Annotated in this window: 70 protein-coding genes and 1 tRNA gene (1 of these 71 cut by a window edge); 3 read left to right on the top strand and 68 right to left on the bottom strand. The window is 70.2% G+C overall.

All coding sequences use genetic code 11. The features are described 5' to 3' along the window. Positions 1–56: 56 nt before the first annotated feature. The 29 genes from ACLBWP_RS03320 to ACLBWP_RS03460 form a co-directional block, all read right to left on the bottom strand. Positions 57–425 (bottom strand): hypothetical protein, encoded by a 369-nt coding sequence (locus tag ACLBWP_RS03320; RefSeq protein ID WP_447654038.1) that lies wholly within the window; start codon positions 423–425, stop codon positions 57–59. Continuing rightward, on the bottom strand, positions 422–733 hold the full coding sequence (locus ACLBWP_RS03325) for a hypothetical protein (RefSeq protein WP_447654039.1): 312 nt from the start codon (positions 731–733) through the stop codon (positions 422–424). Before ACLBWP_RS03325 ends, ACLBWP_RS03320 begins: the two co-directional genes overlap by 4 nt. Beyond that, complete coding sequence (locus ACLBWP_RS03330; protein ID WP_447654040.1) at positions 733–990, bottom strand: hypothetical protein; 258 nt, start codon at positions 988–990, stop codon at positions 733–735. The genes ACLBWP_RS03325 and ACLBWP_RS03330 overlap by 1 nt, the downstream gene beginning before the upstream one ends. A 6-nt stretch (positions 991–996) precedes the next feature. After that, complete coding sequence (locus ACLBWP_RS03335; protein ID WP_447654041.1) at positions 997–1,317, bottom strand: hypothetical protein; 321 nt, start codon at positions 1,315–1,317, stop codon at positions 997–999. Beyond that, positions 1,301–1,774 carry a Gp19/Gp15/Gp42 family protein gene (locus ACLBWP_RS03340; RefSeq protein ID WP_447654042.1) on the bottom strand — a complete coding sequence of 158 codons (474 nt, stop codon included), beginning with the start codon at positions 1,772–1,774 and terminating at the stop codon, positions 1,301–1,303. The genes ACLBWP_RS03335 and ACLBWP_RS03340 overlap by 17 nt, the downstream gene beginning before the upstream one ends. 14 nt (positions 1,775–1,788) lie before the next feature. Continuing rightward, entirely contained in the window at positions 1,789–2,142 is a 354-nt protein-coding gene (locus ACLBWP_RS03345) for a hypothetical protein (RefSeq protein WP_447654043.1), read from the bottom strand. Positions 2,143–2,144: 2 nt separating this feature from the next. Beyond that, positions 2,145–3,056: a phage major capsid protein gene (locus ACLBWP_RS03350; RefSeq protein ID WP_447654044.1), complete on the bottom strand. Its 912-nt coding sequence runs from the start codon at positions 3,054–3,056 to the stop codon at positions 2,145–2,147. A gap of 16 nt (positions 3,057–3,072) precedes the next feature. Then, a complete protein-coding gene (locus tag ACLBWP_RS03355) occupies positions 3,073–3,429 on the bottom strand; it encodes a capsid cement protein (protein WP_447654045.1) in 357 nt (118 codons plus the stop codon). After that, on the bottom strand, positions 3,429–4,682 hold the full coding sequence (locus ACLBWP_RS03360) for a head maturation protease, ClpP-related (protein WP_447654046.1): 1,254 nt from the start codon (positions 4,680–4,682) through the stop codon (positions 3,429–3,431). Before ACLBWP_RS03360 ends, ACLBWP_RS03355 begins: the two co-directional genes overlap by 1 nt. Further along, on the bottom strand, positions 4,679–6,028 hold the full coding sequence (locus tag ACLBWP_RS03365; protein ID WP_447654047.1) for a phage portal protein family protein: 1,350 nt from the start codon (positions 6,026–6,028) through the stop codon (positions 4,679–4,681). Before ACLBWP_RS03365 ends, ACLBWP_RS03360 begins: the two co-directional genes overlap by 4 nt. A gap of 16 nt (positions 6,029–6,044) precedes the next feature. Continuing rightward, positions 6,045–7,880 carry a hypothetical protein gene (locus tag ACLBWP_RS03370; protein WP_447654048.1) on the bottom strand — a complete coding sequence of 612 codons (1,836 nt, stop codon included), beginning with the start codon at positions 7,878–7,880 and terminating at the stop codon, positions 6,045–6,047. Next, positions 7,810–8,211: a terminase small subunit gene (locus ACLBWP_RS03375; protein WP_447654049.1), complete on the bottom strand. Its 402-nt coding sequence runs from the start codon at positions 8,209–8,211 to the stop codon at positions 7,810–7,812. Before ACLBWP_RS03375 ends, ACLBWP_RS03370 begins: the two co-directional genes overlap by 71 nt. A gap of 157 nt (positions 8,212–8,368) precedes the next feature. Next, positions 8,369–8,662: a hypothetical protein gene (locus tag ACLBWP_RS03380; RefSeq protein WP_447654050.1), complete on the bottom strand. Its 294-nt coding sequence runs from the start codon at positions 8,660–8,662 to the stop codon at positions 8,369–8,371. 1 nt (position 8,663) lies between these two features. After that, positions 8,664–8,807 carry a hypothetical protein gene (locus ACLBWP_RS03385; protein ID WP_447654051.1) on the bottom strand — a complete coding sequence of 48 codons (144 nt, stop codon included), beginning with the start codon at positions 8,805–8,807 and terminating at the stop codon, positions 8,664–8,666. A gap of 1 nt (position 8,808) precedes the next feature. Further along, entirely contained in the window at positions 8,809–9,789 is a 981-nt protein-coding gene (locus ACLBWP_RS03390; protein ID WP_447654052.1) for a hypothetical protein, read from the bottom strand. Positions 9,790–9,823: 34 nt separating this feature from the next. After that, a complete protein-coding gene (locus tag ACLBWP_RS03395; protein ID WP_447654053.1) occupies positions 9,824–10,030 on the bottom strand; it encodes a hypothetical protein in 207 nt (68 codons plus the stop codon). Between the two features lie 11 nt (positions 10,031–10,041). Continuing rightward, on the bottom strand, positions 10,042–10,248 hold the full coding sequence (locus ACLBWP_RS03400) for a hypothetical protein (protein ID WP_447654054.1): 207 nt from the start codon (positions 10,246–10,248) through the stop codon (positions 10,042–10,044). A gap of 789 nt (positions 10,249–11,037) precedes the next feature. After that, the gene (locus ACLBWP_RS03405) at positions 11,038–11,415 is read right to left on the bottom strand and encodes a hypothetical protein (RefSeq protein ID WP_447654055.1); all 378 of its coding nucleotides are present in this window, start codon (positions 11,413–11,415) and stop codon (positions 11,038–11,040) included. Beyond that, complete coding sequence (locus ACLBWP_RS03410) at positions 11,415–11,834, bottom strand: hypothetical protein (RefSeq protein ID WP_447654056.1); 420 nt, start codon at positions 11,832–11,834, stop codon at positions 11,415–11,417. The genes ACLBWP_RS03405 and ACLBWP_RS03410 overlap by 1 nt, the downstream gene beginning before the upstream one ends. Continuing rightward, positions 11,834–12,346 (bottom strand): hypothetical protein, encoded by a 513-nt coding sequence (locus ACLBWP_RS03415; protein ID WP_447654057.1) that lies wholly within the window; start codon positions 12,344–12,346, stop codon positions 11,834–11,836. Before ACLBWP_RS03415 ends, ACLBWP_RS03410 begins: the two co-directional genes overlap by 1 nt. Beyond that, positions 12,343–13,026 (bottom strand): hypothetical protein, encoded by a 684-nt coding sequence (locus ACLBWP_RS03420; protein WP_447654058.1) that lies wholly within the window; start codon positions 13,024–13,026, stop codon positions 12,343–12,345. Before ACLBWP_RS03420 ends, ACLBWP_RS03415 begins: the two co-directional genes overlap by 4 nt. Continuing rightward, complete coding sequence (locus ACLBWP_RS03425) at positions 13,026–13,589, bottom strand: hypothetical protein (RefSeq protein WP_447654060.1); 564 nt, start codon at positions 13,587–13,589, stop codon at positions 13,026–13,028. Before ACLBWP_RS03425 ends, ACLBWP_RS03420 begins: the two co-directional genes overlap by 1 nt. Then, a complete protein-coding gene (locus ACLBWP_RS03430; RefSeq protein WP_447654061.1) occupies positions 13,586–13,801 on the bottom strand; it encodes a hypothetical protein in 216 nt (71 codons plus the stop codon). The genes ACLBWP_RS03425 and ACLBWP_RS03430 overlap by 4 nt, the downstream gene beginning before the upstream one ends. Then, entirely contained in the window at positions 13,798–14,088 is a 291-nt protein-coding gene (locus ACLBWP_RS03435) for a DUF7352 domain-containing protein (protein ID WP_447654062.1), read from the bottom strand. Before ACLBWP_RS03435 ends, ACLBWP_RS03430 begins: the two co-directional genes overlap by 4 nt. Before the next feature lie 16 nt (positions 14,089–14,104). Then, a complete protein-coding gene (locus tag ACLBWP_RS03440) occupies positions 14,105–14,809 on the bottom strand; it encodes a DUF7341 domain-containing protein (RefSeq protein WP_447654064.1) in 705 nt (234 codons plus the stop codon). Next, positions 14,806–15,108 carry a hypothetical protein gene (locus ACLBWP_RS03445; protein ID WP_447654065.1) on the bottom strand — a complete coding sequence of 101 codons (303 nt, stop codon included), beginning with the start codon at positions 15,106–15,108 and terminating at the stop codon, positions 14,806–14,808. The genes ACLBWP_RS03440 and ACLBWP_RS03445 overlap by 4 nt, the downstream gene beginning before the upstream one ends. Continuing rightward, entirely contained in the window at positions 15,105–15,488 is a 384-nt protein-coding gene (locus ACLBWP_RS03450; RefSeq protein WP_447654066.1) for a hypothetical protein, read from the bottom strand. Before ACLBWP_RS03450 ends, ACLBWP_RS03445 begins: the two co-directional genes overlap by 4 nt. Further along, positions 15,485–15,691 carry a hypothetical protein gene (locus ACLBWP_RS03455; RefSeq protein ID WP_447654067.1) on the bottom strand — a complete coding sequence of 69 codons (207 nt, stop codon included), beginning with the start codon at positions 15,689–15,691 and terminating at the stop codon, positions 15,485–15,487. The genes ACLBWP_RS03450 and ACLBWP_RS03455 overlap by 4 nt, the downstream gene beginning before the upstream one ends. A 195-nt stretch (positions 15,692–15,886) precedes the next feature. Then, a complete protein-coding gene (locus ACLBWP_RS03460) occupies positions 15,887–16,255 on the bottom strand; it encodes a hypothetical protein (protein WP_447654068.1) in 369 nt (122 codons plus the stop codon). A 111-nt stretch (positions 16,256–16,366) separates the two neighbouring features. Here ACLBWP_RS03460 and ACLBWP_RS03465 point away from each other — a divergent pair, with 111 nt between their 5' ends. Continuing rightward, entirely contained in the window at positions 16,367–16,915 is a 549-nt protein-coding gene (locus ACLBWP_RS03465) for a hypothetical protein (RefSeq protein ID WP_447654069.1), read from the top strand. Positions 16,916–16,937: 22 nt separating this feature from the next. On the opposite strand, the gene ACLBWP_RS03470 is transcribed toward ACLBWP_RS03465, so the two are convergent. The 28 genes from ACLBWP_RS03470 to dusB all read right to left on the bottom strand — a co-directional run bounded on the left by ACLBWP_RS03470 (position 16,938) and on the right by dusB (position 38,689). Continuing rightward, positions 16,938–17,264 (bottom strand): hypothetical protein, encoded by a 327-nt coding sequence (locus ACLBWP_RS03470; protein ID WP_447654070.1) that lies wholly within the window; start codon positions 17,262–17,264, stop codon positions 16,938–16,940. Further along, positions 17,261–17,422 carry a hypothetical protein gene (locus ACLBWP_RS03475; protein WP_447654072.1) on the bottom strand — a complete coding sequence of 54 codons (162 nt, stop codon included), beginning with the start codon at positions 17,420–17,422 and terminating at the stop codon, positions 17,261–17,263. Before ACLBWP_RS03475 ends, ACLBWP_RS03470 begins: the two co-directional genes overlap by 4 nt. Before the next feature lie 164 nt (positions 17,423–17,586). Continuing rightward, on the bottom strand, positions 17,587–17,973 hold the full coding sequence (locus ACLBWP_RS03480; RefSeq protein WP_447654073.1) for a hypothetical protein: 387 nt from the start codon (positions 17,971–17,973) through the stop codon (positions 17,587–17,589). Between the two features lie 234 nt (positions 17,974–18,207). Beyond that, positions 18,208–18,663, bottom strand: a complete 456-nt coding sequence (locus ACLBWP_RS03485; RefSeq protein WP_447654074.1) for a hypothetical protein — start codon at positions 18,661–18,663, stop codon at positions 18,208–18,210. Further along, positions 18,663–19,187: a helix-turn-helix domain-containing protein gene (locus ACLBWP_RS03490; protein WP_447654075.1), complete on the bottom strand. Its 525-nt coding sequence runs from the start codon at positions 19,185–19,187 to the stop codon at positions 18,663–18,665. Before ACLBWP_RS03490 ends, ACLBWP_RS03485 begins: the two co-directional genes overlap by 1 nt. After that, a complete protein-coding gene (locus ACLBWP_RS03495) occupies positions 19,184–19,321 on the bottom strand; it encodes a hypothetical protein (RefSeq protein WP_447654076.1) in 138 nt (45 codons plus the stop codon). Before ACLBWP_RS03495 ends, ACLBWP_RS03490 begins: the two co-directional genes overlap by 4 nt. A gap of 14 nt (positions 19,322–19,335) precedes the next feature. Continuing rightward, positions 19,336–20,073, bottom strand: coding sequence for a hypothetical protein (locus ACLBWP_RS03500; RefSeq protein ID WP_447654077.1), 738 nt, complete (start codon positions 20,071–20,073; stop codon positions 19,336–19,338). A gap of 187 nt (positions 20,074–20,260) precedes the next feature. Beyond that, positions 20,261–21,928 (bottom strand): DNA cytosine methyltransferase, encoded by a 1,668-nt coding sequence (locus tag ACLBWP_RS03505; protein ID WP_447654078.1) that lies wholly within the window; start codon positions 21,926–21,928, stop codon positions 20,261–20,263. Next, a complete protein-coding gene (locus tag ACLBWP_RS03510) occupies positions 21,921–22,163 on the bottom strand; it encodes a hypothetical protein (protein ID WP_447654079.1) in 243 nt (80 codons plus the stop codon). The genes ACLBWP_RS03505 and ACLBWP_RS03510 overlap by 8 nt, the downstream gene beginning before the upstream one ends. Further along, a complete protein-coding gene (locus tag ACLBWP_RS03515) occupies positions 22,163–22,984 on the bottom strand; it encodes a hypothetical protein (RefSeq protein WP_447654080.1) in 822 nt (273 codons plus the stop codon). The genes ACLBWP_RS03510 and ACLBWP_RS03515 overlap by 1 nt, the downstream gene beginning before the upstream one ends. Continuing rightward, the gene (locus tag ACLBWP_RS03520; protein WP_447654081.1) at positions 22,984–23,289 is read right to left on the bottom strand and encodes a hypothetical protein; all 306 of its coding nucleotides are present in this window, start codon (positions 23,287–23,289) and stop codon (positions 22,984–22,986) included. Before ACLBWP_RS03520 ends, ACLBWP_RS03515 begins: the two co-directional genes overlap by 1 nt. Further along, positions 23,273–23,746, bottom strand: a complete 474-nt coding sequence (locus ACLBWP_RS03525; RefSeq protein ID WP_447654082.1) for a hypothetical protein — start codon at positions 23,744–23,746, stop codon at positions 23,273–23,275. Before ACLBWP_RS03525 ends, ACLBWP_RS03520 begins: the two co-directional genes overlap by 17 nt. Further along, entirely contained in the window at positions 23,739–23,948 is a 210-nt protein-coding gene (locus ACLBWP_RS03530) for a hypothetical protein (protein WP_447654083.1), read from the bottom strand. Before ACLBWP_RS03530 ends, ACLBWP_RS03525 begins: the two co-directional genes overlap by 8 nt. Beyond that, a complete protein-coding gene (locus ACLBWP_RS03535; protein WP_447654084.1) occupies positions 23,938–24,255 on the bottom strand; it encodes a hypothetical protein in 318 nt (105 codons plus the stop codon). The genes ACLBWP_RS03530 and ACLBWP_RS03535 overlap by 11 nt, the downstream gene beginning before the upstream one ends. Beyond that, the gene (locus tag ACLBWP_RS03540; RefSeq protein WP_447654085.1) at positions 24,255–24,563 is read right to left on the bottom strand and encodes a hypothetical protein; all 309 of its coding nucleotides are present in this window, start codon (positions 24,561–24,563) and stop codon (positions 24,255–24,257) included. The genes ACLBWP_RS03535 and ACLBWP_RS03540 overlap by 1 nt, the downstream gene beginning before the upstream one ends. Then, complete coding sequence (locus tag ACLBWP_RS03545; RefSeq protein ID WP_447654086.1) at positions 24,560–24,721, bottom strand: hypothetical protein; 162 nt, start codon at positions 24,719–24,721, stop codon at positions 24,560–24,562. The genes ACLBWP_RS03540 and ACLBWP_RS03545 overlap by 4 nt, the downstream gene beginning before the upstream one ends. Continuing rightward, positions 24,721–24,846, bottom strand: coding sequence for a hypothetical protein (locus tag ACLBWP_RS03550; protein WP_447654087.1), 126 nt, complete (start codon positions 24,844–24,846; stop codon positions 24,721–24,723). The genes ACLBWP_RS03545 and ACLBWP_RS03550 overlap by 1 nt, the downstream gene beginning before the upstream one ends. Continuing rightward, on the bottom strand, positions 24,843–25,100 hold the full coding sequence (locus ACLBWP_RS03555) for a helix-turn-helix domain-containing protein (protein ID WP_447654088.1): 258 nt from the start codon (positions 25,098–25,100) through the stop codon (positions 24,843–24,845). Before ACLBWP_RS03555 ends, ACLBWP_RS03550 begins: the two co-directional genes overlap by 4 nt. A gap of 426 nt (positions 25,101–25,526) precedes the next feature. Continuing rightward, positions 25,527–25,599: transfer RNA gene (locus tag ACLBWP_RS03560), tRNA-Asn, on the bottom strand. A gap of 103 nt (positions 25,600–25,702) precedes the next feature. Next, positions 25,703–26,713: a D-isomer specific 2-hydroxyacid dehydrogenase family protein gene (locus ACLBWP_RS03565; RefSeq protein ID WP_447654089.1), complete on the bottom strand. Its 1,011-nt coding sequence runs from the start codon at positions 26,711–26,713 to the stop codon at positions 25,703–25,705. Continuing rightward, positions 26,710–27,642, bottom strand: a complete 933-nt coding sequence (locus ACLBWP_RS03570; protein ID WP_243560524.1) for an ATP-binding cassette domain-containing protein — start codon at positions 27,640–27,642, stop codon at positions 26,710–26,712. Before ACLBWP_RS03570 ends, ACLBWP_RS03565 begins: the two co-directional genes overlap by 4 nt. Positions 27,643–27,812: 170 nt before the next feature. Next, positions 27,813–29,489: an ABC transporter ATP-binding protein gene (locus tag ACLBWP_RS03575; RefSeq protein ID WP_243560526.1), complete on the bottom strand. Its 1,677-nt coding sequence runs from the start codon at positions 29,487–29,489 to the stop codon at positions 27,813–27,815. After that, positions 29,486–30,484 carry an ABC transporter permease gene (locus ACLBWP_RS03580; protein ID WP_447654091.1) on the bottom strand — a complete coding sequence of 333 codons (999 nt, stop codon included), beginning with the start codon at positions 30,482–30,484 and terminating at the stop codon, positions 29,486–29,488. The genes ACLBWP_RS03575 and ACLBWP_RS03580 overlap by 4 nt, the downstream gene beginning before the upstream one ends. A gap of 2 nt (positions 30,485–30,486) precedes the next feature. Beyond that, positions 30,487–31,551: an ABC transporter permease gene (locus ACLBWP_RS03585; RefSeq protein ID WP_374202494.1), complete on the bottom strand. Its 1,065-nt coding sequence runs from the start codon at positions 31,549–31,551 to the stop codon at positions 30,487–30,489. Between the two features lie 125 nt (positions 31,552–31,676). After that, positions 31,677–33,311, bottom strand: a complete 1,635-nt coding sequence (locus tag ACLBWP_RS03590) for an ABC transporter substrate-binding protein (RefSeq protein WP_447654092.1) — start codon at positions 33,309–33,311, stop codon at positions 31,677–31,679. 987 nt (positions 33,312–34,298) lie between these two features. Next, positions 34,299–36,212, bottom strand: coding sequence for a DNA primase (gene dnaG, locus ACLBWP_RS03595; RefSeq protein ID WP_243560534.1), 1,914 nt, complete (start codon positions 36,210–36,212; stop codon positions 34,299–34,301). Between the two features lie 39 nt (positions 36,213–36,251). Beyond that, entirely contained in the window at positions 36,252–37,538 is a 1,287-nt protein-coding gene (locus ACLBWP_RS03600) for a deoxyguanosinetriphosphate triphosphohydrolase (RefSeq protein WP_447654093.1), read from the bottom strand. Then, positions 37,535–38,689, bottom strand: coding sequence for a tRNA dihydrouridine synthase DusB (gene dusB, locus ACLBWP_RS03605; protein WP_447654094.1), 1,155 nt, complete (start codon positions 38,687–38,689; stop codon positions 37,535–37,537). The genes ACLBWP_RS03600 and dusB overlap by 4 nt, the downstream gene beginning before the upstream one ends. 47 nt (positions 38,690–38,736) lie before the next feature. On the opposite strand from dusB, the gene ACLBWP_RS03610 reads away from it, so the two are divergent. Next, a complete protein-coding gene (locus tag ACLBWP_RS03610) occupies positions 38,737–39,219 on the top strand; it encodes an aminoacyl-tRNA deacylase (RefSeq protein WP_243560540.1) in 483 nt (160 codons plus the stop codon). Here the strand turns inward: ACLBWP_RS03610 and ACLBWP_RS03615 are convergent. The 4 genes from ACLBWP_RS03615 to ACLBWP_RS03630 all read right to left on the bottom strand — a co-directional run bounded on the left by ACLBWP_RS03615 (position 39,216) and on the right by ACLBWP_RS03630 (position 42,679). After that, entirely contained in the window at positions 39,216–39,365 is a 150-nt protein-coding gene (locus tag ACLBWP_RS03615) for a hypothetical protein (protein ID WP_243560542.1), read from the bottom strand. The genes ACLBWP_RS03610 and ACLBWP_RS03615 overlap by 4 nt on opposite strands. Beyond that, positions 39,362–40,129, bottom strand: coding sequence for a DsbA family oxidoreductase (locus ACLBWP_RS03620; protein WP_447654095.1), 768 nt, complete (start codon positions 40,127–40,129; stop codon positions 39,362–39,364). The genes ACLBWP_RS03615 and ACLBWP_RS03620 overlap by 4 nt, the downstream gene beginning before the upstream one ends. Before the next feature lie 66 nt (positions 40,130–40,195). Next, the gene (locus ACLBWP_RS03625; RefSeq protein WP_447654096.1) at positions 40,196–41,581 is read right to left on the bottom strand and encodes a glycine--tRNA ligase; all 1,386 of its coding nucleotides are present in this window, start codon (positions 41,579–41,581) and stop codon (positions 40,196–40,198) included. A 60-nt stretch (positions 41,582–41,641) separates the two neighbouring features. Further along, the gene (locus ACLBWP_RS03630; RefSeq protein WP_447654097.1) at positions 41,642–42,679 is read right to left on the bottom strand and encodes an aminotransferase class V-fold PLP-dependent enzyme; all 1,038 of its coding nucleotides are present in this window, start codon (positions 42,677–42,679) and stop codon (positions 41,642–41,644) included. A gap of 71 nt (positions 42,680–42,750) precedes the next feature. On the opposite strand from ACLBWP_RS03630, the gene ACLBWP_RS03635 reads away from it, so the two are divergent. Next, a complete protein-coding gene (locus ACLBWP_RS03635) occupies positions 42,751–43,668 on the top strand; it encodes a LysR family transcriptional regulator (protein WP_447654098.1) in 918 nt (305 codons plus the stop codon). Between the two features lie 238 nt (positions 43,669–43,906). Here the strand turns inward: ACLBWP_RS03635 and ACLBWP_RS03640 are convergent, their stop codons facing one another. The 7 genes from ACLBWP_RS03640 to ACLBWP_RS03670 form a co-directional block, all read right to left on the bottom strand. Further along, complete coding sequence (locus tag ACLBWP_RS03640; RefSeq protein WP_447654099.1) at positions 43,907–44,704, bottom strand: isoprenyl transferase; 798 nt, start codon at positions 44,702–44,704, stop codon at positions 43,907–43,909. A gap of 66 nt (positions 44,705–44,770) precedes the next feature. Further along, positions 44,771–45,607 carry a DNA repair protein RecO gene (gene recO / locus ACLBWP_RS03645; protein WP_447654100.1) on the bottom strand — a complete coding sequence of 279 codons (837 nt, stop codon included), beginning with the start codon at positions 45,605–45,607 and terminating at the stop codon, positions 44,771–44,773. Positions 45,608–45,969: 362 nt separating this feature from the next. Further along, positions 45,970–47,742 (bottom strand): 2-isopropylmalate synthase, encoded by a 1,773-nt coding sequence (leuA, locus tag ACLBWP_RS03650; RefSeq protein ID WP_447654101.1) that lies wholly within the window; start codon positions 47,740–47,742, stop codon positions 45,970–45,972. 428 nt (positions 47,743–48,170) lie between these two features. Next, the gene (locus ACLBWP_RS03655) at positions 48,171–49,568 is read right to left on the bottom strand and encodes an ABC transporter permease (protein ID WP_447654102.1); all 1,398 of its coding nucleotides are present in this window, start codon (positions 49,566–49,568) and stop codon (positions 48,171–48,173) included. Then, a complete protein-coding gene (locus tag ACLBWP_RS03660) occupies positions 49,565–50,317 on the bottom strand; it encodes an ABC transporter ATP-binding protein (RefSeq protein ID WP_447654103.1) in 753 nt (250 codons plus the stop codon). The genes ACLBWP_RS03655 and ACLBWP_RS03660 overlap by 4 nt, the downstream gene beginning before the upstream one ends. 136 nt (positions 50,318–50,453) lie before the next feature. Then, complete coding sequence (locus tag ACLBWP_RS03665) at positions 50,454–51,125, bottom strand: response regulator (protein WP_447654104.1); 672 nt, start codon at positions 51,123–51,125, stop codon at positions 50,454–50,456. Next, positions 51,122–52,252 carry the 3' portion of a sensor histidine kinase gene (locus ACLBWP_RS03670; RefSeq protein WP_447654105.1) on the bottom strand. 207 nt of this gene lie beyond the right edge of the window, so 1,131 of the gene's 1,338 nt are visible here — the last part of the coding sequence; its start codon lies beyond the right edge, outside the window; it ends in the stop codon at positions 51,122–51,124. Before ACLBWP_RS03670 ends, ACLBWP_RS03665 begins: the two co-directional genes overlap by 4 nt.

The raw sequence follows: 52,252 nt of genomic DNA on the forward strand, positions 1-52,252 counted from the left end.
TCCTTCAACGAGAAAAGCCGCCCGGCGTGCGGACGGCTGAGGGTGGTGGTGGGCGGCTACTGGGGGCGTGCGGTGACGCCGTAGGTTGCGACGGCGCGGCGGAGCGTGTTGTTGGCGTAGGGGACGTTGCCGAACGAGGACTGCTCCTCGACGGTGTCGAACAGGTCGCAGCGGACCATGGCGACTTCGGCGACTTGCACGAGCGACCACATTGCAGGACGGGTGGTAGCGAACGCGGTGACGTCGACGACGAAGGTCTTCTCGTAGTCGCGGCCGTACCCGCCAGCGATGCGTTCGACGACGAGGCAGGGCGTCTTCTGCTCAAGGTCGGCGGGGGTCTCGGTGAACACCGGGACGCCGACCGCGGTGGTGAGGTAGCCGACCAGGAGTCGTTCGACGTTGGGCCACTGGCCGTGGACGTTCACGCTCCGGCCGACCGGCGGAGGATCGCCTGCTTTGGCACACCGACGTCGCCGTGCTCCTGCGCGGCGGCGTCCGCCGACGTCGCGATGACTCTGACGAAGGGGCGCTTGATGCCGCTCGGAGACTTCGTGCCGGGGCGGGTGCCTTCCTCGATGCGGAGGGAGTCACCGAACGCTTTCGCGCCGGCCGCGTAGGCGAGGCGCTGCGCACGGGGCAGGACGCGCTTCGCTTTGGCGCGGAGCGCCGCTCGGACGACCGGTGTGGCTGCTGCTTCGTCGAGGGTGCTCTTGGAGATCACCGGACGCGGCATCAGTTCGTTCCGTGCTCCTGCTGCCGTCCCGCGGCGGCGTCGATCACGGCGACCTTCTCGGCCTTCGTGGTCGCGGTGCCGAGGTCGATGCCGTGGTCGGCGGCGAACGTGTCGATTTCCTCGCCCTTCCACTTCTCGGTGGGGGTCGCGTTGGGGTTCTCGGGGCCCGTCGAGAGCGGCAGGAGACCCAGACGGATCGCGTCGCCGCGCTTGTACTCGGTGCCGTGGACGGTGACGATGTCGTTCTGGTCGGCCATGGTGGCTCAGCCCTTCGTTTCGGTGATGACGAACTCGGTGTGCGGGAGGACGGACCGGTAGGTCTGGGGGCGTCCGTCGATGTCGAAGGTCTCGCCGCGCCAGAGGACGGTGTCGGACGCGGTGATCCAGTCCTGCGGCTCGGTCGTGGAGACCAGCCATCGGGAGGTGACGATGTCGTTCTGGCCGAGCGACTCACGTGTCCCGGTGGGCTGCACCGTGCACCCGTCGACCTGCAGCGCCGTCGTGGTGGTCGTCGGGACGCCGTCCGCGTCGGGTTCGCCGGTGGCGGTGCGGTGGACGGTGATCGTCTCAGCGTGGAAGGCCATGGCGGCGCTCCTCGCCCCAGACCCAGCCGAGCCCTTCCCACCGTCCGGACTCCGGTGCGTCGACGAGCGGCAGTGCTCCTGCGGACGGGTCATCAGCGGCGGGGTCGAAGACGTCGACCATCCAGTCGGTGAACGTCAGGAACGTGTCCGTGCCGGGCGCGGCGAGGGTGACGGATCGGGACTCGCTGCCGGAGGTGATCTGGTAGGACTTCGCGTTCATCGGCACGTCGGCCGCGGGGACACCGAGCAGCGGGAGGACGACCCACACGACGACGTCCTTGACGTCGTCGACGTTGAGCTCTTCCGAGTCGATGCGGCGTTGTGTGTCTGGCCAGCGGCGGAGGATCGCGCGTTCGACGACGCCGATGAGTCCTCGTGCTCGGGTGGTCTCGTCGGTGGTGAGAGAGCGCCACACCGCTTCGATGTCGGTGGGTTCGGTCCATGGCGTCGGGGGCATGGCGCTCTCTCCTCTCAGGACGCGGTCGGCGTCTTCTGGGTGGTGCTCTTCTTCGCGTCGGCGACCGGCTTCGCGGTCTCGGCGGCCTTCGCGTCCTCGGCTGCCTTGGCGTCGGCAGCGGCCTTCGCGTCGACGGCGACCTTCGCGTCGGCGGCGACCGCGGCGATGGCGGCGTTGGCGAGCTCTTCCTCGATGGGGCCCTCGTCGAGCTCGGCGATGAGGCCGCGGTCGAGGAGGTTGGCGAGGGTCTCGTCGGCGACTCCGTCCGGCACGGAAGTGCCTTCGCGGATGATGCGGGCGACGCGGTTGCCGTCGGCCGCGCCGATGGAGACCTTCACGAACGGTGCAGTGGCGATGTAGCTGGCCATGCTCAGGCCCCCGTTCCGGTGAGGTAGAACCCGGCGCGCGGGTTGGTGACGACGGGCACGTGGACGTTGCGGGCCTGCAGACGGGTCTTGTCCGCCTTGGGCTCGCGGATCGAGGCGACCTCGACGCCGGTGTCGCCACCGACGGCGCGGTACTCGGGCGACGGGATCTGCTCGCGGGCGATGCCGCCGAGACGACGCCGGTCGAGGAACAGCGGGTCGGTGAACCCGTCGTCGTCGGACGACACCCAGGTGATGCCCGAGATCGTCGGGAAGTCGCCGGTGAGCGCGGTGTCGTCGTTGTCCGGCAGGACGTCGAGCAGCTCGGGGACGATCTCGGCGTACTGCTCGCCGTTGAGGACGACGGTGTCGACCGCGAAGCCGAGCTTCTGCCGACGTGCCGCGGCCTGCACCCGGAGCGCGTCCTTGAGGATCTGCTTGCCGTTCGTCCACGTGGCGCCGGCGGCGATCGTGTTGGTGACGGAGGACTGGATGACGCCGAGGGCGAGGTCGTTGCTGTCGAAGACGAGCTCGGTCTGCAGGAACAGCAGCGCGTCGTCGATGGGCTGCCGGAGGCTGCGGCCGATCTCCTCGTCCGTGACCTCGGTGGCGATGCCCTGCTTCTGGGACGTGTACACCTCGTACTGCTCGCTCGAGAGCGGGGTGAGGGTGTACTCGGCGCCGGGCGTGACGGTGGTCGCGGAGCGGTCGGTGCGGAACTTCTCGTTCGCGGGGACCGCGATCGCGCCGCCCTGGATCGCGTACCGGCCCGAGAGCAGGAACAGGCCCAGGAACTGCTGAGCGGTGAGGATCTCGCTCAGCCGCCGCGCGACGAGGGTCGGCGACTTGATGAACGCGAGCAGGTCGACGGCGGACGCCGCGGCCAGCTGGCTCGGGGTGAAGGGGTAGGTCTTCATCGTTGCGGGTCCTTTCTCAGACCTGGAGCACCTGGACGGGGGCACCGTCGGCGGCGGACGTGAGGGCGACACCGATGGCGGTGCCGGTGCTGAGGGTGCGGACACCGGCGGTGGCGACCTCGACGCGGGCGCCGCGGGCGACGGCGCCGACGGCCTTGAGCAGGTGGACCGGCTTAGCGACCTCGACGGTGACCTTGTCGCCGACGGCGGCGTCGTGGCCGGCGATGCCGACGTACTTCGCGGAACCGGCGGCGGCGGGGGCGACGGAGCGGTCAGCGGTGCCGACCTCGACCGGGGTGCCGCCGACGACGGCGGTCGTGACGTCGAAGGTGATGGTGTCGCCGGGGCGGTGGACGGGCAGGTACTGGGCCATCAGTGGGCCTCCTTCGGGAAGATCGAGTCGTAGGCGCGGTCCTCGTCGGTGGCCTCGTCGACGCCGCCGGTGTAGCCGGAGGGGGCGACGGGGACGGCGCCCTTGGCGAGGGTGCCGAGGATGCCGACGGTGCCGTCCTCGTCACGGTCGAGCGCGGCCCGCCAGGTGTCGGCGGAGGCCGGCGCGATGCGGCCGTCGTCGATCGCCGCGTTGACAATTCCGTCGCGACGGGTGCGGTCCTGCTCGGCGCGGGCGGCGCGGCCCTCCTGGGCGGCTGCCTGCAGGTCGGCGAGGGCGGCGGCGTCCATGAGGACGGTGCCGTCCGGCGTGGTGCCGGTGGGCGTGGTGGCCTGCTCCTCGAGCACCTCGTCGAGCGCGGCGAAGACCTGCTCGTCGGTGACGTCGGCGTCGGTCATGCCGAGCCGCGTGCGGAGTCCAGCCTTCAGGTCGTCGTAAGCCACGACGTCCTCCTTTCGGTTGGGGTTGCCCGGCTCGGACGAGCTCGGGGGCTTGGGGCGCGCGGCTGCTGCTCGCGCGTTGACGCGGATCACGAGGGCGGCGGATGCGTCCTGGATCTCGTCGTCGGGGATGAGGATCAGCTCGTCGTCGGTCTCGCCGACGGTCTCGGTCTCACCGGCGTCGGGGATGACGGCGACGCGGTTCGCGAGTCCGGCTTCGACCGCTTCGGCGGCGGTCATCCAGGTGTCGTCGGCGAGGAGCGTGGCCCAGTCCTTCTGACCGGCCTTCGCCGTGTAGATCTCGACGATGGACGCTTCGAGACCGTCGAGCACGTCGGCCTCCTTGCGGAGGTCCTTCGCGTTGCCGAGGGTGATGGACCACGGGGAGTGGATCATCATCTGCGTGCCCGGGGACATGACGGTGTCGTCCGCGCCGGCGGCGATGACCGATGCGGCTGAGGCCGCGAGGCCGTCGACGACTGCTGTGACCGATGCGCGGTGTGCGCGGAGCATGTTGAGGATGGAGACACCCTCGAACACCTCGCCGCCGGGGCTGTTGATCCGGAGGATGATCCGCGTGACGCTCTCGGGGAGTGCGTCGAGGATGCTGCCGACGTCCTTCGTGGAGATCCCCCAGTAGCCGCCCCAGCTGTCGATGGGGCCGTACATGCGGATCGTCGCGACGGAGCCGTCGCCGGAGGGCGCCGGGGTGGTGACGGCGTTGAAGAACTCGGTCTTCGCCTTCGGGACGGGGGCGTCACCCCAGAACCGGTTCGCGGAGCGCTTCGTGGTCATGCGGCCTCCTGGCTCGGGGTGACGGTTGGGCGCTGCCGTGCGGTCAGCGGGTCGAACGCGGGCAGGCCGTAGATGGTGCGGAGGTGGTTCTCGAGGCCCTCGTCGGCGGTGAGCGCACCGCACTCGACGAGTGCGCGGATCGCTTCTCCGGTGACGGAGTGCTTCGAGCCGATCTCGTCGAACGTGATGCGGGGCGCCTGGACGGTGGTGCCCCAGTTGAGGTCGACCAGGTCCTCGACGACGTGCTGGGTGGCGACGTCGGCGACGGCCATCGCGACGGCCTGCAGCGACATGGTGAAGAAGTCCGCGAAGGTGTCGCCGAGGGCGTAGGAGCCGGTGGAGTTGTCCCCGCCGAGGCTGAGGAAGTTCGCCAGGACCGCGCGGCCGATCTGCTCGTCGTGGTAGCGGATCGGCTTGTCGGAGTCGGGCAGGGTGCCCTGCACGCCGAGCAGTTCGAGCTTCGACCCGTTGGGGATCGAGGCGCCCGCGTTGTCGCCGGAGCGGATCGTCCGTGCGACGCGCTGCCCGGCTACCTGCTCTGCCTTCGCCCGCTCGACCTGCTGCTCGGCCGTCAGGGTGGTCGGCTGCTGGCTTGAGGTGTAGACGGGGACGCCCATGCCGTTGCGGTCGACGGTCTGCGCCTGCACGCGGAGGAGACGGTCCTTGATGACCCAGTCCTTGTACGCCGGACGGAGCAGCGACTGGCCGAGCCAGTTGCCGCCTTCCCGGTCGTTCACGTATGCGACGAGGCGGTCGATCGTGATCTTGGGTGCAGGTCCGTCGCTCTTGCCGTACTGCTCGATCGACTCGAGTCCCCCATCGGCCGCGACGTTGATCTTCTGGATCGTGCGCGGCGGACGCCAGGCGAGCTTGTGCAGGTGCGCGAGGGAGCGTCCGCCTGTCCGTTCGATGCGGTAGGTCTGCTCGAAGTAGGAGTGGCCGAAGACGAGCTGCAGCAGCGCCATGCGCAGGTGCTCGCCCCAGTTGAAGCGGTCACGGGTCCGGGTGACGGGCCGTGCGGGTCGGCCGAGGATCGGCAGGCCGAGGTCGTCGGCGATGAGGTTCACGACCTCGTCGGGTGCCCCGTTCGGCTCGATCCGCCACGGGGTGCGGCGAACCGGCAGGGTGACGGCGCGGAGCACCTGCTGCACGGTCGCGTCGCTGCGGCGCATCTTCTCGTACACGCCGATGTTGTTCGGCCACTGCAGCTCGGGGACGTCTTCGACGGGGTCGGTGATGGCCCACCAGGCGGATCCCTCGGTCTGGTACCCCTTCTCGGCGGTCGGTGCGACCGCTTCGTTGCGTGGTGCGGAGGCGTGGTCGTCGTCATTCCACATGAACGGCATGCGACCTCCTCGGGTGTCAGAACCCCATGTCGTTGAGGTCGCTGGTCAGGGACCCGCTGCCCCAGTCGGGGTCGTCGGGGTCGAAGTCGGAGCCGAGTGAGACTGCGGCGGGTTCCGGCGGTGCGGGCGGTGCGGCGACGACTCGCTGTCGGAGCAGCCAGAGCGCACCGCACACGGCCTGCAGCGGCGCGACGTCGCCCTGGGAGTTGTTCCTGTCGATCAGGAACGCACCGGAGCCGAGGGTCTTCATCGTCGCGGTCGCCGCAGCGAGGTCTAGTGGCGGCTGCGGGTTGTGCCGGACGGTGACGTCGCGGACCGCGTCGAACAGTTCCGCGGTCCCGTCGAGTAGGTCCGAGCCCTGCCACGGTTCGACCGGGATCCGGAACCTGTCTGCGGGGTCGTCGTAGGACTCGGTGAGTTCCCGCATGAGCGGGGACACCGGGGCGCCCTTGGTCTGGCCGGTGACGCGGACGATGCGGCCGGCGATGTCGTCGCCGGTCTGCAGGTACTGCTTCACCCAGTCGGTGCCGTTGCGGGCGGCAACGAGTCCGAACTGGTCGACGCCGTCCGGGCGGATGCCGGCGACAGCGACGTAGGTGATCGATCGGTCCGTGGACTGGTCGATGCACGCCCAGAGGGAGCCGACGATCTTGTCGTCGTCGAGGACGTACTTGGTGCCGTCCTGCTTCTCCCCCGGCTCGTTGCGTCCCTGCTCCCATGCGCCGGCGGGGAAGGGCCCGTCGAGGATCGAGTCCGACCACTGGCAGAGGACCTCGGTGCGGAAGACCCACTCGGGGTCGCCTGCGGCGTCCTTCGCGATCTTCTTGATCCGCACCATGTGCCCGAGCGACGGGTTCGCCCAGGCCCAGCCGTCGCGGTCCATGACGTCGGCGCCGGGAGGCGCCGACCACTCGGCGAGGAAGACGCCCGAGGCGTCTCCTTCGAGTTCGTCCTCGTCCCACCCGTCGTCGAACTCGCCGTCCTGGTCGAGCTCGTCGGGTTCCCGGTCGAGTTCGGTGGGTGCGGCGAGGGCGGCGAAGTCGCCCGCGACGATGCCGTCAGGGTCACCGATGAACTCGTGCGCGATGAGGCGGAGAAACCGGAGGACGACGGAGGTGATGTCGCCGGCGTTCGAGAGGCACAGGATCAGCGACTCGTCCTGCGCCTGCGTCGTCTTCGTGACGGCGCCCCAGGCTGCCCAGTTCGTCTGCTCGCGCAGCTCGTCCATCATGACGAGGTTGCAGGAGAGGCCACGGCCAGCACGGCGGTTCGACGCCTTCACCATGTAGCGGATCCGGCCCCACAGTTCGAGAGCCTTCTTGCCGTTGCGGAGCGAGACGTTCTCGATCAGGCCGGCGAGGTACTCGTCGTCCTGCATGGTGGCGACGGCGTGGTCCCAGACCTCTTCGGCTGTGGTGAGGTCCTGCGCGGTGCCGAGCACCATCTTCCACTGGCGGACCACCATGAAGAACAGGGCGATCACCTGCGACAGCAGCGACTTGCCCTGCTGGCGGGCGACGAGCAGGACCGCTCGGTCGAAGCGGAGCCGCTCCTCGGCTTGGTCCAGCTCGAGGAGGTGGATCAGGAACCACCGCTGCCACGGGAAGAGGTTGACCTCGAGGACGTCGGTGGCGAAGTCGATCGCGGCGTAGCCCCACGATGTCTGCGGGGTGAGCGGGCGAAGCGGCGGCGTGAACACGCGCGGCTCGGCGGACCCGTACCGGATGCCCGGGTCGAGCAGTTCGACGCCTGCGAAGACGTACTCGGACTCGATGGTGTCGTCAGGCCGGACGAACCCCGGACCGTAGCGCCGTGATCCGCGCCGACTTGTCTCCACCTGGGTCAACGACACGAGTCGTCACCTCCGTGGCGGCCGGGGCCGCGGAGGGTGCGGCGCCGGGCAGTTTCAGTCGTGCGGCCGGCGTCAGCCCGAGCTGCTCGCAGGCCTTGAAGAACGCCGAGCTCGACACGTTGTCCATCTGCGGGACCGTGGGGCGGGTGCCGCGTTCGGCGGCGTACTCGTTCGCGGCCTGGACGACGTTGTCCCAGCCGTCGATCTTCCGGGCCAGTTGGACGAGCGCGATCCGCAGCAGCGCGTACTCGTCGCCCTTCAGGTGCGTCGCCTTCCGCAGCGAACGCTGCGTTGCTCGCTCGAGCGGGCCGGCAGTCGGTTTCGCGACCATCGGAGCCTCTTCCGTCTTGACAGGACTGGGTTTCTGGGTGCACGCGCGCGCACGACCCCCCTTGGCCACTCATCCCGGGGGAGGGAGGACGGTACCGGCGGCACAGACCAGACCCGACTTGTACTGGATTTTGTAGCACCCCCCGGTATATCACCCGCTACACCGGGGACAAGCCGAGACCGCCGACACCGTTGTCGGCACCGGCTGACTTGTTGCAGCCGAGGTGCGCTGGTGCCCAGTTCGATGGGTCCCAGGTGAGTTGTGGGTACCGCTTGCGCGATCGGATGTGCTGCACCGAGCACGAATCCTCCGTGCCTCGCAGGTCGTAGTCGATCGGCTGCTGGCACAGGCAGCACGGGAGGTTGAGCCTGCGACCGAGCGCCTTGACCTGGTCGAGCGCTTCGGCTCGGCGGCGACCGGACCAGGGCGGGATGCTGATGCCGTTGTCCACGTCAGTCCACGTCCTCGACGATGTCGTCCATCACCTGGTCGATCTCGACCACGGTCTGCGGGTGCGGAGTCAGTGCAACACCCGCGTCCGCCGGACGCACATTGCTGCGTGTGCGGTGCGCACTGAGGTCGTCGCGGTCGCGCATGTCACAGCTTCAGTGCCACGACCGTGACCAGCACTGCCAGCGACAGGGTGATGGCGGTCTTCGCCTTGAGGGTGACGGTCACGCCGTCCTTGGTCTGCGACTTGAACCCTGACGGGATCAGCGCATCGGTGCTGACGATCGCGAGCGGCGTGTAGCCGGCGTCCGGGGCGGCTGCGTCGAAGGCGACCGGCACGTCGAGGGTGGCGCCGGTGGCCAGGGTGACGACGGTCGCGGCCTTCCGGCCCGACGTGACCGCGGTCATGTGGTTCTCGAGCGCAGCGACGCGGGCAGCGAGGGCTGTGTCGGCCGCGGCGCGCGAGGCGGTCTCGGCGGCGTCGGCTGCCTGGCGTGCCTGCGCTTCGGCTGCGTCTGCTGCTGAGGCGAGGGCGGCGTTCGCGGTGTCGGCGTTGGCTCGTGCACGCGCCTCGGCTGCGTCGGCATCGGCTCGGGTCTTCGCCTCGGCTGCGTCCGCTGCGGCCCGGACGGTGGCCTCAGTGGTGAGTGCCTGCTCGGCGAGGGTGATGCGGGCCATGAGCTCGGCGTCTTCGGCAGCGAGCTGGGACGTGGCAGTGGTGAGCGCGTCGGCGAGGGCGATGACGTCGGCGTTGGTCGTCGCGATGGCCTGCTGCGCGTCCTCGATGTCCGACTGCGCGGCAGCGATGCTCGCTTGGTTCGAGGCGATGTCGGACCGTGCAGCGGTGAGGGCCTCACGAGTTGCGGCGTCGGCCTGGGTGTTCGAGGCCAGCGCAGCGGCGATGCTGCCGAGCTGTGCGGACGTGGCGGCAAGGGTGCTGATCGCGGTGGCGAGGCCGTCTGCCTGGGCTGCGACGTTGGTGTTCGTGGTGCCGAGGTTCTGCACGACCTGGGCGACGAGCGCAGACAGGTCGGTGAACCGTGGGTCGCGTGACAGGACCATGGAGCGGGCGTTGCCGGCAGCGGCCATCGCCTTCTGCGCCATCTCGTCATTGCCGCGAGGCTTCATGATCGCTCCCCTGATCCGTGGTGCTCGTCGGTGGTCAGTCGACGGTGATGCCGAGCTTGCGGAGCATGTCCAGCACTTCCCGGGTGTACATCCGGACGCCCTGCGCCTCCCACGCTGCGAGGACGTCCTCCTCGGCGAGCACGACGTCGGCGTGTCCGGTGTTGTCGGCGATGCGCGTGAGCTGCGACTCGATGCCGGCGAGGTGTTCGAGCTTCGCGGCTCGGTACTCGTCTTCGGTCACGGAGTCGACACTCACGATGAGACCTGCTTCGGCTCGCCGTACGTGGTGGTCTTGGTGACCGTGGCGACGCACACGTCGGGCTCGAGCATCGCGGCGCGCATGTTGCTCTCGATGCGGTGCAGCTCGTTGATGGCCTCGGCCTCGTCGGCGACGTAGGAGCTGATGGCCTTGCCGGCACGGGCGACGGTGAAGACCTGCTCGACAATCGGCTCGGACATCACTGCTCCTTCGAAGGTGTTCCCCTGCTCGACGCCGGTGCGGTGGGTGCTGACGGCCGGAGTTCCTGCGCGTTCTCACGCGTCGGCAGGCGGCGGCGTTGCGGTCGGTGCGTGTCGGCGGGCTGGGGAAGTGCTGGCCGGCTCGGCCGCATCGCGTCTGCAGCCGAGCCGGGGTCTGAGGCGGGAACGGCGAAGCCCCCGAGGAGTTGGACTCGACTCGGGGGCTTCAGCCTGCCACCTGGCGGTTTACACACCGGTGGTTCGCAAGGACGACTATGAACGAAAAACGGGCTGCTGCGCAAGAAATTGGGCCGATCCCTCAGACCATCCAGACACCTCGCTGGGACTTCCCGGGATGCCCATGTACCCCGGGATCTGACCAGGAAGGGTACTGGGCCGTGTTTCGCGAGCCTTTCGTACCCCGTTCCAATCGATTTGGGTCAGGAGTCTGCGGCGAGCGCTGTGGTTCTGAGGGTGTTGGGGTGGTGGTGGTTGTGGTGGGTGCCGCGGGGCGTGGTGGGTCCGTGTTGGTCTACTCGCAGTCGGGTGTTGGTAGTTCGATCCATCGCTGACCGTGACGTTCGCATCCTCGGCAGCAGGTGCGGGCGCAGACCTCGAGGTCGCGAGAGGCGACGGTGTACCTGCCAACGCCTGCCCACACCCATCGGTGGCCGAGGACGAGGCAGGCGCAGAGGTGGACGTTGACGCGTCGGTGGAACCAGCTCTTCGTCGGGTACGTCAGTTCGTCCCACCAGCCGGGCAGTGACCACCAGGGCGTGGGTCGTTGCATCAGGCGCCCTCTCCGGCGAGCGCCGTGGGTGTTGGATGGAACGTCGCAGTGACTTGGTCGGCTGTCGAGGTGATGTCGGTGAGTGTGCCGATGAGCTGGGTTCCGTCGTCGAAGCGGATGAACGCTGGGCGAAGGCGGCTGGCGGGTTCGAACGGGTTGGGCGTACCCAAGAGCGCTGCGTCGACTGCTGCGGGGTCGTAGTCGACGCTGCGACCACCGGACAGGGGCATGTCCTCCGTTCGGGCGTTGCCGATCGCCTGCAGCTGGTCAGCGGCAGCACGGAGGGCGGCAACGACGCGCTCAGGTGCGAACTCGTAGCCGTTGTCCACCGTGTGCTGCACATCGTCCGCCAGTACGCGGTACTGCTCTGGGGTCATCACGTGCGGTCGCCCTCGTCTGGTCGGGTGGAGCCTTCGTCGGTGTAGTCCTCGGGTCCGAGTTCCCACCACTCGTCAGTGCGTTGGTCCCACACGTCGGTGCGGAGGCAGTCGGGGCAGCGGAACGCGTGGAGGTCGCGGAGTGGCCAGGCAGGGACGGTGGTGGGCAGGTGCACGGGCCGTCCGAAACGTCCGGTCTTCGTGCGGGTGCTCTCGAAGGTCTCGCCGGGCAGCGGGTGTCGGAGGCCGGTCGCGTGGAGGCGGTCAGCGACCGACCCGCATCCCTCGCAGGCGTCAAGGTCCGGTGGTGGGCAGATCTGGATCGTCCCCATCGTCGCCCACGGGTCCCAGGTGACGCGGCAGCCATCCCACAGGGGCGGCAGCCGGTGCTTCACGAGCTGCAGCGTCGGCGCGGGCATCAGCACTCCCCCACTTCGTAGCGGTGCGCTTCCGGGTGCAGGGTGTCGTGCGCTCGGGCGTACTCATCGGTCGGGGTGTCACTGTTCGGCCTGTCCGGTTCGTACACGAGGCGGGCGCCGAGGTTGTCCTCGGGGCCGATGCTCATGCGTCCGTGGGACTGCCAGTCCTGGTAGTAGACGACCATGCCGCGACGCTGCTGGAACGCGAACGACAGGCGCGTCGTCCGCGGCTCGAAGTCGGGCCACAGGCGGTACGCAGCACGGAGCACCATGCGCGCGACCGATCGGCGCCAGGGGGCATGCACCCGACGGCGGGACGACGGACTGAAGTACACCGCCGCGAAGAGCACAGCGGCGATCACCACGTACTGCACCCACCACCACCCGGTCGGGAACACCGCGCGGAGGAACGCGAGGAACAGGAACCACGCACCGATCAGCAGTGCCCAGCATCCGACGATGACGGCCGCCGCCAGCAGGCGGGTCAGGCGATCCTTCGTGCTGTCCTTCACGACTGGTTCCCTTCGGCGAGCGCTGTGGTCTTGCGGTGGGTGGCCCAGAGGGCTTCGACTTCGGTGGTGATGGTGGGGTTGCGGTGTCCGGTGGGGATGCTGCGGAGTAGGGCGGTTGCTTCTATGTGAGGGCTGTTGAGGTCGCGACCGGCGATGTCGGCTCGGCGGTACCCGTTGCAAGCGGCGCAGTGTCCGTAGGGGCGGCCGGCGTAGTCGGTGTGGTCCCAGGAGCCCTCGGTGAGGGAGCAGATGCAGGTGCGGTGCGCGGTCTCGATTGAGGAGCAGGCGGCGTGGTAGAGGCCGGGTTCGCCGCGGTACCAGGCGGCACGAGCGCCGTGCCACGAGTGGGAGACGTTGACCGGGTCACGACGGGTTGACCGTCCTCCACACCAGGTGCACCGTGTGAGGAAGCGGCGACGGAGACGACCGACGAGGTGCACCTGAACGCGCAGGTGCCGGAAGTGCCACTGCCAGCGGCTCTTGCAGACCGTGAGGGCGTCCGCTCCCCCGGGCTCGTGATGCCACACCGTGATCGCGGACGGGAAGTACAGCTCGTGCCGGCCGACACGGAGGAAGGGCCAGGAGAGCTGCACGCCACGGACTCGGCGACGCTCGGACATGCGTGAGAGCTGCGGGAACGGGGTGCGGATGCTCCACGCCACGACATCGGGATCGTGCATCAGTGGTCTCCTTCGGCGAGGGCGTCGGGCTGGTGAGTCTCGTGGGCGTGGGTGGCGTTGCCTCCGAAGATCGCGGCCATGGTGTGGGCGACGTGGTCTGCGCTGTACCCGTACGTGGTGGTGCGGAGTGGTTCGCCTGATCCGTCGCGGACGGTCTCGGTGGTGATGTCGACGTCCTGGACGATCGAACGGACGGCGCCGGCGCGTTCGCGGGTGATGCTGGTCGCGGTACGTGCGAGGTCGTCGTCGAAGTCCTCGGGATGTCCAGCGATGAGCACCAGGTCCGCGGCGGCACCTCGCGTGGCTTTCCCAGCGAACTGAGCGGCGAGGACCGTCGTGCCGTTGGTCAGGACCGTGTGCTGTCGTCCGTTTGCGCGAACCACCTTCGCGATTGCCTCGTACTCGATGCGGGCGACGATGTTCTCGTACTCCGCGAGCGCGTAGGTGCCGTTCCGGGACGTGATGACGACGACGCTGTTGCCCGGCAGATCAGTGATCAGCGCGGCGAGGTAGGCGATCGTGCGTGTCGGCGGGAACTCCGGCCGCTCCTCCGCGGCGCTCACCAGGGGCGTCCGTCCTGCTGCTTGCGGCGTTCGTCGGCCTGGGATGCGAGGACGACCGCGGTGGCACCGACCACGGCCGCGGCGAGCGCGCTGAGTCCTGCGAGCCAGCCGTAGCGGGTGTCGCCGGTCCAGACGGCGATGGCACTGAGGGTGAAGATGGTGATGGTGAGGATGCCGGCGAGGTAGCCGAGGGTGGATGCTGCGCGCTTCATGCGATGACCTCGAAGACGTGGAAGACGAGTGGTGCGGGGATGACGGGCCAGTGGACGGTGCCGCGGTGTGCGACGCCGGCCGGGACGGGCTGTCCGGTGCCGCGGACGATGAAGACGCGGCGTTCGAGGCGGGCTGCGGGCTCGACGACGGCCCACAGGTTGATCGTGTCGGGCTGTCCGGATGTGGCGATGTCGACGATCTCCGCGCCCACGGGCAGCTCGACGGTGACGGGGTCGTCCTGGACGGGGATCGTGTACTTCCACACGGTGCGGTGCTGGTTGGCCATGGTCAGTCCTCTCGGGTCAGCGGTGGTCGTCGGGTCCGTACTGGACGCCGTTGTCGATGTCCCACGCGAGTTCGTGGATCGCCTGCAGGCCCTCCCAGTGGCCGCGAGGGTCGCCAGCGGCCTTGCAGAACGAGCAGTCAGCGGACGAACGTGCGAGGTCGCCCGGGCGGTACGTGATCGTCAGGGCGACGCGGCGCTGGATGTTCTCCTTATCGCGGCGGTCGACCCACCAGTCGAACCCGCAGATCGGGCACGGCGTGTTCCACAGCGACGGACGACGGGGCGGGTCGAACTTGTCGAGGATCATGACCTCCCAGCCGCGGAGCATCCGCAGCTGGTCACGGATCGCCTGCTCGGTCACGTCGTTGCGCGCCAGGAACTCGACCCGCCAGTCGCGGAGGTCGTGCTCCGGGTACGCGCCAGGGACACGGTCGGGGCGGAGCTCGCTGACGGCCCGCTCGATCGCGTTGTACTTCTGCCACGCGTCCTCGTCGAACGGGGACGCGGAACCGGACGTGGAGCCGCCGCCACCGGATGCGCCGATGCTGCTCACGATCGACGCGCGGAGCTGCTGGATGAGGCCGTCGTGGTCTTCACGGTGCGGCCCGCCGAACCGTTCGCAGACGCGGCACGCGCACTCGTCGCGGGTGACGACCGGGTGCGTGTCCGTGAGACGGTCGACGACGTCGATCAGCTGCTCCTGCAGCGACGGTCCGGTCACAGGTCAGCCCTCCCGTGCGCAATCGCTCCGCCGCGGCGACGGACGCACGCGAGAGCAGCGGCGACACCCTCGGACCAGACACGGCGCCGGTGATCAGTCCAGTCCTCCGCCTTCCCGCCGGGCTCGAAGTACTCGGCGCTCAGGTTCTGGATGATCTCGCGCGACGCGGCCTGCAGCGCTGTCGCGGCAGCGTCGCGTGCGACGGCGTCGAGCTCGGCACGGGTGACGGCTGCCCACTCGGTGTCGAACCGACGCATCCCCGGCGACTGGGCAGCCCAGAGGTCGTCCGCGGCGGTCATCGGGTCGGTCCCCACGCGCGGCCGTTGCTCTCACGCTTCAGGTTCAAGCGCCGGTAGCGGGATACGTTGACCTGTCCGATGCCGAGTTCACGAGCGATGGTGGTGTCCGACTTGCCCTCGTCGAGCAGGGCGACGATCTGGTCGTGGTACCTGCTCGTCGGGCTGGTCGACCGACGACGCGGAGTGACGGCCGGCTGGGTCGTACCAGCGAGAGCACGCGCGCGACCGTCGTCGTCCGCGGCGGCGAATCGGCGCAGCACCTCGGACATCGCCTGCGCCGGCGTGACGCCGTGCTTCGCGGCCAGCGCCTCGTAGAAGCGCCACCGGTCGGGCGCCAGGACGACGGCTTCGCTGATCGCACCGCTCATGTAGCGGGTCATCCGCGGACCTCGACCACGGCCGTGTCGTACACGCGCTGTGCGTCGATGTCGCTGAGGAGCCGCGTGGTCTTCACGCCGCGCGCGTTCACACGGTGGGTGATCTCGACGACTGGTCCGACGACGGTCTCGTCGCCGAGGTCGACGTGCTTGCCGAGGGCGTCGGTGCCGAGGTCTCCGGCGTAGCACTTGCGTTCGTCAGCCACGAGACGCTCCTTGCGTGGTCGGGATGGTGTCGAGGGGTCGGCAGTCGACGCAGGCGGTGAGGCCCTGCCTGCGGATCGAACGGTCGACGGCGGCACGGTTGCTTGACTCGCCGACGAGCAGCGGCCGGGACCGGGGACGTGTGGCCCAGAGGCAGCCGGGAACGTGGACGGTGGTGCCGACGATCGAGAGGATGCTCATGCGGATGCGCCCTCGTGGATGACGGTGACGGGCAGCAGCCAGGCGGCGGTCTGGTGGTCGATGAACCCGGCGTTCGCGGTCGTGCTGGGCTTGATCTGGAAGGCGGTGCCGGCGGTGTTGACGATCACGGCACCCGGGTGGAGAGCGAGAGCTTCGTGCTGCTCGGTGATCACGCGGCCAGTGCGGTCGTTCCCGGCGGGGTGACGGTGCATCGCGCGCTCGACGGCAAGGGCTGCGTCGAGGTCGCTGATCGTCGTGTGCGCTCGTTCGAGGAGGTCCGCTCCCCCGGTCAGACCGATGGAGCGTTGCATGGCGGCGGCGCTGGCCAGCCGTTCGGTGAGCTCGGTGATCGACGAGTTCGGCATGCGGACATGCTCTGGATCAGGTGCGACAGCCCAGTCCAATAACCCACCGCGACACGCCGAAGCGGCGCGACCGGGATTCTGTGTACGGTTCGGGTGACGAGAGGAAGCCTCATGAGTGCGGACTGGGTGGCCGTAGTGATCGCAGCACTCGCAGCGTGTGTTGCGATCTGGCAAGCCGTCGAGGCGCGGCGAGCCCGAACTGACGCTCGCGATGCCGCCAAGGAAGCAGGTGTTCACGAGCAGAAGGCTCTGCAGGCATCGGAGGATGCGGCGAGCGCTGCGGGTCGTTCGGCGTCGGCGCAGGAGCGGATCGCTGAGGTTGTGGAGGCTGGTGCGGTGAAGTCGCCGTGGGGGCTGCGGAAGAAGTCGCCGACGGTTTGGCGTTTGCGGAATGTCAGTGACCATCCGGTACGGGCGACGGCTGTGTTCATGGGTGATAGTCGGTTGTCGGTGACCCCCGACGATGTTGTGGGTGGGCGGAATGCGGTGCCGCGGACTGTTGGCCCCGGGGAAGGTGTCGATGTGGTGTTCGACTATGAGGAGGGTTCTTCGTCGAACACGTGGGCGGCGTTCACGGTGTCGTGGGCGGGCAAGGGTGGGGAGCCGTCGTCGGAGGAGTTCACGCTGCAGTGGCGGCCGCCAGCACGCATCATCTTCTGAGCGATACGTGCCGGCGGGGCGTTCACGGCGCGATCTTGACGTTGTCGACCTCTCGAACCGTGGCCATCTCACCCTTGCCCGGGCCCTGCGCGAGGAGCAGTGTTCGCCACGGCGCTCCCCCTGGGTTGTACCCGTGCGGGGTCTCGGCTGGACGGTAGCCGACGAGCGTGCCCGCTGCAGGACCGACCATTCCGTCGTACCGGTCCATGACCTCGAGGCGGCAGCCGATGTGCTGCGGACCAAGCTGCGACACCGGGAGCTTGATCACCTCGGCGAGCGCTGCGGGTTCTGGTGTGCGTGGTGTGCTGGTGGTGGTGATGTTGCGTGGTCGGTTCTTGGGGCGGCTCATGCGGTGGTGTCCGGTTCTTCGTCGTACTGCCAGGTGCAGCCGTCGCCGTTCCAGGTGCCTCGGACGCGGCCGCTGTGCCATTCGAGGCGGTCAACGTTGCCGTCGTCGTCGAGGTACCCGTCGGCGAGGTCCCTGGCGGCGTTCCACCAAGGTGTCATCCAGCAGGATGCCTGCCGTTCGACGGGGTGCTCGCACGGCCAGGCTTCGCAGTCGCACGACGGGTACTGGTGGCACTCGTCGTCTGGGCTGGCGGTACAGGCGAAGAGGCCACACGCGAACGGGTTCGTACCGGGTCCGATGACCTCGACGGTGTGAACGGCGGTCATACTGCGGACTCCTCTCGGGGCGGTCGATTTGGAGTCAGGTCCTTGGCGCCGCAACTGATGCACTGCCCGGCGACGGTGCCGAAGTCAGGCTCGTCGTACGGCAGGACGGCGTGGCCGCTGATCGTGTCCTCACAGGCGGCCCATTGCAGGGTGTCGATGCTGGACAGGCGGTGCTTCGCGTACGCGTGCTTCGCAATGCCGGCAGTATGGAGGGCCGTGTTGCCCCAGGGGCGGAAGCGGTGACGTTCCCACTCCTGGTCGACCTCGACGGTCTCGTAACCGGTCAGCGTGACGCAGTAGTGCGCGCCGTTCGTGCGCACGCCGGCCTTGATCGCGCCGCGCGTCTCGCCGCACTGCAAGCAGCGGTCATCGTCGGTGCTCATGCTGTGGGTTCCTCTCGGAGGTGGATGGCCTGGTAGATGCGGCCCGTGCCCTGGCAGGCCGGGCAGGACGAGCGGCGCCCGAAGTACTCGCACAGCGGGCACGGTGCCGTGGTGGTGCCGATGGTGATCACCAGCGGTCCTCCCGCCAGAAGTCGTCGAACCAGACCTGGGCGAACCGGACGGCGCCAGCGGCGAGGAGGCAGCCGACGACGTCGAGCGTCAGGGCGAGTGCGGTCATCGGGTGCCGTCCTCGGGCCATTGCACGTAGTCGTCGATGCTCACGTGCGGCCCGTCGTGACCGATCGGCTGCGTGCAGGATGACGTGACAGCAGGGAAGTGCGGGTGGCGTGCACCGCACTCGGCTTCCTCCGGTGCCGTCACCGGTGAGGTGACGTCCCTGATCGTGGACGGGTCGATGCTGTTCGCGTGCGCCAGGATCCCGTCGAGCGAGACGACGCCACTACCAGCTGCAAGGAACCAGAAACGATCCTGCGGGTCGCCGTGCTGGCTGGCCCAGAACGTCGAACCTTCGGGCAGTTGCACGACGCTCCGATATGGATTGGCGCTCGGGCCCGGCTGCGCGAGCACCGCAGCGAGGGTGGCGGCAGCTTTGTACGAGTACGTCGCCCTGAGCAGTCGCTCCGCCAGCTCGACCAGCGACACCGGGACTGACACCATGCGCTCGGCCATCAGCTGTTCCTCCGGTCGATCGCGGCAACCCACTGCTGAGCGACCGCCTGCACTTGGATCAGCTCGGCGCGGAGCTTCGCGGGGTCAGACTCGGCGAGCGCTTCGAGGAACTCCTCGTAGAGGATCTGCGCCCAGGTAGCGTTGCCGGACGCTGCGTCGTCGTTCAGCTCGTCGCGTACGCGCTCGAGCACGGTTTCGACGAGTTCGCCTTCGAGCAGGAGGGTGCTGATGCCGGTACCGTCGGGGTGGTTCTGCTCACCCCACTTCGCGTTCTGTCGCATGCGTTCAGCGCGGACCTCGACGGTGATGCGGTGTTCTGGGTCGATGGCTTTGACGATGGCGTGGCGGTCGGGGAAGTACCGGTACACGGTGCCGATGCTGGTGCCGGCGCGGAGGGCGACGTCGGCGGTGGTGAAGCGTTCGAAGCCGATCTCGTCCGCGAGTTCGCGGGCGGCTTCGGTGAGGCGGGTGAGGGTCGCGGTAGAGCGGGCCTGCTGCGGCTCGTTCCTCAGTTCGATGGTCAACGTCGGTGTCCCTTCCGGTTGTCCTTGCGCTTCGGTTGTGCAGCGCGGGACTGGGTCTGCTTGCGGCGGAGGTCGGACTCGGCACGGCGGTAGCCGGCCAGGTACGCCTCGACGGCGACGGGATCGGGGTTCATGTCTGGTCTCCTGGTCAGGCGGCGACGGTGCCGGCGCTGTTGGCGGGAAGGTGGAGTTCGTCGTGGCGGATGCGGAGGACCGTGCGGTCCGTGCAGTGGATGCGGGCGGCAATGCTGCCGTCGGACAGGCCCGCAGCGTGGAGCTGACGGACCGCAGCGCGGCGTTCCTCGGGTGTGAGGCGCACCTGCTCCCCTGCCACGGCGAGGAGGACAGCGGTCTCGTCGATGCCGTCGACACGCTCGGGTGCGGCGGGCCGGTCGTCGAGGTCGATGTCGTCCCAAGCGAGGGCTGGGTGCCAGCCCTTGCGGCGGGCCAGTGCGCGGGCCTTCGTGACGCTCGTGCGCTGGGAAGGTGTGTCCTGCGGCGGCTCCGTGTTCCACAGCTGCTCGTACAGGGCAGCGACGGCACGGTGCGTGCGGCCCGTCACGTGCGGTTCGGTGAGGATCCGGTTGACCTCGTTCGTCGCGAGGTTCAGCCGGCGGCTCAGCTCCAGCTGTGACCAGCCCAGGTACACCAGCGCCTGCACCCGGCGGTGCGTGCCGCGCGACGAGAGGCGGGCGCCGTCAGCGATGAGGTCGAACGTGGGGCGGATGGCGAGGAGCCGGTTCGCCTTCGCGACCGACACACGCTGCATCGGGACTCGGACACCGTCAGCGTTGATCACGCCGTAGACGAGGTTCTGGATCATCGGGAACCGGGCTACGGCTTCGATGCGGTTGACGCCGATGCCGTACTCGCGGAGCCGTTGCACGTGCTCACGTGCGGGCCCCGCGTCGGTCAGCGGTGACGTCCACCGGCCGTACGCCTGTGCCTTCCGACGCTTGCGAGCAGCGTCGGTGCGTCCCTGGCGGCAGGGTGCGCAGCGGCAGCCATGGTTGTTGTAGCAGGTACCGACGCTTCGTGCTTGTGGTCGGAAGGACACAACACGATGCGGGGCTTCATGCCGTCACCACCGCGTACTCGGCGCCGAGGGACGCTGCACCTGCGGCGATGAGGTCCCGGGCTGCTGGCGGCGTGACCGCGTTCCCCGCGGCCTTCACGAGGTCCCGGTTCGACACGGGCCGGAGGCGGTCCGGCGGCTGCCACTTGTAGTCCTTCGGGAACGCCATGCCCGCGGCGACCTCGTGCGGCTGGAACATCCGGAACAGCACCTCGGGGACCATCGCCTCGGCCTCGCGAAGATCGCGCGGGGTGAGGGGGCGACGCTCCGGCTGCCGCAGCACCGCCTGGTGCCCCGCCGTCGTCAACGTGCGGAGCTCCTCGAGCATCGACGTCGTCATCTCGGCGCCGCCAGTGTTCATGCGGTGCACGAGCGCGTGGTTCGCGCCGTCGGCGACGATCGTGCGCAGCGGGTCCGCGTACGGGTCGAGGTTCCGGTCGTCGCGGTCACGGAACTGCGAGACGAACGCCTGCTGCACGAGTCCGTGGTGGTTCCCGCCCGCAGTGAACGTCCCCGCGGGCTCCGTCACCGATCGTGCCGTCGACGTGCCGTACATCTCGGCGATGAACGGCGGGTGCGCGAGCGCGGTCTCCGCGCGGGTCGTCTGCGTTCGCATCGGGGCGTCGATCGACAGTGCGTCCTTCCCGTCTCTGCCTTCGACCGGCACGGCGAGGGCCTTCGAGTTCGTCGTGTGCAGCGCCCGGAGCGGCTCGCTGACGGGCCACACGCGGTGGTAGCCGTCGAGTTGCCCGTGCTGCCGGTGGTGCGGGTCCGTCGCGTCGTACGTGTTCCCCGCCGCCTCGAGCGTCAGCGGACCCCAGTACCGGGCGATCCCCGCAGCGATGCGGGCTCGGGTCTTCAGCTTCAGCCGGTCCCCGATTCGCTCGCCCGGGATGGACCAGTCGATCGCCGCGGCCGCCGGGAGCCATCCCGGCTCGACGATCTGCCCGCAGCGGGAGCAGCAGTACACGTACGCCTGCCGGTACCGGCCGACCTCGCGTCGGCCTTTGAACGACTGGACGGACTCCACGACGTCGTCGCATCGGTCACACCACGCCTTCGGGCGGAGGATCCGGTCGATGTCCGGCGCGGCAGCGTGCTCGGGCCAGGCGACGACGTAGATGCGGTCGCGGGACTGCGGGGCCGGTGCACCGAACGCCTGGGCGTGCATCGAGTTCAGCGACACCACCCGGAACCGGTAGCCGAGGGCCCGCAGCTCCGAGCGCCAGACGTTCCACGCCGTGCGGTACTTCGCCTGCGTCGCGATGTCGACGACGTTCTCGACGATGACGAGCCGGTACCGGTGGTGCTCGATGAAGCGAAGCACGTCGAACATCAGGAGGCGGGATCGGTTCTTCGCGTCGTCGGACAGCGGGTCCTCGAACAGGCCCTCCTCGATCGCGGGGAGCTTCGCGCCGTTCGCCTGGGACCACTTCGTGCACTCGGGCGAGGCCCAGAGGATGTCGGTCTTTGGGAAGAACGACGGACGCTCCTGGTGGAGGTCGACGACCGCGTGGTCGGTGGTCGGGTGGTTCAGCGCGTGGATGTCGCAGACGAGCTGCCAGTGGTTCGCCGCGATGCGGACGGACACACCGGGCACCTGCAGCGCACCGGTCGATGATCCGCCGGCGCCTGCGAACAGGTCGGTGATGGTGAGCTCAGTCACGGTCGCCTCTCGGGAGTGCGTAGTCCTTGCCCTGGCCACGGCTGGACTCGTCGGTTCGGGTGGCGGGCTGGTGGGATCGGAAGTCGGGGTCGAAGCCGGCGGCGATGATCTCGGCGCGGTACGCGGCGTCGAACTCGGCGCGGGCCTTCGAGTCGTTGCCGCGGCCGTAAAGGATCCGCATGCAGGCGTCGGAGGGGCGTGGCGGGTAGCCGGTGGTGTCGGTGATCGAGGGCATCAAGCGTGTCCTCGTCGGCTAGCTTCGAGGAGCGCGTAAGCGATGAGGTCTTGCGATTCGTAGAGGCCGCAGATGTCCTCGGGGCTCCGCCGGATGGTCTCTGCGACGTACGCGTCGACGTTGCGGACGGGCTCCTTGGAGCGGGCGACGATGCTTTCGACGAGTCGCACGGCGGCGATCGGGGTGAGTGCTCCGAAGTCGCGAACCGTGTCGGCGAGCATCCCGCCGAGACGCCCGAGGTTGCCGATGCCCACTCTCTGCACCTCGGCCTGAACCTCGGATGACACTTCCTGGTCCGTCCAGAGCCTCGCGGTTGCTACTGGACGGACTTCTGGTTCTCGAGTCATGTCAGGTCCGTCAGTGGGACTGGGACTGGGACTGGGGGAGCCTGTGACAGGCCCGGGAGTTCCGGCGTGACTCACGCCGGGTGTCACGCCGTTACGCGCCTGCTCTTCGGCGTCGCGCTTCTCCTTGTCACGAGCCCGCTTCGCGGCCTGTCGTTGACGGTTCCGCTCGCGCTCGGTTTCGCGGCGCTCGGTCTCTTCCTCGGCCGTCCCGTTGCCGGCGGCGTGGGTCCAGTCGTGGAAGAGGTAGCCGGGCTCGCCGTCGCGGGTGTGGGGCTCCCACAGGCCGACCTTGACGAGCTTCTTGATCTCGGTGGGCGTGCCGATCGTGCGGGCGGCGTCCTGGGACAGCCAGCCGCCGGACGCGGCGTGCTTGCACCATGCGCCAGCGCGGGCCCAGAGACCGATGGCGGCGTTGCCGGCGGCGATGAACTTGGGGTGGAAGGGGGCTTGGTCGTCTACCGGGAAGTACGGCATCAGGCGTCCTCGGTGGTCGTGGTGATGGTGTCGCGGGACCAGCGCTTGTGCGCTGCCTGCGGGGTCTTGCCGGTGGCTCGTGCGATGTCGGCCCAGGACTTCCCCGTCGAGCGCTGACCGTCGACTGCGGTCTGGATCGCGTCGGCGAGGACGACGTTGAGGCCGAGGAGCGCTGCGAGTTCGTGCTCGTCGGAGTCCGCGACGCGGCGACCGGCGGCGTTGATGAACCGCTTCGCGGCGGCGAGGTAGTCGAGGGTCTCGACGGAGACGCGGCGGCGCTTGCGGCGGTCAGCCACGGCGGTCACCGCCCGTCGAAACGGCATCAACCTTGGGTTGACGCCACAGTTCGGCGATGCGCTCCTCCGCGTGCGGCCCGTAGACGCGAGTGCGGAAGCCCTGGTCGTCGAGTTCGTGCCACCCGTCCCAGTACAAGACGGGGATCAACTCGGGGTTGACGTCGGATCGGTTGCGGGGCAGGGTCCACCCGTTCGCGCGGCAGACGCCGGCGAACGCCGCGTCGGTCTCGGCGATCGTGTTGTGGTGGTTGCACATCGCGATCAGGTGCGCGGCGGTGTCGAACAGGGCGGAGCCGCCCATGCCGCGGCTGATGCGGTGCTGCAGGGTGCGGGGGCCGTGGCATGGCCAGATGAGTGCGGCGGCGGTGTCGACGACGACGCAGCTGACGGCGTCGCGGGTGTAGACGGTGTCGCGGAGTTCGTCGACGGCGTCCCGGGAACGGTCGCCGGTGCTGCGCCTACGCATAGCGTTCCGCCCGGTCCGCGTTGATCGCTTCCTCAGCGAGGGCGATGAGCTCGTGCGCGAGCTGGACAGCGTCGGCGGGGTCAAGGAGTGATCCGTTCCACTCGGTGACGGCGAGCCGGACGACGTGTCCGCGGTGCTCGACGCGGCGGACCTGACGGGTGATCGTCGCGAGCTGGCGCTTGGTGTCCCAGTCACTCGCCATGGCAGCCGCCCGAGCGGGTGAGGTGCAGGTGGAACACCTGGTGGAAGTCGGCGGAGCAGCGGCGGCACCGCTCGCACCGCCAGACGGGCATGGGGCCGTCCTCGTTCGGACTGCCGGACAGGGCACTGGTCGCCGCGGCGTGGGCCTGGCAGAGGGGGCGGACGTAGTCGCAGTGGGCGCAGACCTGCTCGTAGCGGGCGACGACCATGCACTCGTCGCTGGTGCCGTAGACGTTGTTGACGCAGAGGTCGAAGTCGAGGGCCCAGAGCGCGGCGCGCTGCTCGAGGGTGAGCTCCTGCTCGGCCATCAGAGGTACGCCCGTGTCGTGACGCCGATCGGGAGAGCGGTGTCGAGGTGGAGGCGCTTGCGGACGCGCTGGACGGTGCGGATCGGGATGGTGGTCTTGTCGGTGATCTCGCGGTCGGTGTAGCCCTGACCGTTGAGTCGACGGATGACCTCTTCGCGGTCCTCGGTGTGGAGCTGCGAGGAGCGGAGTTCGCCGCGGATGGCGAGGTCGACGGCGACCCAGTCGTAGGCGACGTTGTTCGCGAACGAGGTCGGGGCGACGCGGGTCGCGGTCGGGCGTGCCGCGCGGAGCGGCATGGCGTAGGTCACGGCTGGTCCTCCTGCCGGACGGTGGCGAGCTTCCACGCGCCGATGAGCCAGAGCAGGACCAGCAGGAGGCCGGCGCCGCTGTTGAGGGGCACGCCGAGCACGAGCGCGGCGAGGGCGACGAGGATCGCGGCGAGGAACCAGAGGGCGGCGGTGCGCATCAGAGGGCGCAGCCGTTCAGGATGACGCCGACGGTGACGGCCGCGAGTGCGACGCCGAGGAGCCAGACGAAGCCGACGAGCGCGATGCAGTCGGCGCGGGTGAGTTCCGCACGACGGTCGCTCATGCGGACACCTGCGCGAGTTCGTCGTCAGCGACGAATCCGGAGGGACGACCGTAGAGGGTCTCCACGGGAACGTGGAGTGCATCGGCAATCCCTACGATCTCCGCGGCAGTGAACGGCGTGTCGCCGCTCATCCGACGCGACATCGCCATGCGAGACAGACCGAGCCGGTCAGCGAGAGCAGCGGACGTCATCTGCCTCTTCGCAGCGACCCCTCGTACCTCACCGGCCACCGTTGCGTTAGTTTCTATCGCCATGCGTTAGATGCTTGCACAGATCGTCAGGAACGCAAGCACGCGGGTCTCCTGCGGCGTGTCTCAGACTCGCTTAGCGTTACTCAGGCGCTACAGAGTGACATGACTACCGCTCTTTGTTACATTGCACGCATGGCAGAAACGTCGAGCGTCGCCGTCGAGGCGACCGAGGTCAACTACAACCGTGTGGTGGCAAGCAACATCCGTGCGGAGTTGGCGCGCGCGGATATCAACCAGGCAAAGGCCGCGACGGCGCTCGGCGTGTCGGAGATGTGGATCAGCCGCCGGTTGCGGGGCAGCGCCTCGCTCGACGCGAACGACGTCAAGATGTTCGCCGATTTCCTGCGTGTCTCCGTCGCTTCGCTCTTCGAAACGAAGGAAGCCCCCGTGCGCTCCGGGAGTGGAGACACACGAGGGCTTCGGTACTTGCTCCCCGAGTTGGACTCGAACCAACAACCTGCCGGTTAACAGCCGGCTGCTCTGCCAATTGAGCTATCGAGGATCAGTTGCCGCTCCGGGTGACCCCGTCCGGACAACGGGTACCAGCATAGCAGGACATCGGAACGGCCCCGCGCATCGGCACCGTAGCCCGGGCGTGCCGCAGGTCAGTACCCGGCGACCGGGTCGACGACGCCCACGAAGCCCTGCCCCGCGCCGCCGAGGAACGCCGTCACGTTCACCCGCACGCGCTCGGCCAGCAGCGGCTCGACCATCTCCGGCGTGTCGGCCTGGTGCGGGGTGATGATCGCGCCCGGGGTCTCCCAGAGCGGATGTCCGTCCGGCAGGGGTTCGGGATCGGTCACGTCGACGCCCGCGCCCGCGATCTCGCCCGTGCGCAGTGCCGCCACCAGGGCGTCGGTGTCGACCAGGCCACCGCGGGCGATGTTCACCAGGCGTGCCGACGGCTTCATGATCGAGAACTGGTGCGGACCGAACAGCTTCGCGGTGCCGGACGTCATCGCCGCCGCGATCATCACCACGTCGGCGTCGGGCAGCACGTCGTCGAGCTGGTCCGTCGTCACGGTGCGTGCGGCGCCCTCCACCGGCGATGCCGACCGGCGGACGACCGTGACGTCGACGTCGAAGGGCGCGAGCAGGCGCAGGTACTCGAGCGCGATCCCGCCGGCACCGATGACGACGACACGACGTCCGTACAGCGAGACCCCCTCGGGCTCCGTCGCCCACGAAGAGGCGCGGGCCCGCGCGGGCAGCACGCGCAGGGTCGCGAGGGTCAGGGCCAGGGCGTGCTCGGCCACCGGTTCGGCGTAGGCGCCCTTGGCCGAGGTGAACAGCACGGTGTCGCCGTGCGCACCGATCAGGTCGGCGAAGGCGTCGACGCCGGCGAACGGCAACTGCACCCACGTCACCGACGGCGCGGCGTCGAGTGCGTCCTGCAGGCCCGCCGGGTCACGCGGGTCGAGCCAGACGATGGCCCGGGTGTCGTCGTCGAGCGGGGCGACGGTGCCGCCGGCGCCCGTGACCGCCGCGACGTGCAGGTCGGCGGGCGACGGCAGGATCGCGACGGGGCCCGGGGACGGCGGAGCCACGGGCAACGGCGCCCCGGCATCGGTGACGACGGCGCGGTGGCCGCGGAACTGGACGTCGGTGTCGGTCACGCGTTCTCCTGTCGGGGTGCGCGGCCGCCGGTACCGGCGGCCGCGGGGGACGATGTCGGGGCAGACGAGCGGCGGGGCGCCGAGGTGGCACCGCCGGGCCGCTTGACCGGTCGCGCCGCGGTGGCCGCGAGCGTCCGGACGTAGGGGTCGACGGGGCTGTCGAGCACCTCGTCGAAGGTGCCGAGGCCGACAAGCCGGCCCTCGTTCATGACGGCCACACGGTCGGCCAGTGCCCGGGCCTCGCGCAGGTCGCTGGACACGACGACGGCCGAGAACTGCCGGTTGCGCTGCAGCCCAGCGAGCGCTTCGAGCACGGCCTGGCGCACCAGGACGTCGACACCACGGGCGGGTTCGTCGGCGACGAGCAGCTGCGGCTCGAGCACGAGCGCCTGCGCCAGGGCCACGCGCTGCCGCTGCCCGCTCGACAGCTCCCACGTGTTCAGCCGCATCACGCCGAGCGGCAGGTGCACCGCGTCGACCAGACGGGCCACGATGAGCCCGGCTTCCTTGCGGTCGAAGCGGCGGTCGCGGACGTAGATGGGTTCGGCGATCGCCTCACCGACGGTCAGGTCCGGGCTCAGCCGGTCGGCGGCGTCCTGGGACAGGTACCCGATCCGACCGGTCAGCCGGGCCAGACGACGGGACGACGGGCGCAGACCGCGCATCCGCTGTCCGAGCACCGTCAGCTCGCCCCCGACGATGTGCCGACGGTGCGCACCCTCGCCCTCGCCGCGGGCGCCGAGCTGTCCGGCGACGGCCGCCGCGAAGCTGGACTTCCCCGATCCGGACTCCCCGAGGACGGCCAGGATCTCGCCGCTGCGGACGGTCAGGCTGACGCCGCCGACCGCGCGGATCGGGCGCGACCCCGGCACGCGGTACTCGATGGAGACGTCGTCAGCGACGACCGCCGGGTCGTTCAGCCCGATCATGGAACCCCTTCCGCGCCGCCCCTGGCGACGCAGCGCGGACCGTCAGGGGTCCGCGCGACGGACGTGGTGCACCGGAGCCGCCGGCCTGGAGGCGCGACCCGCGTCGCGGACGTGCGTCGCGCCTCCTGGACGGTCCGGCCCCACACCGGCACTGCGGCAACGCAGGCAGGTCAGGAACCAGCCTGCTCCAGTCGCTCAAGCGTACGCCGTCGCTCGGCCTGCTCGACCGGATCGGGCACGGGCAGGGAGGCGAGCAGGCGCTGCGTGTACGGGTGCTTCGGCGCACCGAGCACCTCGGCCGTCGTGCCGGTCTCGACCAGGTCGCCGCGGTACAGCACCGCGATCCGGTCGGACAGCGCGCCCACCACGGCCAGGTCGTGGCTGATGAACAGCGACGCGAACCCGAAGTCCTGCTGCAGCTCGAGGAACAACTCGAGCACCCGGGCCTGCACGGACACGTCGAGCGCGCTCGTCGGTTCGTCGGCGATGAGCAGCTTCGGCCGGAGCGCGAGCGACCGGGCGAGCGAGGCGCGCTGACGCTGCCCGCCCGACAGTTCGTGCGGGTACCGGTCGCCGTAGGCGGCGGGGAGCTGCACGGCCTCCATGAGCTCGTCGACCTGCTTCCGCGCCGCACGCGGCGAGGACGCCACCCCGTGCACGATGAGCGGCTCGGCGACGCACTCCGCGATCGTCAGCAGCGGGTTGAACGACGTCGCCGGGTCCTGGAACACGAAGCCGATGTCCTTGCGCAGCTTCTTGAAGTCACGCTCGCGGTAGCCGAGCATCTCGGTGCCCAGCACCTCGAGCGACCCGCCGGTGACCTTCGTCAGACCGGCGATGGCCCGCCCGATCGTGGTCTTGCCGGAGCCGGACTCCCCCACGAGCCCCAGGACCTCGCCCGGGCGGATCGCCAGGTCGACGCCCTTGACGGCCTTGAACGCGTGCGCTCCGAGCCGTCCGGGGTACTCGATCTCCAACCCCGTCGCCCGGACGACCGGCGCGACGTCCTCGGCGATGATCGCGCGCCGGGCGATGCCGGTGCTCGCCTCGAGCCGGGGCACCGCGGCGAGCAGGCGCTTGGTGTAGTCGGCCTTCGGCGCGCTGAACAGCTCGGTGACCGAGGCCTGTTCGACGACCTCGCCCTGGTACATCACGGCGACGCGATCGGCCAGGTCCGCGACCACGCCCATGTTGTGCGTGATGATCACGATCGCGGCCCCGAACTCGTCGCGGCACCGGCGCAGCAGGTCGAGGATCTCGGCCTGCACGGTGACGTCGAGGGCGGTGGTCGGCTCGTCGGCGATGATCACGCTCGGCTCGAGGGCGAGCGCGCTGGCGATGACCACGCGTTGCTTCTGCCCGCCGGAGAACTGGTGCGGGTAGTGGTCGACCCGGGTCTCGGGGTCGGGGATGCCGACCCGTCGCAGGTACTCGATCGCGGTTGCGCGAGCGTCCTTCTTCGACACGCCGCCGTGCGCGCGCAGGCCCTCGGCGATCTGCCACCCGACCGTGAACACGGGGTTCAGGGCCGTCGAGGGTTCCTGGAACACCATCGCACCGGCGGTCCCACGCAGCTCGCGCAGCTTCTGCGACCCGACCGACACCACGTCCGTGCCGTCGAGCAGCACCGCGCCGCCCAGGGTCGCCGTCTCCGGCATCAGGCGGAGCATGCTGCGCGCGGTCACCGACTTGCCGGACCCGGACTCGCCGACCAGTGCCAGCACCTCACCGGGCCGGACGTCGATGCTGACGCCCCGCACCGCGTCCACGGCGCCACCGTCGGTCGCGAACGTCACGGTCAGGTCGTCCACGACGACGACGGGCTGGTCGGACTTCGTGGTGCTCATGCTGCTGTCCCTGCCGCGCCGGTGCCCGCGTCACGGGTGCTCACCAGCTGCTTCAGCCGCCGGCGCGCACGCAGACGGGGATCGGAGATGTCGTTGAGGCTCTCGCCGATGAAGGTCACGCCGAGGACCAGCACGACGATCGCGACACCCGGGTAGACGCCGGTCCACCACACGCCCGACGCGACGTCGGACAGCGCCCGGCTCAGGTCGTAGCCCCACTCGGCGCCCGCGGTCGGGCCGATGCCGAAGCCCAGGAAGCCCAGGCCCGCCAGCGTCAGGATCGCGTCACTCGCGTTCAGGGTCAGGATGAGCGGCAGGCTCCGCGTGGAGTTCCGCAGCACGTGGCGCGTCATGATGCGCCACGGGTTCGACCCGATCACGCGGGCGGACTCGACGAAGGCGTCGTTCTTCAGACGGACGGCCTCGGCGCGCACCACGCGGAAGTACTGCGGGACGTAGACGACCGTGATCGAGATCGCCGCGGCCGTGATGCCGCCGTAGTAGCTCGAGTTGCCGCCCGACACCACGATCGAGACGACGATCGCCAGCAGCAGGGACGGGAACGCGTAGATCGCGTCGGCGATGACGACCAGGATCCGGTCGAGCCACCCGCCGAGGTAGCCCGACACCATGCCGAGCAGGACGCCGACGATGATCGAGACGACCACCGCGACGATGACGACGAGCACGGCCGTGCGGGTGCCGAACACGACGCGGCTGAACACGTCGAAGCCGCCGACGGTGGTGCCCCAGATGTGCTCGGCGCTCGGGGCACCCGTGCGGGGGAAGCTCTGGCCGTCGGTGCCCTGCAGCTGGCCGAAGCCGTACGGGGCGATGAGCGGGGCGAACACCGCGACCAGCAGGTACACGGCGCAGATGACCACACCGACGATGAGCATGGCGCGCTGCCAGCCGGTGCTCTTGCGGAGCTGGACGACGACGGGCAGTCGCTTCCACAGGGGCTCGTGGCGGTCGACGAGGGTGATGTCGGACATCGTCAGAACCTCACTCTCGGGTCGATCAGGGCCGCGACGACGTCGACCACGAAGTTGGTGACGGCGACGATGACCGCGAGCATCGCGACGATGCCCTGGACCGCGACGAAGTCACGGGCGGACAGGTACTGGTTGAGCTCGAAGCCGAGCCCGCGCCACCCGAAGGTGGTCTCGGTCAGGACCGAGCCACCCAGCAGCATGGCGATCTGCAGGCCCATCACCGTGATGATCGGCACCAGGGCGGGACGGAACGCGTGCGTCCGGACGAGCCGGGATTCGCGGACACCGCGCGATCGGGCGGCATCGACGTACTCCGAGCCGAGCGTGCCGATCATGTTGGCGCGCACCAGCCGCAGGAAGATGCCGGCGGTGAGCAGGCCGAGCGTCAGCGCGGGCAGCACCGCGTGGGACAGCACGTCGCCGATGATCTGCCCGTTCCCGGTGCGGATCGCGTCGATGATGTAGACACCGGTGGGGTTCTCGATGCGGTCGAGGACCAGCTGGGCGCGGGTGGACGCCCGGTCGCCGAGCGGCAGCCAACCGAGCCAGACCGAGAACACCAGCTTGAGCAGCAGCCCGCCGAAGAACACCGGCGTCGCGTACGTCAGGATCGCGAGCGCGCGCAGCAGCACGTCGGGCCACTTGTCGCGCAGGTACGCCGCGAGCATGCCGAGCGGGATGCCGAGCACCAGGGCGACGACGAGCGCGTAGAAGACCAGCTCGGCCGTCGCACCGCCGTACTGCAGGATGATCTCGGTCACCGGGCGGTTGTCCGTCACCGACGAACCGAAGTCACCGCGGACGATCTGCCCGAGGTACTCCGCGTACTGCACGATCACGGGCCGGTCGTAGCCGGCGGCGTGCAGACGGTCCTGCAGCTGCGACGGGGTCAGCCGGCCGCCGACACTGGCGGTGATCGGGTTCCCGATGACGCGCATCAGGAAGAACACGAGCGTCACCAGGATGAAGACGGTCGGGAAGATGAGCAGGAAGCGGACGAGGACGTACCGACCGATGCCGCCGCCGGCACGTCGCTGTGCCTGCGGTTTCGTCGGTTCGGAGTCGATCGCCTCCGGGGTCGTGAGGGTCACGGGGTTGGAGCCTTTCGCGGGAGGGTCACGGTGTGGGTGCCGTTCGCGTGACGCCGACAGGGGGCGCTCCTGGTGGGAGCGCCCCCTGTCGGGTGTCGGGGTTACTTGGTGATCGTGCCGTAGCGGAACTTGAACGACGCGTCGAGCTCGACGCCCTTGACGTCCTTGCCGGCCACTGCGACCGACTTGCCCTGCAGCAGCGGCAGCGTCGAGATCTGCGAGGCCTGACGCTCCTGCGCCTGCTCGATGATGTCGGCGCGCTTGGTCTTGTCGGACTCTTCCTGCTCGTCCGCGATCAGCTTCTGGATCGTCGGGTCGTCGTAGTGGTTCTGCACGAAGTTGTCCTTCGTGAAGAACGGCGACAGGTAGTTGTCCGCGTCCGAGAAGTCCGGGAACCAGCCGAGCTGGTACTCCGGGTACGCGTCCTTGGTGCGCTCCGTGGCGTAGGTCGTGTAGACCGTCGACTGGATGTTGACGGTGAACAGACCCGAGGCCTCGAGCTGGGACTTCAGCAGCGCGTACTCGTCGTCCGAAGCCGAGCCGTAGTGGTCCGGTGCGTACTGGATGTTCAGCTCGATCTTGCCGCTGACGCCCGCGTCCGACAGGGTCTGCTTCGCCTTGTCGACGGACGGACCGCCGCTGCCGTTGCCGTACATCGACTTGAACGGCGTCGCCGCACCCGTCAGCCCGTCCGGCACCATCGAGTACACGGGCGAGTAGGTGTCGTTGTAGACCTCCTTCGCCAGGGCGCTGCGGTCGACGACGTCGGCCACGGCCTGGCGGACGGCCAGCGCCTTGGCCTCGTCGGCGTCGGTCTGCCCGGTCCCGAAGGGCTGGGTCTTGAAGTTGAAGACCATGTAGCGGATCTCGCCGCCGGGGCCGTCGATGACCTGGAGCTTGCTGTCCTTGCGCAGCGACGTGATGTCGGTCGGCGTCAGGGAGCGGTACGCCACGTCGACGTCGCCCTTCTGCACGGCGAGCTTCAGGTCGGTCTCCTTGGTGAAGTACTGGGCCGTGACGTCCTTGGTCTTCGCCTTGTCGAGCACGCCGTCGTACTTGTCGTTCGCCTGGTAGGAGATCAGGTCGTTCTCCTTGTAGGACTTGATGACGTACTGGCCGGCGAAGGCGTTGCCCTTGACGATGTCGGCGGAGCTCGTGAGCTTGTCGGCCGAGAAGACGTCTTCGTCGACGATCGGGCCGGCCGGGCTCGAGAGCACCTGGGGCCAGGTCTGGTCAGCGTGGTCCAGGTGGAACACGACGGTGGTGGCGTTCGGCGTGTCGATGCTCTTGAGGTTCGCGAGCAGCGACTGCGGGCCGTTCGCGTTGTTGATCTTGATCTCGCGGTTGAACGAGAACTTGACGTCGCTCGAGGTCAGCTTGTGGCCGTTTGCGAACTCGAGCCCCTTCTTCAGGGTGACCTCGTACGTCGTCGGGTCGGTGAACTCGCCCTTCGTCGCGATGTCCGGCTTGACGTCCGGGCTGCCCGTCGGGGTGTTCATCAGGAACGGGAACACCTGGTTCTGGACGGCGAACGAGCCGTTGTCGTACGAGCCCGCCGGGTCGAGCGACGTGATCTTGTCGGTCGTGCCGATGATCAGGCCGTTCAGGTCGCCGGAGCCGCCGCTGCCGCCGCCCGCGCAGCCGGTCAGGACCAGTGCCGTCGCTGCTGCGCCGGCGCCGATCGCGAGGGCGCGCTTGCCCCACGTGGCGCGGTGGTTGGTGAACACGGATGCCATGTTCGATGCCTTCCTGGTGGTGGTTGCAGGTTCCCTGGACCGGAGGTGGATCGACTGTGTGACCGGTCAGGGACACTCATTGAGAGACACCATGCCACGGAACGGATTCCGGCGGGGGCGATTCTTTTACACCGCTGTAACGCAGGAGACGAGCGCGTACCGCATCATTCCGCCTGCGCGGATCGGCGCGTCGCGCAGGTTCGTTGCGCGGCGCAACTCCGCGGGGTGCTCCGCTCCCCGCTCCCTCCCCGCTCCCCGCTCCCCGCTCCCCCGTGCCCTCCCCGCTCCCGGCGCCGCGTGCCCGAGTGGTCGCAACACCCCGCTCACGTCCGCCGAGCGGTCACGAATCGTCGCGCAGGCCGCGCACCACCGACAGACTCCGACCACTCGGCGCGCACCCGACGGGGTGTCGTGACCAGTCAGCGGCGCGTCGAGTCACCTCCCCCACCGCCCCGTCTCCGTCGCCGATCGTCCCCGCTCCCCGCCTCCCTCCCCGCTCCCGGCGCCGCATGCCCGAGTGGTCGCAACACCCCGCTCACATCCGCCGAGCGGTCACGAAGCGTCGCGCCGGCCGCGCTCCACCGACAGACTCCGACCACTCGGCGCGCACCCGACGGGGTGTCGTGACCAGTCAGCGACGCGTCGCCGGACAGGAGGCCCGGCGCAGCACGGCAGCGCCGGTTGCGCGGGCAGTGCTGGGCGCTCGTCACCCGCCCGAGTCTCAGTCCGGTGACGAGCGGGCAGTGCTGGGTGCTCGTCACCCGCCCGAGTCTCAGCAAGGCGGACACCGCGCGACCGCCGGACAGCGTCAACGGTCCGCACGGCCGAGTCTCAGCCAGGCGGACCGCACGCGATCGCCGCACCGCGGCGGCCACGGCACGACCGCCGGACAGCGGCGGCCGTCCGCACGGCCGAGTCCCACCGGACGGGAGGAGCGTGGCGGGCTGGCACCGAGCCTCCCGTCCGGGGCACAGCCGCCCGATGCGACTAGGACGCTTCGGCGTCCGCCCGCAGGCGCATGCGCTGCGCGTCGAGGTCGACGAGCTGTCGCTGGATCTCGGCGCGACGCTCGACGTTGCCGTTCGGGTCTGCACGCTGCAGCTGCCCGAGCAGTGACGCCTTGCGCGCGAGCAGGTCGCGTTCGACCAGCGCCACGACGATGCCGCGACAGTAGATCGCCAGGTCCTCGTCGTTGCGGGCGGGGATCGGGGCGAGCGCGAGCTCGGACACCAGGCCGCGGACGGGTGCCGGCACGTCCGAGGACAGCCGGTCGAGCCAGTCCGTGCCGCCGAGCGCGTCGACGTTGGCGACGACGGCGTCACGGACCACGGCGAGCATCGGCGCCGAGAACGTCGCCGCGGCCGCAAGCCCCAGCAACGGGGCCCCCACCGAGGTCGGCTGCTGCACCATCGCCATCACGGCGTCGCGTTCCATGCGGGTGATCGGGTCGTTCGGCAGTGACCGGATGCCGGCGACGGGCTCGTCGGCGGGCGTGGCGATCTGTCCGCCCGGGCCTGCCTGCCCCTGCGGGACCGAGCCCTGCCCGCGCGCGTGGTCCGCCGACGCCCGCGACCGCGCCCCCTCGACCGCGCGACGGACCTCGCCCATGTCCATGCCGAGCCAGCCGGCCAGTTCGCGCACGTAGCCCTGCGTGAGCGAGCGGTCACGGATGCCGGCGAGCACGGGCGCGGCCGACCGCAGTGCGCTGACCCGGCCCTCGACCGTCTCGAGGTCGTGGCCGTCCAGGGTGCGCCGGATCATGAACTCGAACATCGGGCGCTTGTTCGTGACGAGCCGGCGGATCGCGTCGTCGCCCCGGGCCAGGCGCAGGTCGCACGGGTCGAGGCCGCCCGGAGCCACGGCGACGTAGGTCTGCGCCGCGAAGCGCTGCTCTTCGGCGAACGCGCGTGACGCCGCCCGTTGTCCGGCTTCGTCGGGGTCGAACGTGAAGACGACCTCGCCGTTGGCGTTCGGGTCGCCGCCGCTGACGTCGCCGAGCATCGGCCGCAGCGCCTTGATGTGGTCGACGCCGAACGACGTGCCACACGTGGCCACCGCGGTCGTGACGCCGGCCAGGTGGCAGGCCATGACGTCGGTGTAGCCCTCGACGATGACGACCTGCTTCTGCTTCGAGATGTCGCGGCGGGCCAGGTCGATCCCGTAGAGCACGTGGCTCTTGTGGTAGATCGGGGTCTCAGGGGTGTTGAGGTACTTCGGGCCCTTGTCGTCCTCGAGCAGGCGCCGGGCACCGAAGCCGATCGTGGCACTGGTCACGTCGCGGATCGGCCACATCAGACGCCCACGGAACCGGTCGTAGGGCGAACGGTCCCCCTGGCTGACCAGTCCGGCCGAGACGATCTCCTCGATCGTGAAGCCCTGCCCGCGCAGGTGGTCCCGGAGCACGTCGAACGACTTCGGGGCGAACCCGACGCCGAAGTGCTGCGCCGCCGCCGGGTCGAACCCGCGCTCGCCCAGGAACCGGCGGGCGGGCTCGGCCTGCGGGGTCGTGAGCTGCGCGACGTAGAACTGCAGCGCGGCTTCGTTGGCGGCGATCAACCGCGCACGGGTGTTGTAGTCGGTGCGGGGGCCGTCGCCTTCTTCGTAGTGCAGCGTGAAGCCGATCTTGGCGGCCATCCGCTCGACCGCTTCGGAGAACGTGGTGTGGTCCTGCTTCATGATGAAGCTGAAGACGTCGCCGTCCTCGCCGCAGCCGAAACAGTGGTACCGACCCACCTGGGGACGGACGTGGAACGAGGGTGACCGCTCGTCGTGGAAGGGGCACAGGCCCTTGAGTGAACCCACCCCGGCGGACTTCAGTGTGACGTAGTCACCGACGACGTCGGCGATGTTCACGCGCGCGCGGACCTCGTCGATGTCGTTCCGCGCGATGAGTCCAGCCACCCCACGATCCTAGTTCGCGTGGCTGACGCGCAGGACCGCTCAGACGGGGATGTGGACGGCCTCGCGCTCCCCCACGACGAGCCGCTTGTGCCAGGCGATCGCGCCCTGGTCGGTCAGGTTCGCGACCTGGTCCACCACGGCCCGCAACCGGCCCGCGTCGTCGTGGGCGCCACGCCAGTCGGCCGCGAACCCGGGCTCGAGCGCGTCGTCGGCGAGGGCCGCGACGGCGTCGAGCAGCTCGGTCAGGATGCGGCGCTGGTCTTCGTACACCGGCTGCCGGTCGCCCTGGGTCATCACGAACGCCGCCACGATGCCCTTGAGCACAGCGATCTCGCCGATGATCTCGGGCGGGGTGACGACCGAGGCCGCGAAGCGCACCAGCGACCCGGACGCGTAGGCCTGTCGCGTGGCACTGGTGGCCGTCCGTGCGAAGCGGCCGATCAGCTGCGACGTCAGGTTCTTCAGCCGCGCCGCATCCCGCCGTGAGCCGTCGTACGAGGTCATCCACAGCGGCAGCGCGCGCAGCCGGTCGAACGCCTCGAGCAGTTCGTCGCGGCTCAGGTCGTCGCCGACCCAGGCGTGCATGGCGGACACGATGTCGTTCTCGCCGACCCGGTCGCCGAGCGCGGCCACGTCGATGAAGCCCGCCACCACGGCGTCCTCGAAGTCGTGCACCGAGTAGGCGATGTCGTCGGACAGGTCCATCACCTGGGCCTCGATGCAGCGCTGCCGGCGGGGTGCCCCGTCGCGCAGCCACGCGAACGCGTCGTGGTCGTCGTCGTAGAACCCGAACTTCGTGCGACCGGACGATGCCTCGCCCACGCCCTGCGACGCCGGCCACGGGTACTTGCACGACGCGTCGAGTGACGCCCGGGTCAGGTTGAGACCGTAGGCACGATCGGCATCGGGCCCGGAGCCGTACACCTTCGGCTCGAGCCGGGTGAGCAGCCGCAGGGTCTGCGCGTTGCCCTCGAACCCGCCGATGTCGGCCGCCCAGGCGTTCACCGCGGTCTCGCCGTTGTGCCCGAACGGCGGGTGGCCGATGTCGTGCGCCAGACAGGCGGTGTCGACGACGTCGGGGTCGAGCCCGAGCGAGTCGGCGAGCTCGCGGCCGACCTGCGCGACCTCGAGCGAGTGCGTCAGCCGGTTGCGGGCGAAGTCGAGCCCGGTCGTCGGGCTGAGCACCTGCGTCTTGGCGGCGAGCCGACGGAGCGCGCTGGAGTGCAGCAGGCGGGCGCGGTCGCGGGCGAAGTCGCTGCGGCGGTTGCTGTGCTGCTCGGGCAGCCACCGCTCGGCGTCGGCCGGCCCGTACGAACTGGTGCTCATCCGCCGCTGTGGTGCAGCTCGGCGGCGGCGAGGACCTTGCGGAACTCAGCGTCGACGTGGCGGCTGTCGAGCCAGCGGTCGGGCAATGCCGTGCGCTTGGGGTGTCCGGCGCGACCGCGGGGCCCCTCGGCGTCGGCGCCCGGGTACGGCGCGTTGTGGTCGAGCTGGCCGAGCAGGTCGACGATCTCCTGCAGCGAGGATGCCATCGACAGCCCGGAGCGGACGTCGCCGCCGATCGGGTACCCCTTGAAGTACCAGGCCACGTGCTTGCGGATGTCGCGGCAGCCCTGGTCTTCGGACCCGAAGAACTCGACGAGCAGCTCGGCGTGCCGCTGGAACGCGACCGCGACCTCGCCCAGGGTCGGCATGTATCGCAGCCCCTCGCCCCGGAACGCCGCGGCCAGGTCGCCGAACAGCCACGGGCGGCCCAGGCAGCCGCGTCCGACGACGACGCCGTCGCAGCCGGTCTCGTCGACCATGCGCAGGGCGTCGGCGGCGGACCAGATGTCGCCGTTGCCGAGCACCGGGATGTCCGTCACCGCTTCTTTCAGGGTGGCGATGGCGGACCAGTCGGCCTGGCCGGAGTAGTGCTCGTTCGCGGTGCGGGCGTGCAGCGACACCGCCGCGACACCGGCATCCCGCGCGATGCGGGCGGCGTCGAGGTAGGTCAGGTGGTCGGCGTCGATGCCCTTGCGCATCTTGACGGTGACGGGGACGTTGCCCGCGGCCCGGACCGTCTTGGTGACCAGGTCGCGGAACAGGTCGGTCTTCCACGGCAGGGCGGCGCCACCGCCCTTGCGGGTGACCTTGGGCACCGGGCACCCGAAGTTCAGGTCGATGTGGTCGGCACGGTCTTCGGCCACCAGGATCGTCGCGGCTTCGGCGACGGTGTTCGGCTCGACGCCGTACAGCTGGATGGAGCGCGGGGTCTCAGACTCGTGGTGCTGGATGAGCTGCATCGACACGGGCGTGCGTTCGACGAGCGCTCGCGAGGTGATCATCTCGCACACGTAGAGCCCAGAGCCGTACTCGCGGCAGAGCCGGCGATACGCCATGTTCGTGATGCCCGCCATCGGCGCGAGCACGACGGGCACGTCGACCTCGATGGGGCCGATGCGCAGGGGCTTCCGGGGGGCTTGTGTGATCGTCATACCGGTTCCATCCTCCCACGTCGGCGCCCGCCGGTAGCGTTCTCCACATGACGACCGACGCCATCGCCCGCTTCGACGCCGACGCAGCAGCCCGCGGGCTGCAGGTCGACGTGGTCGAACGTCCCGCAGCCGACTCCCTGGCCCAGGCCGCCGAGCTGCTCGGCATCGACCCGGGCGACATCGTGAAGACCCTGGTGGTGAAGCGCCACGACGGGGACTTCGTGCTGGCGCTGGTGCCCGGCGGCCGCAGCATCGCGTGGAAGAAGCTGCGCGGCGTGGTCGGGGTGAACAAGCTCTCGATGCCCGACGCCGCGACGGCGCTGCAGGCCTCGGGCTACGAGCGCGGCACCATCACGCCGATCGGTGCGACCGGTGCGATGCCGGTGTTCGCGGACGAACGCATCGTCGGTCGCCGTGTCGCCCTGGGCGCCGGCCGCCACGGCGCGAGCGCCTTCGTCGACGCGGACGCCCTGATCACCGCCTACGACGCGACCGTCGCGGACATCACCGACGAGGAACCCCAGCGCTAGTCCGGTACCTCGGACCAGTCGCCCTCGGCGCCCGGCACGAAGCACGAGTCGCCCTCACACACGACCGCGTCCGCCAGCAGCGGCTGCAGTCCCGGTACTGCCTGGAGGCCCGGTGCGGCCACCGCGCGCACGTCGAGGTCCGTCATCGGGTCGCCTCCACACCGGCGGCGGCGTCCGCGCTGGCGGTGGCGTCGTCCGCGCTGGCGTCGTCCGTCGCACGCTCGGTCGCCGACGCGACCTCGTCCGGCGTGGTCTCGCGCAGCGCGACGACCTGCCGCAGCACCTGTTCGAACGCCGCCGGGTCCTGCGCCCCGGACACGCCGTACTTGCCGTCGATCACGAAGAACGGCACGCCGTTGATGCCGTACGCCTGGGCCTGCTCCTGATCGGCACGGACGTCGGCGAGCTTGCTGTCGTCACGCAACGTTGCCAGGACCTCGTCGCGGTCGAGTCCGACCTCGGCGGCCAGGTCGGCCAACGAGGACTCCTGCCCGACGTGCTCGCCGCGCTCGAAGTACGCGGTGAACAGCCGCTCCACCATCTCGAGCTGCTTGCCGTGCTGCTTCGCCAGGTGGATCACCTGGTGCGCCTTGACGGTGTTCGTGTGGTGCATCGCGCCGAAGTCGTACTGCAGCCCGACCGAACCGGCGATCGCGGTGACCTGGTCGAGCATCTGCTGCGCCTGGTCGAGGGGCATGCCCTTGTGGCCCGACAGGAACTCGGCCTCGGTGCCCTCGAAGTCCACCGGGGTGTCCGGGCTCAGCTCGAAGGAGTGGTACTCGACCTCGACGATGAGCCCGTCGTTCCCGGCGCCGAAGGCCCGGACCCCGGCCTCGAACTTGCGCTTGCCGATGTAGCACCAGGGGCACGCGATGTCCGACCAGACATCGACCTTCACAGAGTCATGCATGCTCAACGACAACGCGGCCGTGCCACCGGCATTCCCGGCAGCACGACCGCGTCGTGGGTGGTGCGGCTACGCGCCGATCAACCGCTGCGCGAGGTACCCCTGCAGCTGGTCGAGCGCGACGCGCTCCTGGCTCATCGTGTCGCGCTCACGCACGGTCACGGCCTTGTCGTCGAGGGTGTCGAAGTCCACCGTGATGCAGAACGGCGTGCCGATCTCGTCGTGGCGGCGGTAGCGACGGCCGATCGCGCCGGCGTCGTCGAAGTCGACGTTCCAGGTCTTGCGCAGGTCGTCGGCCAGGCCGCGGGCGACGGGCGACAGCTGCTCGTTGCGGGACAGCGGCAGCACGGCGGCCTTGACGGGTGCCAGACGCGGGTCGAGCCGCAGGACGGTGCGCTTGTCGACGCCGCCCTTCGCGTTCGGGGCCTCGTCCTCGTGGTAGGCGTCGAGCAGGAAGGCCATCAGTGCACGGGTCAGCCCGAACGACGGCTCGATCACGTACGGCACGTACTTCTCGTTGGCGGCCTGGTCGAAGTAGCGCAGGTCCTTGCCGGACGACTCGATGTGGTTGTTGAGGTCGAAGTCGGTGCGGTTCGCGACGCCCATCAGCTCGCCCCACTCCGAGCCCTGGAAGCCGAAGCGGTACTCGATGTCGGCGGTGGCGTCCGAGTAGTGCGCACGTTCGCCGTCCGGCACGTCGAAGCGGCGCAGGTTCTCCGGGTCGATGCCCAGGTCGGTGTACCAGGCGATCGAGTCGGCGATCCACTGCTCGTAGTGGGTCTGGGCCTCGGCCGGCGGGACGAAGTACTCGATCTCCATCTGCTCGAACTCGCGCGTGCGGAAGATGAAGTTGCCGGGCGTGATCTCGTTGCGGAACGCCTTGCCGACCTGGCCGATGCCGAACGGGGGCTTCATGCGGCTGGTCGTGACGACCTGCGCGAAGTCGACGAAGATGCCCTGCGCGGTCTCGGGGCGCAGGAAGTTCAGGCCCTCTTCGGACTCGACCGGGCCCAGGTAGGTCTTGAGCATGCCGGAGAACTCACGGGGCTCGGTCCACTGGCCGCGGGTGCCGCAGTTCGAGCACGCGATCTCGGCCATGCCACCCTCGGGCGCACGGCCCTTCTTGGCGGTGAACGCCTCGATCAGGTGGTCCTCGCGGAACCGGTGGTGGCAGTGCAGGCACTCGACCAGCGGGTCGGTGAACGTCGCGACGTGGCCAGAGGCCTCCCACACCTTGCGGGGCAGGATGACGGCCGAGTCCAGGCCCACCATGTCGCCACGGCCGCGGACGAACCGCTGCCACCACTGCCGCTTGATGTTCTCCTTCAGCTCGACACCGAGGGGCCCGTAGTCCCATGCGGAGCGGGATCCGCCGTAGATCTCACCCGACTGGAAGACGAACCCGCGGCCTTTGGCGAGGGCGATGACCGAGTCGAGACGGGAGGGCTGAGCCAAGGAGAACTCCATCGGGGTCGCCGAGCTGGATGCCCGGTGCAGGAAAGGTACCGGGCCAGACTAACGGGCGCGCGCCGGGGCCAGCACGTCGGCCACGGCGTCGACGTCCGAGCGGTCGTTCCAGTGGTGGAACGCCAGTCGCAGTCGTCCGGCGCGCCCCGACGCGGTGATGCCCGCCGCCGTCAGCGCTGCCAGCCCCGCGCCGGACGGGTCGGGCAGGGTCATCACGGCCTGCGACTGCCGACCCACGCCGAGCGCGTCCGCCAGCTGGTCCGCGAGACCGGCACCGTGCCTCCAGACCGCCGCCATGTCGAGCGACGCGACGTGCCGCAGGGCGGCGACCGCGCCGGGCCAGGCCTGCCAGGCCGGGGACACGTCGAACCGGCGGGCGTCGTCGGCCAGCTGCATGGCGGGGCCGTAGCACGACGACCACACGTCGGCACCGGCGTACCAGCCGGCCTGGGTCGGGCGCAGCCACGCGAGCGCAGCGTCGGAGACGGTCATGAAGGCGACGCCCCGTGGGGCGCAGAGCCACTTGTAGGCGTGGGTGACCGTCACGTCGTACGGCGACGCGTCGACGGGCAGCACCCCGGCCGCCTGCGTCAGGTCGCACAGCGTCCGGGCGCCGACGTGCCGTGCGGCGCGGACGACGGCTGCGGAGTCGACCACCGCTCCGGTGGCGGACTGCACGGCGGACCACGCGACCAGTGCCGTGTCGGGCGTCAGCGCCGTCGCCAGGGACGCGAGCGGCACACTCCGGACGCGCACACCGCGATGTGCCTGTGCCAGGAACGGGAAGACGATCGAGCTGAAGTCGCCGTCGGGCACCACGACCTCGGCACCGTCCGGCAGCGCGGCAGCGACGACCGCGGTCATCGCCGAGGTCTGGGACCCGGTCGCGACCCGGTCGGCGGTGACCCCGACGACGTCGGCGAAGAGCGCGCGGCCCTCCTCGACCAGGTCGCCGTACCGCACCGGACTCGACGCGGCGCGTTCCCACTCGGCCAGGTCGGCGCGCATCGCAGCGAGCGTGCCGTGGGTCGGCAGGCCCGCCGTGCAGGCGGCGAGGTAGCCGCGTCCGTCGACGTAGGAGTCCATGTCGCCCATGGTCGGCCTGAGAGACCCATCACACCAGGGCAGGATCATTTGCCCTGCCATAACATGACGTTGTGGAGACGATCGACCTGCAGCTGCTCAAGGTCCTGCGTGCCGTGGCGGACGCGGGCTCGATCACCGGAGCCGCTACCGCCCTCGGGTACAGCCAGCCGGCCGTCAGCCAGCTGCTCCAGCGCGCCGAACAGCGCCTGGGGCACGCGCTCGTTCTCCGTGGGGCCCGTGGCGTGACCCTGACCGAGTCCGGGCGGGTCCTGGCTGACCACGCCCTGCACGTGCAGGCGGCCCTGGCTGCGGCGCGCGAGGACTTCGACGCCGTCGGCGGGCTCACGCGCGGTCGGGTGCGGATCGCCGGGTTCCCGAGTGCGTCCTCCACCCTGGTGCCGGCGGTCCTGGCCACGATGGCAGCGACGGTGCCGGGCGTGAGCACGACGTACGTCGAGGTCGAGCCACCCGAGGCGCTCGGCATGCTCCGTCGCGGCGAGGTCGACGTCGCGCTGACCTTCACGTACGTCGGCGACGAGGTCGTGGTCGATCCGACACTGCTGACGCGGGCGATCGGGCGGGACCCGCTGGCACTCGTGCGGTCAGGAGGCTCGGCACCGTCCGACGCGGGGGCTGCGGCGGTCGTCGACCTGGCGACACTGCGGGACGCGCGCTGGATCGGCGGGTGTCCGCGGTGCCGTGGCCACCTGCTCGCCTCGTGCGCGACGGCCGGGTTCACGCCGGACATCGTCCTCGAGACCGACAACGCGGCGGCCGTCGTGGGACTCGTCGCGGCGGGGCTCGGCGTGGCGCTGCTCCCCCGGCTGGCGCTCGCGACGACGGTGATCCCCGACGGCGTCACGGTCGACCCCGTGCACGACGACCTGGCCCGGCGCGTCGAGGTCGTCGTCGCGAGCGGTGCCGAGCGGGTGCCGAGCGTCGGCGCGACCCTCGAGGCCGTGGCGTCCGCGTCCGCGCTGCTGGCGTAGCGCGGGCGCGCCGCTGGCGGAGCGCCGCCGCGCTGCTGGCGTAGCGCGGGGACGGCGCGGGCCGAGCGCCGCCGCGCCGCCCACCCATCTGCCGGATCGCTCCCACTGGCGGACATCGCGCCCCGGCGCACCGGGCCGCGATGTCCGCACCGGGGTGCGACGCGACCCACCGCGGGTCCGGACCGCCGTGCCGTACGTGCGCCGGGCCTCCCGTCCGGTGGTCGCGCAGCGGACCGCGTCAGGCGGTCGGCGTGTCGACCGCGCCGCCGAAGCGCCGGTCGCGACGGGCGTACTGCTCCACCGCGGCCCACAGGTCCGCGCGCCGGAAGTCCGGCCAGAGCCGGTCGAGGAACACCATCTCGGCGTACGCGGACTGCCACAGCAGGAAGTTGCTGGTGCGCTGCTCACCCGAGCTGCGCAGGAACAGGTCGACGTCGGGCATCTCCGGCACGTACATCCGCTTGGCGATGGCCTTCTCGGTGACCTGGCTCGGCTTGAGCCTGCCGCTCGCGACGTCCTCGGCCAGGGACCGGACGGCGTCCGCGATCTCGTTCCGACCGCCGTAGTTGACGCACATCGTCAGGGTCAGGACGTCATTGCCCGCGGTCATCTGCTCGGCGGTCTCGAGCTCGTCGATGACGCTCCGCCACAGCCGCGGTCGCCGCCCGGCCCAGCGCACCCGGACACCCCACTCGTTGAGCTGGTCTCGGCGGCGGCGGATCACGTCACGGTTGAAACCCATCAGGAACCGGACCTCTTCCGGGGAGCGCTTCCAGTTCTCGGTCGAGAACGCGTACGCGCTGATGTGCCTGACCCCGACCTGGATGCCCCCGGCGACGACGTCGAGCAACGATGCCTCGCCGGCCTTGTGGCCTTCGATACGGGTCAGCCCGCGGCCGTTCGCCCACCGGCCGTTGCCGTCCATGACGATCGCGACGTGCTCGGGGACGAACCGCTGCGGGATCGCCGGGGGTGTCTCGCCCGTCCAGTCGATCGGCCGGAAGGGTTCGGCGGCGTCGGATCGGCGGGGGCTCATGCGGTGGGGTTCCTTCGCTGGCGGGCGGGTGACGAGGCGGTGGTTCGGGAGCGGTGCCGCGCCCGGTCAGTGGTCGGGCTGTGGGACGGGTGGCGCCGGTGTTGCCGTGACGGCTCGCGCGACCACGGCCACCCCGTCGTGGCCCGACCCGTCGTGCACCGGTACCACGGCGGGGTGTTCGGAGCGGTCGACGTGCGGCAGCGACTTGAGCGATCGTTCCAGGTGCCACTGGGCGTAGGCCGCGACCACGCCGGAGGCCCGCGAACGCGTCCGCTCGTCCGCCACGTCGACGCTCGCCCAGTCCCCCGCCAGCAGCGAGCCGAGGGTCGCCAGGGTCGCCAGGTCGAGTCGCGGCGACCCGGGAGGCGCGGCACTGTTCGCGACGACCCCACCGAGCTGCACCACGAACGCCGAGTGCGGTCCGGGCTCACCCGTGACGGCGCAGTCCGAGAACGACGGCGCCCACCCCGCGATGCTCATCGCCCGCAGCAGGTACGAGTCGAGCGTCGCGCTCGGCATGTGCTCGCCGCGGGACAGCGACCGCAGCGCGCCGACGAGCAGCAGGTACTGCTGCAGTCCCGCGTCCGCCTCGCTCAGGCGGTCGGCGGTCTCGACCATCGCGCTGGCGGCCGTGTACGCGCCGTAGTCCGCGACGATCTGCGCGCCGTACGAGCCGAGCGACTCGGCCTGCGTGACGATGTCGAGCGAGCGGCCCTCGTAGAACTGGGCATCGACCACCATGAAGGGCTCGAGGCGGCTGCCGAACTTCGATCCGGTGCGCCGGACGCCCTTCGCGACGGCGCGGATCTTGCCGTGCTGCCGGCTGAGCATGGTGACGATGCGGTCCGCCTCGCCGAGCTTGTGGGTGCGGAGCACGACGCACTCGTCCCGGTACAGCGGCATGCCCCCAGTATCCCCCGTGCCCACGACACCGCGCGCCGGGGTGGGGTCGGCGCGGGGTCGGTCGGATCACGCGTGGTGGGTCGATCCGCGCGTGCTGGGTCGGATCTTCCGGCCCACCACGCGCGATTCGACCACCTGCGGCACGCAACGACGCGGGACCGCCACCGGGCCGGCGCGCGCGGCACCGGGCCGGCGCGGGTGGCGGCGGGTGGGTCGTTCCGGCACCGGACAGGAGGCGCGGTGCGCGTCGGACCCGCACCGCGCCTCCTGGCCGTGGTGGCGCCCACCGCACGGACCGCGCCCCCGCAACGACATCGCGCCCCGTCAGGACGGGGCGCGATGCGTGGAGCGGGGTGCGACGCCTAGGCCGAGACGAGCTCCGGGGCAGCACCGGAGGCAGCGCCGGCACGCACCGCACGGTTGACGGCCGAGACGATCGCCTTGAGCGACGCCGTGGCGATGTCGGCGTCGATCCCGACGCCCCACAGCCGGACCCCGTCGACGTCGAGTTCGACGTACGACGCGGCCTTGGCGTCACCCGAGGCGCTCATCGTGTGCTCCGAGTAGTCGTACAAGGTGACCGCGACGCCCTGCTCGCGCATGACCGACAGGAACGCGTCGATCGGCCCCGTGCCCGCGGCGTCGGCGGTGACGGCACCGTCGTCGACGCGCATCGCGACGGACAGCTTCGTCGTGCCGTCGAAGTCGCTCGACGTCGCGGTCTTGGTGATCTCGTACCGGCCCCACTTGTCGTCCTCGACGGAGGACGGCAGGTACTCGTCGCGGAACAGGTCCCAGATCTTGTCCGAGGTGAACTCGCCGCCCTCGACGTCGGTACGCTGCTGCACGACGCCGGAGAACTCGATCTGCAGCTTGCGGGGCAGGTCGATCGCGTGGTCGGTCTTGAGCAGATAGGCCACCCCGCCCTTGCCGGACTGGGAGTTGACGCGGATGACCGCCTCGTAGGACCGGCCGATGTCCTTCGGGTCGACGGGCAGGTAGGGAACCGCCCACACGACGTCGTCGATGGACCCGCCCGCGGCGTCGGCCTTGGCCTGCATCGCGTCGAAGCCCTTCTTGATGGCGTCCTGGTGCGAGCCGCTGAACGCCGTGTACACCAGGTCGCCGGCCCAGGGCTGTCGCTCCGGCACGGGCAGCTGGTTGCAGTACTCGACCGTGCGCTTGACCTGGTCGATGTCCGCGAAGCTGATCTCCGGGTCGATGCCCTGCGTGAACAGGTTCATGCCGAGGGCGACCAGGTCGACGTTGCCGGTGCGCTCCCCGTTGCCGAACAGGCAGCCCTCGATGCGGTCGGCCCCGGCCATGTAGCCGAGCTCGGCCGCGGCGACGGCGGTACCGCGGTCGTTGTGGGGGTGCAGCGACAGGATGACGTCCTGGCGGTGGGACAGGTTGCGCGACATCCACTCGATCGAGTCGGCGTAGACGTTCGGCGTCGCCATCTCGACCGTGGCAGGCAGGTTGATGATGACCTTGCGCTCGGGCGTCGGCTGGAAGACCTCGAGCACGGCGTTGCAGATATCCAGTGCCACGGGCAGCTCGGTGCCGGTGTACGACTCGGGCGAGTACTCGTAGTAGATCGTCGTGTCGTGCTGCAGTGTGGCTTCGGCGGCCTTGCACAGCTTCGCTCCGGCGACCGCGATGTCGACGACGCCCTGCACATCGGTGCGGAAGACGACCTCGCGCTGCACGATCGACGTCGAGTTGTACAGGTGCACGATGGCCTGCTTCGCGCCGTCGATCGCCTCGTAGGTGCGCTGGATCAGGTGCTCACGCGCCTGGGTCAGGACCTGGATCGTGACGTCGTCGGGGATCGCGCCCTGGTCGATCAGGCTGCGGACGAAGTCGAAGTCGGTCTGCGAGGCGCTCGGGAACCCGACCTCGATCTCCTTGTAGCCCATCCGCACGAGCAGGTCGAACATCGCGCGCTTGCGTTCGGCGTCCATCGGGTCGATCAGGGCCTGGTTGCCGTCACGCAGGTCGACGGCACACCACCGCGGGGCCTTGTCGATGCGCTTCGTGGGCCACGTGCGGTCCGGCAGGTCGACGGCGATCTGCTCGTGGAAGGGGACGTACTTGTGGATCGGCATCCCGGAGGGGCGCTGTGTGTTCTGCATCGGTCGTTCGCTTTCGGTTCGTCAGGTGGTGTCGGCCGACGACAGACTCCGCGACGAGGTGGGCCGTTGTCAGGCCTCGTCGCGGCAGCGAAGGAGGAGGAGCGCCGAGTACATCGATCCAACGGTAGCACCGGCGCGACCCCGTGTGACAGGGCAGTCCGGGCGGGGGTCACGGGTTCCTGTTCGCCGGTCGACCGGTCGACTGGTCACGACACCCCGCGCGCTGGCGATCACTGGTCGCAGAACGTCGCTGGAGCAGCTCCCGATCGACGTTCCATGACCAGTCGGTGAACGCGAACGGGGTGTTGCGACCGCTCGCGAGCGCCCACACGGGATCGACGGCGGACCGCAGTCCGCGCGGACGCCGGGCCCGGTGCCAGCTGCAGCGGGCCTGGCGTCCGACGCGCGGTCGCGCCACAGGCCGCGCGTCAGTCGACCGCGAGCGCCTCGGTCGGCGGCACGCGCATCGCGCGCCGCACCGGCGCGACCGTCGCCGCGACGGCGAGGAGCAGCGCGCCGACGACCACGATGACGATCGTCATCGGCGGCAGCACGGGCGCTCCGACGCTGCCGAGCGACCCGAGCAGGGTCTGCCCGCCGACCCAGCCGTACAGGGTGCCCAGCACGAGCCCGGTCAGGACTGCTGCGACGACCATCTGGACCGCCTCGGTGATGATCATGCGGCGGACCTGTGCGCCGGTCAGCCCGAGCACCCGCAGCAGGCCGAGCTCGCGGCGCCGCTGCAGGACGCCGAGCGCCAGCGCGTTCACGACCCCCACGGCAGCGATGACCGCGGAGAACCCGACGATGACGCTGACGACGCCGTTCACCTGCACGAAGAAGTCCCGCACCGCCTGCACCTGTTCGGCACTGCCACCCTGCACCTGACCGCCGACCTCGGCTTCGAGCACGCGCTGCATCATGCCGAGCGCGACCGCGAAGGTGACCAGCAGCGTGACGCCGATGACCAGGCCGATGGTGGCGCGGGCCGCACGGCCGGGGGCGCGCAGGGCGTTGCGGCCGGCGAGCAGCACGACGGGGTCCTTCGCTCCGATCCGTCCGATCAGCGCCAGCACCGGGGGCATCACGATGGTCGACCCGACGGCCACGCCGGCGAAGGACACGAAGCCGCCGAGCGCTGCCGGCAGCACCGCGACCGGGGTCGATCCGCTGAGCACCAGACCGAGCAGCATGAGCGCGCCGCCGCCGGCCATCAGGATGATCGCCCAGACCTTGCGCGCCGTGCCGGAGCGCAGGTCGTCGTGGCTCGGTTCGATGCCCGAGGAGAGCGCCTGCAACGGGGTGACGCTGAGCACTCGCTTCGATCCGACGGCGAACGCGGCCCAGGTGGCGAGCACCACGGCGACGATCGGCAGGACGAGCTGCCACGGCACGAGCGTGTACGAGGTGTCCGGCAGGAAGCCGTTCTGCCGCAGGATCGCGACGAACAGGGCGCTGAGACCCGTGCCGGCGACCGTTCCGACGAGTCCGCCGACCACGCCGACCACCAGGCCCGCACGGGTGATCCGTGCCCGGAGAGACGCCCCGGTCGCGCCGACCAGACGCTGGAGTGCGATGACCCGGGTCTGCCCGGCGATGAGCGTGGCGCACGTGTTGGCGGTGACGATCGCCCCGACGTACAGGGCGATGCCGAGGAACAGCCACCCGATGACGTCGAGGATCGACTTCACCGCGGCGAGGTCCGACAGCCCGGCCGCGCCGAGCGCCTGGGTCACGATGCCGGGCGCGATGACCAGGGCGGACCCGAAGGTGGTGCCGAGTGCTGCCACCAGGATCGTGGCGCGGAAGTCACGGAGGGTGTTCACGCTGCGGCCTCCATCCCCAGCATGGTGGCCGAGATGTCGGCGGCGGACATGGCGGGTCGATCGGCCACGATGCGACCGTCGGCCAGGAACAGGATGCGGTCCGCGTTGGCGGCTGCGGACGGGTCGTGCGTGACCATCACGACGCTCTGCCCCCACTCGGCGACCGCACCGCGCAGGATGGCGAGCACGTCGCGTCCGGTGCGGGAGTCGAGGGCGCCGGTCGGTTCGTCCGCGACCACGACGGCCGGACGCGATGCCAGCGCACGGGCGATCGCGACGCGCTGCTGCTGCCCACCGGACAGCTGGTGCGGACGGTGGGTGAGTCGGTCGCCGAGCCCGAGCTGGTCGACGAGTCGGTCGATCCACGCGGTCTCGTCCCGCGAGGGCTTGTGCCCACCGAGCAGGAACGGCAGCTGGATGTTCTCGCTGACGTCGAGCGTCGGCACGAGGTTGAACGACTGGAACACGAAGCCCAGACGACGGCGCCGGAGCTCGGTCAGGTCCTTGTCGCCGAGCTGGGTGATGTCCGTGCCGTCGATCTGGATGCGGCCGGCCGACACGGCGTCGAGCCCGGCCGCGACGTGCATCAGGGTCGACTTGCCCGAACCAGAGGGTCCCATGACCGCGGTGAACTCGCCCGCGCCGATGTCGACGCTGACGTCGTCGAGCGCGGTCACCCGGCGCGCGGCGTCGCCGTAGTCCTTGGACACGTGGTCGAGTCGGATGATCGGAGCGTGGCTGGTGGTCATGGGTCAACCATGGCTGCCGGGAGGCCATGCTCGCGTCGGTCCTGCGACTCCTGTGGATGGATCGCTGTGTCCACATCCACGGCCGCGGCTCATCCTGTCGGATGACACCGCCGTCGTGCCGACGGCGACCGCCGGGTCACTCCTTCGTGACCAGCCCGTGCTCGTGTGCGAACACGACCAGGCGGACGCGGTCACGCAGCCCGAGCTTGGTGAGCACGCGCGACACGTGCGTCTTGACGGTCGCCTCGCTGACGTACTCGTGCTGGGCGATCTCGCTGTTGCTGAACCCGCGGGCCGCCAGGTCGAAGATCTCCCGCTCGCGCGGCGTCAGCTCACCCACGGACGCCGGCACGTTCGCGGCGCGCTCGGCGGTGTCGTCGTAGCGGCGCAGGAGCTCGCGGGTGGCAGAGGCGGCGAACACGGCGGTCCCCGCGTGCACGGTCCGGACGGCGGCGAGCAGGAACTCGGGGTCGGCGTCCTTGAGCACGAACCCGCTCGCACCGGCGCGGATCGCCTTCGCCGCGGCCTCGTCGAAGTCGAACGTGGTCAGCACGAGCACCTTGGTGCCGTCCGGGCCCGAGTCGTCGACGATCGCGGCCGTCGCGGAGATGCCGTCCATCACCGGCATCCGGACGTCCATCAGCACGACGTCGGGCCGGTGCCGTCGGACGAGTTCGACGCCCTCGGCACCGTCGCCGGCCTCGCCCACGAACTGCAGGTCGGGCTGGGAGTCGATGAGCATGCGGATGCCGGTGCGGAAGAGCGCCTGGTCGTCGACGAGTGCGACGCGGATGGGGGTGGTGGTCATCGGGCGGTGCGCTCCTGGTCCATCGGGGTGACGAGCCCGCGGGGCATCTGTCCGCTGGCGGGGTGTGCGGGCATCCGGACGGCGACGGCGAAGTCGTCCCCGCGGGGCCCCGCGGTCATGCTCCCCCCGGACATGGTGGCACGCTCCCGCATGCCGACCAGACCGTGTCCGGTGCCCGGTCCGGCGCGTCCGTCGTCCGCGCGGCGGTTCACCACGTCGATCTCGACGGTGTCGGGGCGGTAGGTCAGGGTGGTCTGCACGGGTGTGCCGTGCTCGCCGTGCTTGTACGCGTTCGTCAGGCTCTCCTGCACGATCCGGTACACGGCGAGCTGGGTGGACGTCGGCAGCTTCGTCGGGTCGCCGCGTCGTTCGACCCGCACGTCGAGTCCGACCTGGCGCATCTCGCCCACGAGTCGCTCGATGTCGTCCACGTCGGGTGTGGGAGTGGTGCCCTGCTCGTGTCGGAGCGCGCCGAGCAGTTCACGGACGTCGCCGAGTGCCCGACGCGCGGTGCCGGAGATCGTGTCGAGGGCCTGGTCCGCGATCGCCGGGTCGGCCTTCAGCGCGTACCGGGCGCCGTCGGCCTGGGCGATCACCACGGCGAGCGAGTGCGCCACGATGTCGTGCATGTCGCGGGCGATCCGCACGCGCTCTTGCTCAACGGCCACGGCGCGGTCGGCCCGGGCGGCGTCGCGCTCGGCCAACAGCTGCGCTTCGCGGCTCATCCGGGCGGTCTGCCGGGTCCGGGCGACGATCCCGGCCAGCCAGGGCAGCAGCAGGACCGCGAGCACGACGGCCAGCGTCGCGATGGTGACCTGCGCGGACTCCTGCAGGGGCGTCGTCATCGACGGTGCGCTGATCCGTCGGAGGTAGTCGGGGATGCCGATGTACGCGGCTGCGACGAACCCGCCGAGGATCGCGGACACCAGTCCGGCGATCCGGACGCGCCGACTGCCGTAGGCGGCCGTCGTGTAGACGACCGCGGGGATGAACAGGTCGGCGGCGTCCGGCTGCTGCATCGTCGCCATCTGCAGCACGGCCCCGACCCAGGCGATCGCCAGGGCGAGCCCCGGGGAGAGCCGTCGGAACGCGAGCGCCACGGTCAGGACGACCACGACGACGTACGA

It is taken from the genome of Microbacterium sp. M1A1_1b, from assembly GCF_053345565.1.

Bases quoted from the DNA above. Each gene is read 5' to 3' on its own strand.
- ACLBWP_RS03325 (WP_447654039.1), bottom strand. From the start codon at position 733: ATGCCGCGTCCGGTGATCTCCAAGAGCACCCTCGACGAAGCAGCAGCC.
- ACLBWP_RS03330 (WP_447654040.1), bottom strand. From the start codon at position 990: ATGGCCGACCAGAACGACATCGTCACCGTCCACGGCACCGAGTACAAG.
- ACLBWP_RS03335 (WP_447654041.1), bottom strand. From the start codon at position 1,317: ATGGCCTTCCACGCTGAGACGATCACCGTCCACCGCACCGCCACCGGC.
- ACLBWP_RS03340 (WP_447654042.1), bottom strand. From the start codon at position 1,774: ATGCCCCCGACGCCATGGACCGAACCCACCGACATCGAAGCGGTGTGG.
- ACLBWP_RS03345 (WP_447654043.1), bottom strand. From the start codon at position 2,142: ATGGCCAGCTACATCGCCACTGCACCGTTCGTGAAGGTCTCCATCGGC.
- ACLBWP_RS03350 (WP_447654044.1), bottom strand. From the start codon at position 3,056: ATGAAGACCTACCCCTTCACCCCGAGCCAGCTGGCCGCGGCGTCCGCC.
- ACLBWP_RS03355 (WP_447654045.1), bottom strand. From the start codon at position 3,429: ATGGCCCAGTACCTGCCCGTCCACCGCCCCGGCGACACCATCACCTTC.
- ACLBWP_RS03360 (WP_447654046.1), bottom strand. From the start codon at position 4,682: ATGACCACGAAGCGCTCCGCGAACCGGTTCTGGGGTGACGCCCCCGTC.
- ACLBWP_RS03365 (WP_447654047.1), bottom strand. From the start codon at position 6,028: ATGCCGTTCATGTGGAATGACGACGACCACGCCTCCGCACCACGCAAC.
- ACLBWP_RS03375 (WP_447654049.1), bottom strand. From the start codon at position 8,211: ATGGTCGCGAAACCGACTGCCGGCCCGCTCGAGCGAGCAACGCAGCGT.
- ACLBWP_RS03385 (WP_447654051.1), bottom strand. From the start codon at position 8,807: ATGCGCGACCGCGACGACCTCAGTGCGCACCGCACACGCAGCAATGTG.
- ACLBWP_RS03390 (WP_447654052.1), bottom strand. From the start codon at position 9,789: ATGAAGCCTCGCGGCAATGACGAGATGGCGCAGAAGGCGATGGCCGCT.
- ACLBWP_RS03400 (WP_447654054.1), bottom strand. From the start codon at position 10,248: ATGTCCGAGCCGATTGTCGAGCAGGTCTTCACCGTCGCCCGTGCCGGC.
- ACLBWP_RS03405 (WP_447654055.1), bottom strand. From the start codon at position 11,415: ATGACCCCAGAGCAGTACCGCGTACTGGCGGACGATGTGCAGCACACG.
- ACLBWP_RS03410 (WP_447654056.1), bottom strand. From the start codon at position 11,834: ATGCCCGCGCCGACGCTGCAGCTCGTGAAGCACCGGCTGCCGCCCCTG.
- ACLBWP_RS03420 (WP_447654058.1), bottom strand. From the start codon at position 13,026: ATGCACGATCCCGATGTCGTGGCGTGGAGCATCCGCACCCCGTTCCCG.
- ACLBWP_RS03430 (WP_447654061.1), bottom strand. From the start codon at position 13,801: ATGAAGCGCGCAGCATCCACCCTCGGCTACCTCGCCGGCATCCTCACC.
- ACLBWP_RS03435 (WP_447654062.1), bottom strand. From the start codon at position 14,088: ATGGCCAACCAGCACCGCACCGTGTGGAAGTACACGATCCCCGTCCAG.
- ACLBWP_RS03445 (WP_447654065.1), bottom strand. From the start codon at position 15,108: ATGACCGCCGCGGACGACCTCTGGGCTGCCCAGTCGCCGGGGATGCGT.
- ACLBWP_RS03450 (WP_447654066.1), bottom strand. From the start codon at position 15,488: ATGACCCGCTACATGAGCGGTGCGATCAGCGAAGCCGTCGTCCTGGCG.
- ACLBWP_RS03460 (WP_447654068.1), bottom strand. From the start codon at position 16,255: ATGCCGAACTCGTCGATCACCGAGCTCACCGAACGGCTGGCCAGCGCC.
- ACLBWP_RS03465 (WP_447654069.1), top strand. From the start codon at position 16,367: ATGAGTGCGGACTGGGTGGCCGTAGTGATCGCAGCACTCGCAGCGTGT.
- ACLBWP_RS03470 (WP_447654070.1), bottom strand. From the start codon at position 17,264: ATGAGCCGCCCCAAGAACCGACCACGCAACATCACCACCACCAGCACA.
- ACLBWP_RS03475 (WP_447654072.1), bottom strand. From the start codon at position 17,422: ATGACACCTTGGTGGAACGCCGCCAGGGACCTCGCCGACGGGTACCTC.
- ACLBWP_RS03480 (WP_447654073.1), bottom strand. From the start codon at position 17,973: ATGAGCACCGACGATGACCGCTGCTTGCAGTGCGGCGAGACGCGCGGC.
- ACLBWP_RS03485 (WP_447654074.1), bottom strand. From the start codon at position 18,663: ATGGCCGAGCGCATGGTGTCAGTCCCGGTGTCGCTGGTCGAGCTGGCG.
- ACLBWP_RS03495 (WP_447654076.1), bottom strand. From the start codon at position 19,321: ATGAACCCCGATCCCGTCGCCGTCGAGGCGTACCTGGCCGGCTACCGC.
- ACLBWP_RS03510 (WP_447654079.1), bottom strand. From the start codon at position 22,163: ATGCCCTCGATCACCGACACCACCGGCTACCCGCCACGCCCCTCCGAC.
- ACLBWP_RS03515 (WP_447654080.1), bottom strand. From the start codon at position 22,984: ATGCCGTACTTCCCGGTAGACGACCAAGCCCCCTTCCACCCCAAGTTC.
- ACLBWP_RS03525 (WP_447654082.1), bottom strand. From the start codon at position 23,746: ATGCGTAGGCGCAGCACCGGCGACCGTTCCCGGGACGCCGTCGACGAA.
- ACLBWP_RS03530 (WP_447654083.1), bottom strand. From the start codon at position 23,948: ATGGCGAGTGACTGGGACACCAAGCGCCAGCTCGCGACGATCACCCGT.
- ACLBWP_RS03535 (WP_447654084.1), bottom strand. From the start codon at position 24,255: ATGGCCGAGCAGGAGCTCACCCTCGAGCAGCGCGCCGCGCTCTGGGCC.
- ACLBWP_RS03545 (WP_447654086.1), bottom strand. From the start codon at position 24,721: ATGCGCACCGCCGCCCTCTGGTTCCTCGCCGCGATCCTCGTCGCCCTC.
- ACLBWP_RS03550 (WP_447654087.1), bottom strand. From the start codon at position 24,846: ATGAGCGACCGTCGTGCGGAACTCACCCGCGCCGACTGCATCGCGCTC.
- ACLBWP_RS03555 (WP_447654088.1), bottom strand. From the start codon at position 25,100: ATGGCGATAGAAACTAACGCAACGGTGGCCGGTGAGGTACGAGGGGTC.
- ACLBWP_RS03570 (WP_243560524.1), bottom strand. From the start codon at position 27,642: ATGATCGGGCTGAACGACCCGGCGGTCGTCGCTGACGACGTCTCCATC.
- ACLBWP_RS03575 (WP_243560526.1), bottom strand. From the start codon at position 29,489: ATGAGCACCACGAAGTCCGACCAGCCCGTCGTCGTCGTGGACGACCTG.
- ACLBWP_RS03580 (WP_447654091.1), bottom strand. From the start codon at position 30,484: ATGTCCGACATCACCCTCGTCGACCGCCACGAGCCCCTGTGGAAGCGA.
- ACLBWP_RS03590 (WP_447654092.1), bottom strand. From the start codon at position 33,311: ATGGCATCCGTGTTCACCAACCACCGCGCCACGTGGGGCAAGCGCGCC.
- ACLBWP_RS03600 (WP_447654093.1), bottom strand. From the start codon at position 37,538: ATGAGCACCAGTTCGTACGGGCCGGCCGACGCCGAGCGGTGGCTGCCC.
- dusB (WP_447654094.1), bottom strand. From the start codon at position 38,689: ATGACGATCACACAAGCCCCCCGGAAGCCCCTGCGCATCGGCCCCATC.
- ACLBWP_RS03610 (WP_243560540.1), top strand. From the start codon at position 38,737: ATGACGACCGACGCCATCGCCCGCTTCGACGCCGACGCAGCAGCCCGC.
- ACLBWP_RS03615 (WP_243560542.1), bottom strand. From the start codon at position 39,365: ATGACGGACCTCGACGTGCGCGCGGTGGCCGCACCGGGCCTCCAGGCA.
- ACLBWP_RS03620 (WP_447654095.1), bottom strand. From the start codon at position 40,129: ATGCATGACTCTGTGAAGGTCGATGTCTGGTCGGACATCGCGTGCCCC.
- ACLBWP_RS03630 (WP_447654097.1), bottom strand. From the start codon at position 42,679: ATGGACTCCTACGTCGACGGACGCGGCTACCTCGCCGCCTGCACGGCG.
- ACLBWP_RS03640 (WP_447654099.1), bottom strand. From the start codon at position 44,704: ATGAGCCCCCGCCGATCCGACGCCGCCGAACCCTTCCGGCCGATCGAC.
- recO (WP_447654100.1), bottom strand. From the start codon at position 45,607: ATGCCGCTGTACCGGGACGAGTGCGTCGTGCTCCGCACCCACAAGCTC.
- leuA (WP_447654101.1), bottom strand. From the start codon at position 47,742: ATGCAGAACACACAGCGCCCCTCCGGGATGCCGATCCACAAGTACGTC.
- ACLBWP_RS03660 (WP_447654103.1), bottom strand. From the start codon at position 50,317: ATGACCACCAGCCACGCTCCGATCATCCGACTCGACCACGTGTCCAAG.
- ACLBWP_RS03665 (WP_447654104.1), bottom strand. From the start codon at position 51,125: ATGACCACCACCCCCATCCGCGTCGCACTCGTCGACGACCAGGCGCTC.